55 protein-coding genes (1 of these 55 only partly in view) are annotated in these 56,420 nt (G+C 66.7%); 19 read left to right on the forward strand and 36 right to left on the reverse strand.

All coding sequences use genetic code 11. The features are described from left to right. Both ASE79_RS03455 and ASE79_RS03460 read left to right on the forward strand, forming a co-directional pair. Positions 1-264: the end of a S8 family peptidase gene (locus ASE79_RS03455; protein ID WP_082445031.1), read on the forward strand. The gene continues 2,052 nt to the left of window position 1, outside the view; 264 of the gene's 2,316 nt are visible here — the last part of the coding sequence; its start codon lies beyond the left edge, outside the window; the stop codon is at positions 262-264. Between the two features lie 159 nt (positions 265-423). Then, positions 424-1,422 carry an LLM class flavin-dependent oxidoreductase gene (locus tag ASE79_RS03460; RefSeq protein WP_056411760.1) on the forward strand — a complete coding sequence of 333 codons (999 nt, stop codon included), beginning with the start codon at positions 424-426 and terminating at the stop codon, positions 1,420-1,422. A 147-nt stretch (positions 1,423-1,569) separates the two neighbouring features. Here ASE79_RS03460 and nudC read toward each other — a convergent pair whose 3' ends face one another. Genes nudC through ASE79_RS03475 form a run of 3 tightly spaced genes read right to left on the reverse strand, consistent with a single transcriptional unit; the run spans position 1,570 to position 4,867 of the window. Then, positions 1,570-2,448: an NAD(+) diphosphatase gene (gene nudC / locus ASE79_RS03465; protein ID WP_056413318.1), complete on the reverse strand. Its 879-nt coding sequence runs from the start codon at positions 2,446-2,448 to the stop codon at positions 1,570-1,572. A 5-nt stretch (positions 2,449-2,453) separates the two neighbouring features. Continuing rightward, positions 2,454-3,806, reverse strand: a complete 1,353-nt coding sequence (locus ASE79_RS03470) for a serine hydrolase domain-containing protein (protein WP_056411762.1) — start codon at positions 3,804-3,806, stop codon at positions 2,454-2,456. Then, positions 3,803-4,867: an A/G-specific adenine glycosylase gene (locus ASE79_RS03475; RefSeq protein WP_056411763.1), complete on the reverse strand. Its 1,065-nt coding sequence runs from the start codon at positions 4,865-4,867 to the stop codon at positions 3,803-3,805. The genes ASE79_RS03470 and ASE79_RS03475 overlap by 4 nt, the downstream gene beginning before the upstream one ends. A 26-nt stretch (positions 4,868-4,893) precedes the next feature. Between ASE79_RS03475 and ASE79_RS03480 the strand changes: the two genes are divergently transcribed. The 7 genes from ASE79_RS03480 to ASE79_RS03510 all read left to right on the forward strand — a co-directional run bounded on the left by ASE79_RS03480 (position 4,894) and on the right by ASE79_RS03510 (position 13,774). Next, a complete protein-coding gene (locus ASE79_RS03480) occupies positions 4,894-5,484 on the forward strand; it encodes a DUF721 domain-containing protein (RefSeq protein ID WP_082445032.1) in 591 nt (196 codons plus the stop codon). After that, positions 5,484-6,149 carry a thioredoxin domain-containing protein gene (locus ASE79_RS03485; protein ID WP_056411768.1) on the forward strand — a complete coding sequence of 222 codons (666 nt, stop codon included), beginning with the start codon at positions 5,484-5,486 and terminating at the stop codon, positions 6,147-6,149. The genes ASE79_RS03480 and ASE79_RS03485 overlap by 1 nt, the downstream gene beginning before the upstream one ends. Before the next feature lie 26 nt (positions 6,150-6,175). Next, the gene (locus ASE79_RS03490; RefSeq protein WP_056411769.1) at positions 6,176-6,916 is read left to right on the forward strand and encodes a thioredoxin domain-containing protein; all 741 of its coding nucleotides are present in this window, start codon (positions 6,176-6,178) and stop codon (positions 6,914-6,916) included. A 336-nt stretch (positions 6,917-7,252) separates the two neighbouring features. Then, positions 7,253-10,639 carry a chromosome segregation SMC family protein gene (locus tag ASE79_RS03495; protein ID WP_056411770.1) on the forward strand — a complete coding sequence of 1,129 codons (3,387 nt, stop codon included), beginning with the start codon at positions 7,253-7,255 and terminating at the stop codon, positions 10,637-10,639. A 22-nt stretch (positions 10,640-10,661) separates the two neighbouring features. Then, a complete protein-coding gene (locus ASE79_RS21215; RefSeq protein ID WP_056411771.1) occupies positions 10,662-10,877 on the forward strand; it encodes a hypothetical protein in 216 nt (71 codons plus the stop codon). Between the two features lie 223 nt (positions 10,878-11,100). Next, positions 11,101-12,351, forward strand: coding sequence for a putative DNA modification/repair radical SAM protein (locus ASE79_RS03505; protein WP_056411772.1), 1,251 nt, complete (start codon positions 11,101-11,103; stop codon positions 12,349-12,351). Between the two features lie 31 nt (positions 12,352-12,382). Further along, positions 12,383-13,774, forward strand: a complete 1,392-nt coding sequence (locus tag ASE79_RS03510; protein WP_056411774.1) for a UdgX family uracil-DNA binding protein — start codon at positions 12,383-12,385, stop codon at positions 13,772-13,774. A 134-nt stretch (positions 13,775-13,908) separates the two neighbouring features. Here ASE79_RS03510 and ASE79_RS03515 read toward each other — a convergent pair whose 3' ends face one another. Next, complete coding sequence (locus tag ASE79_RS03515; RefSeq protein ID WP_056411777.1) at positions 13,909-14,706, reverse strand: aldo/keto reductase; 798 nt, start codon at positions 14,704-14,706, stop codon at positions 13,909-13,911. 93 nt (positions 14,707-14,799) lie between these two features. Between ASE79_RS03515 and ASE79_RS03520 the strand changes: the two genes are divergently transcribed. Next, positions 14,800-15,432, forward strand: coding sequence for a DedA family protein (locus ASE79_RS03520; RefSeq protein ID WP_056061199.1), 633 nt, complete (start codon positions 14,800-14,802; stop codon positions 15,430-15,432). Here the strand turns inward: ASE79_RS03520 and ASE79_RS03525 are convergent. The 12 genes from ASE79_RS03525 to ASE79_RS03580 form a co-directional block, all read right to left on the reverse strand. After that, on the reverse strand, positions 15,429-16,130 hold the full coding sequence (locus ASE79_RS03525) for a DJ-1/PfpI family protein (RefSeq protein WP_056411778.1): 702 nt from the start codon (positions 16,128-16,130) through the stop codon (positions 15,429-15,431). The genes ASE79_RS03520 and ASE79_RS03525 overlap by 4 nt on opposite strands. Before the next feature lie 560 nt (positions 16,131-16,690). Then, on the reverse strand, positions 16,691-17,197 hold the full coding sequence (locus tag ASE79_RS03530; RefSeq protein WP_056411779.1) for a hypothetical protein: 507 nt from the start codon (positions 17,195-17,197) through the stop codon (positions 16,691-16,693). 31 nt (positions 17,198-17,228) lie between these two features. Further along, entirely contained in the window at positions 17,229-17,765 is a 537-nt protein-coding gene (locus ASE79_RS03535; RefSeq protein ID WP_056411780.1) for a demethoxyubiquinone hydroxylase family protein, read from the reverse strand. Next, positions 17,762-18,244 (reverse strand): disulfide bond formation protein B, encoded by a 483-nt coding sequence (locus tag ASE79_RS03540; RefSeq protein WP_056413325.1) that lies wholly within the window; start codon positions 18,242-18,244, stop codon positions 17,762-17,764. Before ASE79_RS03540 ends, ASE79_RS03535 begins: the two co-directional genes overlap by 4 nt. 20 nt (positions 18,245-18,264) lie before the next feature. After that, a complete protein-coding gene (locus ASE79_RS03545; RefSeq protein WP_056411781.1) occupies positions 18,265-19,659 on the reverse strand; it encodes a S41 family peptidase in 1,395 nt (464 codons plus the stop codon). Between the two features lie 135 nt (positions 19,660-19,794). Continuing rightward, a complete protein-coding gene (locus tag ASE79_RS03550; RefSeq protein WP_056411782.1) occupies positions 19,795-20,967 on the reverse strand; it encodes a murein hydrolase activator EnvC family protein in 1,173 nt (390 codons plus the stop codon). 3 nt (positions 20,968-20,970) lie between these two features. Beyond that, a complete protein-coding gene (locus tag ASE79_RS03555) occupies positions 20,971-21,393 on the reverse strand; it encodes a 23S rRNA (pseudouridine(1915)-N(3))-methyltransferase RlmH (RefSeq protein WP_056411785.1) in 423 nt (140 codons plus the stop codon). Between the two features lie 18 nt (positions 21,394-21,411). Beyond that, positions 21,412-21,819: a ribosome silencing factor gene (gene rsfS, locus ASE79_RS03560; protein WP_055873704.1), complete on the reverse strand. Its 408-nt coding sequence runs from the start codon at positions 21,817-21,819 to the stop codon at positions 21,412-21,414. Position 21,820: 1 nt separating this feature from the next. Beyond that, positions 21,821-22,435 (reverse strand): nicotinate-nucleotide adenylyltransferase, encoded by a 615-nt coding sequence (locus tag ASE79_RS03565; protein ID WP_056411795.1) that lies wholly within the window; start codon positions 22,433-22,435, stop codon positions 21,821-21,823. Beyond that, a complete protein-coding gene (locus ASE79_RS20160; RefSeq protein ID WP_082445033.1) occupies positions 22,432-22,716 on the reverse strand; it encodes a type II toxin-antitoxin system RelE/ParE family toxin in 285 nt (94 codons plus the stop codon). The genes ASE79_RS03565 and ASE79_RS20160 overlap by 4 nt, the downstream gene beginning before the upstream one ends. Next, positions 22,713-22,967 carry a hypothetical protein gene (locus ASE79_RS03575; protein WP_056411802.1) on the reverse strand — a complete coding sequence of 85 codons (255 nt, stop codon included), beginning with the start codon at positions 22,965-22,967 and terminating at the stop codon, positions 22,713-22,715. The genes ASE79_RS20160 and ASE79_RS03575 overlap by 4 nt, the downstream gene beginning before the upstream one ends. A gap of 31 nt (positions 22,968-22,998) precedes the next feature. Further along, complete coding sequence (locus ASE79_RS03580; RefSeq protein ID WP_056411803.1) at positions 22,999-24,261, reverse strand: glutamate-5-semialdehyde dehydrogenase; 1,263 nt, start codon at positions 24,259-24,261, stop codon at positions 22,999-23,001. Between the two features lie 77 nt (positions 24,262-24,338). Between ASE79_RS03580 and ASE79_RS03585 the strand changes: the two genes are divergently transcribed. Then, complete coding sequence (locus ASE79_RS03585; protein ID WP_056411805.1) at positions 24,339-25,439, forward strand: DUF3667 domain-containing protein; 1,101 nt, start codon at positions 24,339-24,341, stop codon at positions 25,437-25,439. Between the two features lie 488 nt (positions 25,440-25,927). On the opposite strand, the gene ASE79_RS03590 is transcribed toward ASE79_RS03585, so the two are convergent. The 7 genes from ASE79_RS03590 to ruvB all read right to left on the reverse strand — a co-directional run bounded on the left by ASE79_RS03590 (position 25,928) and on the right by ruvB (position 35,227). Next, positions 25,928-26,311, reverse strand: coding sequence for a hypothetical protein (locus ASE79_RS03590; RefSeq protein ID WP_234422570.1), 384 nt, complete (start codon positions 26,309-26,311; stop codon positions 25,928-25,930). A 63-nt stretch (positions 26,312-26,374) separates the two neighbouring features. Further along, entirely contained in the window at positions 26,375-28,363 is a 1,989-nt protein-coding gene (gene ftsH / locus ASE79_RS03595; protein WP_056411807.1) for an ATP-dependent zinc metalloprotease FtsH, read from the reverse strand. A gap of 104 nt (positions 28,364-28,467) precedes the next feature. Beyond that, the gene (gene tilS / locus ASE79_RS03600) at positions 28,468-29,436 is read right to left on the reverse strand and encodes a tRNA lysidine(34) synthetase TilS (RefSeq protein ID WP_056411809.1); all 969 of its coding nucleotides are present in this window, start codon (positions 29,434-29,436) and stop codon (positions 28,468-28,470) included. A gap of 193 nt (positions 29,437-29,629) precedes the next feature. Further along, a complete protein-coding gene (locus ASE79_RS03605; protein WP_056411811.1) occupies positions 29,630-30,556 on the reverse strand; it encodes a tetratricopeptide repeat protein in 927 nt (308 codons plus the stop codon). Between the two features lie 110 nt (positions 30,557-30,666). Beyond that, on the reverse strand, positions 30,667-31,641 hold the full coding sequence (locus ASE79_RS03610; RefSeq protein ID WP_056411812.1) for a helix-turn-helix domain-containing protein: 975 nt from the start codon (positions 31,639-31,641) through the stop codon (positions 30,667-30,669). Between the two features lie 110 nt (positions 31,642-31,751). Continuing rightward, on the reverse strand, positions 31,752-34,025 hold the full coding sequence (gene ptsP, locus ASE79_RS03615) for a phosphoenolpyruvate--protein phosphotransferase (protein WP_056411816.1): 2,274 nt from the start codon (positions 34,023-34,025) through the stop codon (positions 31,752-31,754). A 176-nt stretch (positions 34,026-34,201) separates the two neighbouring features. Beyond that, positions 34,202-35,227, reverse strand: coding sequence for a Holliday junction branch migration DNA helicase RuvB (gene ruvB, locus ASE79_RS03620; protein ID WP_056411819.1), 1,026 nt, complete (start codon positions 35,225-35,227; stop codon positions 34,202-34,204). A gap of 54 nt (positions 35,228-35,281) precedes the next feature. Between ruvB and ASE79_RS03625 the strand changes: the two genes are divergently transcribed. Then, positions 35,282-36,190, forward strand: a complete 909-nt coding sequence (locus tag ASE79_RS03625; RefSeq protein WP_056411820.1) for a 2-hydroxyacid dehydrogenase — start codon at positions 35,282-35,284, stop codon at positions 36,188-36,190. Positions 36,191-36,228: 38 nt separating this feature from the next. Here ASE79_RS03625 and ruvA read toward each other — a convergent pair whose 3' ends face one another. The 5 genes from ruvA to ASE79_RS03650 form a co-directional block, all read right to left on the reverse strand. After that, positions 36,229-36,828 carry a Holliday junction branch migration protein RuvA gene (gene ruvA, locus ASE79_RS03630; RefSeq protein ID WP_056411822.1) on the reverse strand — a complete coding sequence of 200 codons (600 nt, stop codon included), beginning with the start codon at positions 36,826-36,828 and terminating at the stop codon, positions 36,229-36,231. A 340-nt stretch (positions 36,829-37,168) separates the two neighbouring features. Next, positions 37,169-38,251: a glycosyltransferase gene (locus ASE79_RS03635; protein ID WP_056411824.1), complete on the reverse strand. Its 1,083-nt coding sequence runs from the start codon at positions 38,249-38,251 to the stop codon at positions 37,169-37,171. After that, a complete protein-coding gene (locus ASE79_RS03640) occupies positions 38,248-40,425 on the reverse strand; it encodes a glycosyltransferase family 2 protein (RefSeq protein ID WP_082445035.1) in 2,178 nt (725 codons plus the stop codon). Before ASE79_RS03640 ends, ASE79_RS03635 begins: the two co-directional genes overlap by 4 nt. Positions 40,426-40,520: 95 nt before the next feature. After that, positions 40,521-41,450 carry a glycosyltransferase gene (locus tag ASE79_RS03645; RefSeq protein ID WP_056411828.1) on the reverse strand — a complete coding sequence of 310 codons (930 nt, stop codon included), beginning with the start codon at positions 41,448-41,450 and terminating at the stop codon, positions 40,521-40,523. A gap of 11 nt (positions 41,451-41,461) precedes the next feature. Continuing rightward, positions 41,462-42,292: a hypothetical protein gene (locus tag ASE79_RS03650; RefSeq protein ID WP_156359502.1), complete on the reverse strand. Its 831-nt coding sequence runs from the start codon at positions 42,290-42,292 to the stop codon at positions 41,462-41,464. 307 nt (positions 42,293-42,599) lie between these two features. Between ASE79_RS03650 and ASE79_RS03655 the strand changes: the two genes are divergently transcribed. Beyond that, entirely contained in the window at positions 42,600-43,511 is a 912-nt protein-coding gene (locus ASE79_RS03655) for a hypothetical protein (RefSeq protein ID WP_156359503.1), read from the forward strand. 222 nt (positions 43,512-43,733) lie between these two features. Here the strand turns inward: ASE79_RS03655 and ASE79_RS03660 are convergent, their stop codons facing one another. From ASE79_RS03660 to ASE79_RS03675, 4 genes are all read right to left on the reverse strand, one after another. Next, a complete protein-coding gene (locus ASE79_RS03660) occupies positions 43,734-44,897 on the reverse strand; it encodes a polysaccharide pyruvyl transferase family protein (protein WP_056411836.1) in 1,164 nt (387 codons plus the stop codon). 590 nt (positions 44,898-45,487) lie between these two features. Continuing rightward, entirely contained in the window at positions 45,488-45,994 is a 507-nt protein-coding gene (gene ruvC, locus ASE79_RS03665) for a crossover junction endodeoxyribonuclease RuvC (RefSeq protein WP_056411838.1), read from the reverse strand. Between the two features lie 195 nt (positions 45,995-46,189). Further along, positions 46,190-46,933 (reverse strand): YebC/PmpR family DNA-binding transcriptional regulator, encoded by a 744-nt coding sequence (locus ASE79_RS03670; protein ID WP_056411839.1) that lies wholly within the window; start codon positions 46,931-46,933, stop codon positions 46,190-46,192. A gap of 29 nt (positions 46,934-46,962) precedes the next feature. Further along, positions 46,963-47,505 carry a DUF1003 domain-containing protein gene (locus ASE79_RS03675; protein ID WP_056411841.1) on the reverse strand — a complete coding sequence of 181 codons (543 nt, stop codon included), beginning with the start codon at positions 47,503-47,505 and terminating at the stop codon, positions 46,963-46,965. Between the two features lie 111 nt (positions 47,506-47,616). Here ASE79_RS03675 and ASE79_RS03680 point away from each other — a divergent pair, with 111 nt between their 5' ends. Then, positions 47,617-49,080 carry an ATP-binding protein gene (locus tag ASE79_RS03680; protein ID WP_056411843.1) on the forward strand — a complete coding sequence of 488 codons (1,464 nt, stop codon included), beginning with the start codon at positions 47,617-47,619 and terminating at the stop codon, positions 49,078-49,080. Between the two features lie 139 nt (positions 49,081-49,219). Then, positions 49,220-49,531, forward strand: coding sequence for a GIY-YIG nuclease family protein (locus ASE79_RS03685; RefSeq protein WP_235516731.1), 312 nt, complete (start codon positions 49,220-49,222; stop codon positions 49,529-49,531). Between the two features lie 82 nt (positions 49,532-49,613). On the opposite strand, the gene ASE79_RS03690 is transcribed toward ASE79_RS03685, so the two are convergent. Continuing rightward, entirely contained in the window at positions 49,614-49,856 is a 243-nt protein-coding gene (locus tag ASE79_RS03690; RefSeq protein ID WP_197942503.1) for a DUF2312 domain-containing protein, read from the reverse strand. Positions 49,857-50,052: 196 nt separating this feature from the next. Continuing rightward, a complete protein-coding gene (locus ASE79_RS03695; RefSeq protein ID WP_056411847.1) occupies positions 50,053-50,373 on the reverse strand; it encodes a DUF1244 domain-containing protein in 321 nt (106 codons plus the stop codon). 81 nt (positions 50,374-50,454) lie between these two features. Here ASE79_RS03695 and pyk point away from each other — a divergent pair, with 81 nt between their 5' ends. The 4 genes from pyk (at position 50,455) to ASE79_RS03715 (ending at position 55,429) form a co-directional block, all read left to right on the forward strand. Further along, entirely contained in the window at positions 50,455-51,918 is a 1,464-nt protein-coding gene (gene pyk / locus ASE79_RS03700; protein WP_056411849.1) for a pyruvate kinase, read from the forward strand. A gap of 753 nt (positions 51,919-52,671) precedes the next feature. Then, the gene (locus tag ASE79_RS03705) at positions 52,672-54,726 is read left to right on the forward strand and encodes a carbon starvation CstA family protein (protein ID WP_056411850.1); all 2,055 of its coding nucleotides are present in this window, start codon (positions 52,672-52,674) and stop codon (positions 54,724-54,726) included. Continuing rightward, complete coding sequence (locus ASE79_RS03710) at positions 54,723-54,911, forward strand: YbdD/YjiX family protein (protein WP_056411853.1); 189 nt, start codon at positions 54,723-54,725, stop codon at positions 54,909-54,911. Before ASE79_RS03705 ends, ASE79_RS03710 begins: the two co-directional genes overlap by 4 nt. Beyond that, the gene (locus ASE79_RS03715; RefSeq protein WP_056413331.1) at positions 54,908-55,429 is read left to right on the forward strand and encodes a biliverdin-producing heme oxygenase; all 522 of its coding nucleotides are present in this window, start codon (positions 54,908-54,910) and stop codon (positions 55,427-55,429) included. The genes ASE79_RS03710 and ASE79_RS03715 overlap by 4 nt, the downstream gene beginning before the upstream one ends. Positions 55,430-55,450: 21 nt before the next feature. Here the strand turns inward: ASE79_RS03715 and ASE79_RS03720 are convergent, their stop codons facing one another. Next, positions 55,451-55,753 carry a polyhydroxyalkanoic acid system family protein gene (locus ASE79_RS03720; protein WP_056411856.1) on the reverse strand — a complete coding sequence of 101 codons (303 nt, stop codon included), beginning with the start codon at positions 55,751-55,753 and terminating at the stop codon, positions 55,451-55,453. 9 nt (positions 55,754-55,762) lie between these two features. Beyond that, a complete protein-coding gene (locus ASE79_RS03725; RefSeq protein WP_056411859.1) occupies positions 55,763-56,182 on the reverse strand; it encodes a VOC family protein in 420 nt (139 codons plus the stop codon). Positions 56,183-56,420 lie beyond the last annotated feature (238 nt).

Consider the following 56,420-nt stretch of genomic DNA (forward strand, 5'->3'; position numbering starts at 1 on the left):
CAGCCGCTGCGCGTCGCGCGCGGCGGCGTCGACCTCCGCCTGCCGACCTATTTCGATTATGCGAGCGGCACCGTCACCGACTGGACCACGCAACGCCTCAACCTCGCCCCGCAAGGCCGCGAACTCGACGTCGAGCTGCGCTACGGGCTGCCCGCGTTCGGCGGCGGTCTCGACACGAACCTGTTCTTCCGCCGCGACCCCGGCAATGTCGCTGCGCTGCCGAACGACTACGGCATGGCGATGCGGTACAGCCTGGGGTTTTGAAGACCACGCCCGCCCCAATTCGTCATCCTGACGAAAGTCAGGACCCAGGGTTACGGGCGATGCCGTTCCTGGCTCTGGGTTTTGACTTTCGTCAGGATGACGGGCCGCGTCAGCACGCCCCCACTGGATAAGCTACCGCTCGGTACCTATCTCTGACGCATGACACGCTATTCCCTGCTCGATCTCGTCCCCGTCGTCGAAGGCGGCACCGTCTCCCAGGCGCTCGCCAACGCCGCCGATCTCGCGCGCCACGCCGAACGCGTCGGCTTCCAGCGCTACTGGGTCGCCGAACATCATGGCATGACCGGGATCGCCTCCGCCGCGACCGCGGTCGTGATCGCGCACATCGCCGCGGCCACCAGCACGATCCGCGTCGGCTCGGGCGGTATCATGCTCCCCAACCACGCGCCGCTGACGATCGCCGAGCAGTTCGGCACGCTCGACGCGCTGTTCCCCGGCCGGATCGACCTCGGCCTCGGCCGCGCGCCCGGCTCCGACCAGCGCGTCGCGCGCGCGATGCGCCGCACGCTGGAAACCGATGCCAACGCCTTCCCGCAGGACGTGATGGAGCTGCAAAGCTATTTCGCGAATGACGGCCAATCCGGCATCGTCGCCACGCCTGGCGCCGGCGCGGACGTCGACATGTGGATCCTCGGCTCGAGCACGTTCGGCGCGCAATTGGCTGCCGCACTTGGCCTGCCCTACGCCTTCGCCTCGCATTTCGCGCCCGATGCGCTCGACGCCGCGCTGGCGATCTACCGCCGCGATTTCCGCCCGTCCGCGCGGCTCGCCAAGCCGCATGCGATGGCCGGGTTCAACGTGTTCGCCGCCGACACCGATGCCGAAGCCGAACTGCTCGCCAGTTCGCAGCAACAGTCGTTCGTCGCGCTGCGCACCGGCAACCCCCGCCAGCTGCCGCCGCCCGTCGCGGGCTACCGCGAGTCGCTCGGCGCGCAGGGCAACCAGATCCTCGGGCATGTGCTGCAATGCTCGGCGGTCGGCAGCCCGGCCACCGTCGCGCGCGGCATCGCGGCGTTCGTCGAGCGCACCGGCGTCGACGAGGTGATGGTGACCAGCGCGATCTACGACCACGAGGCGCGCAAGCGGAGCCTGTCGATCACCGCCGACGTGATGCAGGATCTGAAGATCGCGGCGTAATTTACCCGCGCACTACCAACTACCACCACCCCGGCGAAGGCCGGGGCCCAATTGGAAAGGTTGGGGTAACGGAGCGCGGTCTTCAGTTACGACCGTCCCCCAATTGGGCCCCGGCCTCCGCCGGGGTGGTGCGGGGTGAGGCTAAACCTACTCCCCCGCCCATGCCTTCAACAGCGTATACGCAATCGCATAGGGCGGCGGCGGCAGGAACGGCCCGTCCTCCCCCCGCAGCACTGCGCGCACCATCTCGCGCGGCACCCACATTGCGTCCTCCAACTCGTTGGTGTCGAGCGTGATCGCGTCGTCCTCGGCCTCCGCGACGCACGCCATCATCAGCGACGAAGGAAACGGCCAGGGTTGGCTGGCAACGTACCGCACCTTGCCGACGCGCACGCCCGCCTCCTCGACGATCTCGCGAGCGACCGCTTCCTCGATCGACTCGCCCGGCTCGAGGAACCCGGCAAGCGCGGAATAGCGCCCCGCCGGCCACCCCTTGCCGCGCCCGAGCAGCGCGCGCCCGTCATGCTCGGCGATCATGATCACCACCGGATCGACACGCGGGAAATGCTCGGTCGCGCACGCCGGGCATTTGCGCGCCCAGCCAGCCCGAAACACGTCGGTCGGCGACCCGCATTTGGCGCAAAAGCCATGCCGGACATGCCAGTCGATCAGGCTGCGCGCCGCCGCATAGGTCGCCGCCTCGCCCGGCGCCAGCGCGCCCAGCACCGCCATCAGCGCGGGCGAGCGCATCGCCGGCGCGGTATCGACCCGCATCCCCGCCAGCAACGCGGTGAAATGCGGCCGGCCCTCGTCGTCGAGCCCGAGCAGGATCGGATACGCATCGTCGGGCAGGTCCGCCATCGACGTCCACGCCAGCCTTCCGTCGTCGGTCACCCCCGGCAGCAGCCCGTCGAGCACCAGCAGCCGCGCGCGCCAGTCGCTCCGTACGGCCGCCAGCGCCTCGGCATCGTGCCGCATCGCATCGACCCGGTCGAGCGTCCCGCCCGTGAAACCGGGTGCCTCCATCACGCTCATCGGCGCAACCTCGCTGCATCCTGCATCAGTGCCGCGACCACCTGCTCGCGCAGCGGAATCCGGTCCGCCGGGAAGTAATTGACCATCACATTGCCGCGCGACCGCTTGAGCGGATCGACCCACGCGATCGTCCCCGCCGCACCGCCCCAGGCATAGGTGCCCTTGCCCGGGCCGTTCGGCGTCGTCGCGAGCACCACCGATCCGCCCGCGCCAAAGCCCATGTTGCTGCCCTTCGTCCCCCCGGTACCCCCGCTCACGCCGCCATAAGAGACGCCCGCGGGCAACAGGTTCGACGTCGCCAGCGCGATCGTCTCGGGCTTCATCACGCGCACGCCGTCCAGCGTGCCGCCGTTCTGGATCATGTGCAGGAACCGGTCGTAATCGCGCGCCGACATCACGAGGCCCGCGCCGCCATAGGGAAAGCTCGGCTTCTGCAGGAACACCGACGTCGACGCAGGATCGAGCGGCGTCCGCGTGTCGCCGACAAACGCATAGTTCGTCGCAAGCCTGCCAACCTCGCTCTGCGGCACCTGCCAGAAGCTCGACTTCATCTTGAGCGGATCGAACAGCCGCGTCTGCACGAACCGCTCGAAGCTCATGCCGCTCGCGACCTCGATCACGCGCCCCATCACGTCGAGCCCGATCGAATAGCTCCACTTGGTGCCCGGATCGGCGATCAGCGGCAGCGTCGCGACACGGTTGGCGAACTCCTCGAGCGACGTCGGCCGGACCAGCCGCATCTTCTCTTCCATCGCCGCATTGACCGATGCCGGCAGGATGCCGCGCCGCTCATATTCCTTGAGCAACGCCCCCTTGGTAATGATCGAATAACCGAGCCCGGCGGTGTGCGTCAGCAAATTGCGGATCGTGATCGGCCGCGTCGCCGGGCGCGCGTCGAGCGACGTGTCGGGGCTGATCGCCACCTTCATGTCCTTGAACGCCGGGATATATTTGCTGACCGGATCGTCGAGGTTGAGCTTGCCGTCCTCGATCAGCATCATCGCCGACATGCCGGTGATCGGCTTGCTCATCGAATAGACGCGCCACAGGCTGTCCGGCCCCGCCGCGGGAGCGCCCGCATCGTCGCGGATCCTGCCCGCCGCCGGGAACAAGGTCGGGCCGTCGCCGACGCCGAACGCGCCGACGATCCCCGGCATCTTGTCCTGCGCGACATAGCCGTCGAACAATGCGGACGTGGCGGGCAGCAGCGCCTTGACCGGGATCGTCATCCGAGGCGTCGGCCGGGCCTGCGGCGTGGGTGCAGGCCGGGGCTGCGCCTGTTGCGCATAGGCGGTCGCGGCAGCCAGCGCGGCGAGGCCGCCGGTCGAAATCCAGTGCACCAGTTTCATGCAGCTCTCCGTATGGCCCAGTTTCGTATGGCTTGGCCGGCTTTTGCGAAAACGGTCGGGAGCCCGGCGGTATCCAGGTCGTCGATCGGCCACCATTCGCTTGCCGTAGGAACGCGGGATTGATGCGCCTCGACCGTCGCCACCGCAAGCGTCAGTTGCAGATCGAAATGGGTAAAGCCGTGCGCGACGGTCGAGTCCAGCATCCGCCACTCCGCCTGCGCCGGCGCGTCCTCGAACCCCGGTGGGCCGTCGCCCCAGGGCCCGGTCGGAAACGCGCGCATCCCGCCGAGCAGCCCCGTATCCGGCCGCCGGACCAGCAACACCTGCCCGTCGCGTTCCAGCCAGAAGATCGTGCCGAAGCGCTGCGGCTTGGCCGCCTTCTTCGCCTTGACCGGCAACCGCTCGGGTGCACCCTGCCTGAACCCCTCGCAATGCTCGCGGATCGGACACAGCAGGCATTTCGGACTGCGCGTCGTGCAGGTCCCCGAGCCCAGATCCATCATCGCCTGCGCGAAATCGCCCGCCCGCGCGTCGGGCGTGATCGAGTCCGCCGCCACCCGAATCGCCGGCCGCGCACCCGGCAATGGCGTCTCGATCGCGAACAGCCGCGCGACGACGCGCTCGACATTCGCATCGACCACCACCGCGCGCTCCCCGAACGCGATCGCCGCCACCGCCGCTGCAGTATACGCGCCCAGCCCCGGCAGTTCGCGAAGCTCAGCCTCGGTCCGCGGGAACACGCCGCCATGCTCGGCGACCACGGCCTTCGCCGCCTTCACCAGATTGCGGGCGCGCGCATAATAGCCGAGCCCCGCCCACGCGGCCATCACATCGGCATCGTCCGCAGCCGCGAGACTCGCGAAATCGGGCCAGCGCGCGGTCCACGCCAGGAACCGCGGCGTCACCGCGGCGACCGTCGTCTGCTGCAACATCACCTCGGACAGCCAAACCCGGTACGGATCGACCGCCTCGCCGGGCTTGGCGCGCCACGGCAGGTCGCGGCGATGCGCGTCATACCAGTCGAGAAGGGCCGTCGAGACCGAAGAGCGCTTGGCGTTCACGCGTCGCCTATGGCATGGGTTTGCGGATGAGCAAGCCGCCCGTTTCCCTGCCTAAAGTTGCGACGCCCAAGCCGGCGACGACCAAGTCCGCCAAAGGGCGCGTGAGGGGCAAGACCGATCCCGACGCCCCGCGCGAGAACCGCTCGCGCGCGGTCGCCGAGCTGCTGCCCGCGATCGGCGGCGCGGCGTTCCGGCGATTCGGCTTCGTCCAGTCGTCGATCGTCAGCCGCTGGCCCGATATCGTCGGCGCGAAGCTCGCGGGCGCCAGCACGCCCGAATCGATCCGCTTCCCGCTCGGCAAGAAACAGGACGGCGTCCTCACGCTCACGGTCCGCGGCGCGCACGCGCCGATGATGCAGCACATCGCGCCCGAGATCATCGAGCGCGTGAACCGCTTCTTCGGCTACGCAGCCATCGTGAAGGTCGCGATCCGCCAGGGCGACGTCGCCGCCCCCGCGCCCCGCCGCGCCCCGCCCTCGATCCGCCCGGTCCCCGTCGATCTCGGTGCGAGCCTGACCACAAGTCTTCGGGGCATCGCCGATCCGGAACTGCGCGCCGTCCTCGAATCCCTCGCCGCCGGAGTCGCCTCGACGCACGGCCTTCCCAGGATCAACTGATGCGCGTCCTCCTTGCCGTCTTCGCCCTCTTCCTCCTGACCGGCGCCGCGCCGAAACGCGACTGGTCGCAGACCGCGCGCATCCTCCCCTCGGGCGCCTACCTGATCGGCAACCCCGCCGCGCGCGTGAAGCTGGTCGAATATGCCAGCTACACCTGCTCGCACTGCGCCGATTTCTCGGTGAAGTCCGAACCCGTGCTCAAGCGCCAGATGATCGCGTCGGGCTCGACCAGCCTCGAGGTCCGCAGCTTCATCCGCGACCGGCTCGATCTGGCGGCGGCGATCCTCGCGCGCTGCACCGGACCCAAGGGCTTCTCCGCCACGTCGTCCGCGATCTTCGCCGCGCAGCCGCAATGGCTCGAGCGCGGGATCGAGTATCAGCAGGGCAACGCTGCACGGCTCGCCATGTACCCCGCCGCCGCGCAGGTCCGCGCCAACGCCGACGGCTCAGGCCTGACCGCGATGGTCAAGGCGCGCGGGCTGTCCGACGCGGCGATCGACGCCTGCTTCGCCAACCAGCCCGAGATCGACCGGATCGTCAAACTGACCGCCGACGCGCCCAAGGAGATCGACTCCACGCCGACCTTCTACCTCAACGGCAAGATCGTCCCCCATGTCGGCTGGGACCAGCTCGAACCCGCGCTCCGCAAGGCCGGCGCCCGCTAATTCTCGTGATCCACTGGAGTACCCCCATGAAGTTCCTCACCACGCTCGCCGTCCTGCCGCTCGCGCTCGCCGCCTGCTCGAAGAATGATTCCACCGGCAACGTCGACACGCCCACCGCCGCGCCCGTCGCCGCCGCTGCCGCGCCCGCCGGCCAGAACTGGACCGAGACGGTCGTGAAGACCCCCGAGGGCTATCTGATGGGCAACCCGAATGCGGCCATCAAGCTCGTCGAATATGGCGCGCGCTCATGCCCGACCTGCGGCGCGTTCGGCCGCGAGGCGTACAAGCCGCTGACCGAGAAATATGTCTCGACCGGCAAGGTGAGCTTCGAATTCCGCGACTTCCTCGTCCACGGCGCGCCCGACGTCGCACTGACGTTGCTCGGCCAGTGCGGCGGCGTCGCGCCGTTCTTCCCGATCCTCGAGCAGATGTACGGCAACCAGATCGCGTTCCTCGACAAGCTCCAGGCGATGACGCCCGCGCAGCAGCAGGAACTCGCCAACCAGCCGCCGACGGTCGTCGCCACCAAGCTCGCCGAACAGATGGGCGCGATCGATTTCGTCAAGCAGCGCGGTATTCCGGAGGCCAAGGCGCGCGCCTGCCTCGCCGATCAGAAGCAGCTCGAAGTGATGGCCAAGCCCACCGAAAACGCGATGCAGGCCGGCACCGTGACGGGCACGCCTACCTTCCTGATCAACGACAAGAAGCTCGACCAGGTCGTGAGCTGGGATCAGATGGAGAAGGCGCTGAAGGCGGCCGGGGCGTAAGACACCGTCAAACTGCTCGGACGAACACCCCCTCCCCGTTCGTCCTGAGTAGCCGTCGAGTAGCTGCAACGCAGCGTATCGAGACGGCGTATCGAAGGACAGGTTGGTGCGCGAAACCCTGCTTCGATACGAGCCCTCGATACGCTCCTGACGGAGCTACTCGGTCTCTACTCAGCACGAACGGATTGGGTAGGGACCGAGCCAGCGTGGTGCGCCCCTTCCCTTGTTCTCCCGCGAAGGCGGGAGCCCAGTCTGGGTCCCCGCCTTCGCGGGGACACAAATTTTGCGGTTAGGTCAGGGCTAGTATCAACACTCAGCCATCGGGGGGCCGCAAAAATGCAGATCAAACGCCTCCGCATCACCGGCTTCAAGAGCTTCGTCGACCCCGCCGATCTCCGCATCGAGCCCGGCCTCACCGGCGTCGTCGGCCCCAACGGCTGCGGCAAATCCAACCTCCTCGAAGCGCTCCGCTGGACGATGGGCGAGGTCAGCGCGAAGTCGCTGCGCGGCGCCGGCATGGACGACGTCATCTTCGCCGGCACCGCGACCCGCCCGCCGCGCGACTTCGCCGAAGTCTCGATCCTCGCCGAAATCGCCGGAGACGAACGCGAGATCGTCCGCCGGATCGAGCGCGGCGCCGGCTCCGCCTACCGGATCGACGGCCGCGACGTCCGCGCGAAGGACGTCGGGCTGCTCTTCGCCGACGCCGCGACCGGCGCGCACAGCCCCGCCCTCGTCAGCCAGGGCCGGATCGGCGCGGTCATCGCCGCCAAGCCCGCCGACCGCCGCGCGATGCTCGAGGACGCCGCCGGAATCGCCGGTCTCCACGTCCGCCGCAAGGACGCCGAGGGCAAGCTGCGCGCCACCGAAGCCAATCTCGCCAAGCTCGACGAGATCATCTCCGACCAGGACGCACGCGCCGCCACGCTGAAGCGCCAGGCGCGCGCCGCCCAACGCTACCGCCTCCTCTCCGCACAGATCCGCGTCGCTGAGGCGCGCACGCTCTTCGCCCACTGGCGCGACGCCGCCACCGCGTCCGATGCCGCCAAGGCCGAAGCCACCACCGCCGATACACACGTCCGCGCCGCCACCGACGCCGAACGCAGCGCTGCGACCGACCAGCACCGCGCCATCGAAGCCGTCGCCACCGCGCGCGCCGCCGCGCTCGCCGCGCGCGACCAGGCCGGCGACCTCGCCCACCAACTGGCCACCCTCAAGACCGAGAAGACCAGCGTCGCGCGCAGGGTCGCCGACCTCGCCGCTGCCCGCGCCCGCATCGCCGACGATCGCGCACGCGAAGGCTCGCTCGCCAGCGACGCCGCGGCCGCACTCGCGGCGCTCGCCGACGAAGCCAGGACTCTCGACACCGCGATCGCCGACGCCACCGCCGCGCGCCCCGATCTCGACGTCGCGCTGGCCGAAGCCGAACGCGCCGCCCGCGACGCCGAAGTCTCGCTGGCCCAGGCGCTCGCCACGCAAGCCCGCGACGCCGCCGAAGTCCGCGTCGCCACCGCCGCACTCGCCGCCGCCCGGTCCCGCGCCGACCGCACCGATCGCGACGCCGCGCAGATCGCCGCCGCGCTCCGCACGCTCGGCGACCCTGCCCCGCTGGCCGCAGACCGCGAGGCCGCCGCGGAAGCCCGCCGCGACGCCACCGCCGCCGCGGACGCCGCACGCCATGCCATCACCCGTGCGGACACCGACGAAGCCGCCGCCGTCACGAGCCGCGACACCGCCGAAACCGCCTACGCGACCGCCCGCGCCGACCTCGCCGCGATCGACAGCGAAATGGCCGCGCTCACCAAGGCCACGCGGCACAGCGGACGTGATCGCCTGCTCGACCATGTCTCGGCAAGCGCCGGCTACGAACGCGCGCTGGCAGCAGCTCTCGGCGACGATCTCGATACCGGTCTCGACGCCTGGGCCGGCGCCGCGCCCCACGCCGACGATCCCGCAGCTCCCGACAACACCACCCCGCTCGCAGCATATATCGATGCGCCCCCCGCGCTCGCCCGCAGGCTGGCGCAGGTCTTCGCCATCGACACCGACGAGGGACAAGCCCTCGCGGTCGGGCAGCGGATCGTCACCCGCGACGGGACCTTGCGCCGCTGGGACGGGTTCACCGCCACCGGCACCGGCGCGGCAGCGGCGGAACGCCTCGTCCGCCGCAACCGCCTCGGCGCACTTGAGGCCGAACGCCCCACCGCGGCCGCAGCGCTCGACCGCGCAGAACAGGCACGCGCCGCAATCGACCACCAGATCGCCGAAACGCGCCGCCAGTCCCAGACCGCACGCGCCGCGCTGCACCGCGCCGAAACCGCCGCGCGCGATGCGGCTCGCAACGAAGACCGCGCCGCCGCCGCACTCGAACGCCTCGCCGCCCAGCGCGCCGATCTCGACGTCCGCGCGCACCGCATCGCCGACGACGTCGCCGACGCACACGCCGAGCGCGCCCGTGCCGAGGCGGCGATGGCCGCGGTCCCCGACGGCAGCGCCAACGCGCGCCTCGTCGCCACGCTCCAATACGACGCCGAACGCGGCCGTACCGCGGTCGCGCAGGTCCGCGCCGATCGTACCACGCTCGACCGCGGCATTGCCACCCACCGCGAACGCCTGTCCGCAGCGCAGGCCGACACGCGAAGCTGGCACGCGCGCGCCGGCGAGGCCGCCAGGCGCATCGCCGACATGGACACACGCGAGAGCGCGCTGAGCGTCGATCTCGCCGCGATCGCCGATCGCCCCGCGCACCTCGACCGCGACATCGCCACGCTGGACGACGCGCATCGCGACGCCCGCGCCGCCGCCGACGCGCTGCTCGCCACCGAACGCGCCGCCGAAGCCACCGCGCGCGCCGCCGATGATGCGCACCGTGCTGCCACCGAAGCGCTCGCCGTCGCCCGCGAGGCGCGCGCCGGCGCCATCGCCCGCGTCGAAAACCACGAGGCGCGCCGGCTCGATCTCGGCAAGCTCTCGGGCGAACGTTTCCAGTGCCCCGCCCCCGTCCTCCCCGAACGCCTCGGCTTCGCGGTCGCCGACGTCCGCGCGCCGACCGAAGAATCCGCGACGCACGATCGTCTCGCGACCGACCGCGAACGCATTGGCCCAGTCAACCTCGTCGCCGAAACCGAACTCGCAGCCCTCGAAGACGCGTCGCGCGGCAACGCGGTCGAGCGCGACGAACTCGGCCAGGCGGTTAGCCGTCTGCGCGGCTCGATCGGCACGCTCAACCGCGAAGGCCGCCAGCGCCTGCTCGCGGCGTTCGAGGCGGTCAACGGCCATCTTCAACGGCTGTTCGCGACGCTGTTCGGCGGCGGCAGCGCGCATCTCGAACTCGTCGATTCGGACGATCCGCTCGAGGCGGGGCTCGAGATCATGGTGCAACCGCCCGGCAAGCGGCTGCAATCGCTCACTTTGCTATCGGGCGGCGAACAAGCGCTCACCGCGGTCGCGCTGATCTTCGGTCTCTTCCTCACCAACCCCGCACCGATCTGCGTCCTCGACGAGGTCGACGCGCCGCTCGACGACGCCAATATCGAACGCTTCTGCGACCTGCTCGACCGGATGGCGCGCGACACAGACACGCGCTACCTCGTCGTCACGCACAACGCCGTCACGATGAGCCGGATGCACCGCCTGTTCGGCGTGACGATGATCGAACGCGGCATAAGCCGCCTCGTCTCGGTCGACCTCCAGGTCGCGACCGGGCTGATCGCGACCGGATGATGCACGATACCGGCCGGCGATTTTGCGCGATATTTCGCCGTCACCGCGCTATAATGAGATCATGTTCCTGGACGACTCCAGCATCTGGCCGCGCAAGGAGGAGCTTCCTCCGAAAAGGCCCGTCTATCGCCACGAAAAGGCGCTTACGCGGCTGATCTTCGTCTATCTCGTTTTGCTGCTGATCCTCCCCGTCAGCCTCGGCGGCATGGTCGATCTGATCCGCTATCTGTTCGACTGAACGGGCACTGTCCTACACGCCGTCGTCCTGACATCATGCGACCGCTCGCCCCCGAAATACCGGGGCGGCATCGCTCGTGCAGAAACGCTCCCAGCGTCTATACTTCCTATACTTCACTTTGGCGCCCCGACCGAGAACCACGCCGACTCAGCGACATAGCGGCATGCCGACAAGTTGATCTCCATCACTCGACACCTTCCACCGCGGAACGTAAGACGAACGAATGGCCCAACTCGACACCCGTGAAAAGCTCGAGATCCTCGCCGATGCGGCGAAATACGATGCGTCCTGCGCCTCGTCTGGCACCGCCAAGCGCAATTCGAAGGACGGCAAGGGGCTCGGCTCGACCGAGGGGATGGGCATCTGCCACGCCTACGCCCCCGACGGCCGCTGTATCTCGCTGCTCAAGATCCTGCTGACCAACAGCTGCATCTTTGACTGCCATTACTGCATCAACCGCAAGAGCTCGAACGTCCGCCGCGCGCGCTTTACCGCCAAGGAAGTCGTCGACCTGACGATCGCCTTCTACAAGCGCAATTATATCGAGGGGCTGTTTCTCTCGTCGGGCATCATCGCCTCGTCCAACTACACGATGGAGCAGATGGTCGAGGTCGCGCGGTCCTTGCGCGAGGACCATCATTTCCGCGGCTATATTCACCTCAAGACGATCCCCGACGCCGACCCCGAGCTCGTCCACCAGGCCGGGCTCTACGCCGATCGCCTGTCGATCAACGTCGAGCTGCCGACCGCGAACGGGCTCAAGCGCCTCGCCCCCGAAAAGGACGGCGTCCGCATCGAAACCGCGATGGCCGAGGTCAAGACGTCGATCATCGACGGCAAGGATGCAAAGGCCAAGTACAAGTCCGCGCCGCGCTATGCCCCCGCCGGCCAGTCGACGCAGATGATCGTCGGCGCGGACGCCGCGACCGATGGCGACATCGTGCGCAAGGCGTCGACCTTGTACGACCGGTTCGGCCTGCGCCGCGTCTATTATTCTGCGTTCAGCCCGATCCCCGATGCGAGCGCGGTCCTGCCGCTGCAACGCCCGCCGCTGATGCGCGAGCACCGGCTCTACCAGTCCGACTGGCTGATGCGCTTCTACGAATTCCAGCCGCACGAGGTAGTCGCGGCGGCCGACGACGCGACCGGGATGCTCCCGCTCGATATCGACCCGAAGCTCGCCTGGGCGCTCAAGTTCCGCGGCTCCTTCCCGGTCGACGTCAACCGCGCCCCCCGCGAGCTGCTGCTCCGCGTCCCCGGGCTCGGCGTTAAGGCGGTCAACGGTATCCTGACGAGCCGCCGCTGGCGTCGCCTGCATCTCGCCGACGTCGCCCGCTTGACGGTATCGATCGCAAAGCTCCGCCCCTTCATCATCGCCGAGGACTGGCGCCCGGTGGTGCTGTCCGACACCGCAGACCTCCGCCCGCTGATCGCCCCCAAGCCAAAACCCAAGCAGATGGAAATGTTCGCGTGACCGCCTGTTCCTCCCCGGCACGGGGAGGTTTATGCGCGTCGTAACCCTTTCGGAGCAGGACGACTTCGATGGCTGGCGCGATGCCGCGCGTGGTCTGATCGCCGACGATGTCCCCCCCGACGATGTCGTCTGGCAAGTCGGCGACGAACCCGTCGACCTGTTCGCGACCGTCGCCGAGCCCGCGCCCGCCCCAGCCCCCGGCGCCTTCTCCGTCCCCCGCGCCTTCCTCGATCTCGCCCGCAGCGCGATCCTCGGCAGCGACCCTGAGCGGTTCGCGCTACTCTACACGCTGCTCGCCCGCCTGCGCCGCGACCCCAAACTGGTCGAGGACCGCGCCGATCCGCTCGTCCGCCGACTTGACCGAATCGCCAAGGACGTCCGCCGCGACATTCACAAGATGCGCGCCTTCCTCCGCTTCCGCGAGGTCGAGGATGAGGGCGCACCGCGCTTCGTTGCGTGGTTCGAGCCCGATCACCACATCGTTCGCGCCAACGCCGCGTTCTTCGTCAACCGCTTCGCCAGCATGCGCTGGTCGATCCTGACGCCCGAGGTCTCGATTCACTGGGACGGCAAGGCGCTGTCGGAAGGCCCCGGCGCGAGCAAGGCCGACGCCCCCGACGGCGATCCGACCGAGGAGGTGTGGAAGACCTATTACGCCAGCACCTTCAATCCGGCCCGCGTCAAGATCGGCGCGATGCTGAAGGAGATGCCCAAGAAATACTGGAAGAACATGCCCGAAACCGCGCTGGTGCCGGGGTTGCTGGCAGCGGCGCAGGCACGGGAGAGCGGGATGATTGCAAGAGCACGCGACACGGTCGGCGGTAACAGCCTGATCGCGTGGGAGGCGCTGCGCGACGAGGCATCCGGCTGCACGCGTTGTCCACTCTACAAGCCCGCGACGCAGACCGTGTTCGGCGAAGGGCCCGTCGACGCCCCGCTGATGTTCGTTGGCGAACAGCCGGGCGACCAGGAGGATATTGCCGGCCGCCCGTTCGTCGGCCCCGCCGGCCAGATGTTCGACAAGGCGATGGCGGAGGCCGGCGTCGACCGGTCGCGCGCCTATGTCACCAACGCGGTGAAACACTTCAAATTCGAACAGCGCGGCAAGCGGCGGATCCATGCCAAGCCGGGGGCCGGCGAAATCGACGCGTGCCGCTGGTGGATCGAGCAGGAGCAGATGCTGATCAAGCCGAAGGTGACGGTGGCGCTGGGCGCGACCGCGGCGCGGTCGTTGTTCGGCAAGGTGATGACGATCGGGCGAGAGCGCGGGCGGGCGTTGCAACTGCCGGATGGTGGCGAGGCCTGGATTACCGTGCATCCAAGCTATCTGCTGCGCTTGCCCGATCCGGCGCAGGCGGCGGAGGAATATGCTCGGTTCGTTGAGGATTTGCGGGTGGTGGGAGGCAGGCTAGGAGAACTGTAATCCCTCTCCCACGTCATCCTGACGAAAGTCAGGATCCAAGATCACGAGCGCAGCCTTATTTGGCTCTGGATCCTGACTTTCGTCAGGATGACGAGGGGGCGGTATCTTAGTGAAAAGCACCTACCGCCCCCCCGTCACATCGCGTTCGGCTCCGGTCCCAAGCGGCCGGCCGGGTCGTCGAGCGCCTCGATTGCGGCCATGTCCCACTCGTCCAGCGTCAGGTCCAGCGCGGCAAAATTATCTGCGAGATGCTCCGCATCCGACGCCTTCGGGATCACCGAGAAGCCGTTCGCCAGATGCCACGCCAGGATCACCTGTGCCGCGCTCCGGCCATGCTTGTCGGCGACCCGGACGATCGCTGGATCCTGCAACAGGGTCTTGCCCTGCCCGAGCGGGCTCCAGCTCTGCGTCACGATGCCGTGCGCGTCGTGATACGCGCGCTGCTCGCGCTGCTGGAAGTTCGGGTGGAGTTCGATCTGGTTGACCGCGGGAGTCACGCCGGTCGCTGCGACGATCGCGTCGATATGCTCGGGCAGGAAGTTCGATACGCCGATCGACTTCGCCTTCCCCGCATCGCGCAGGGCGATCATCGCCTTCCATGCGTCGACGAACCTGTCCTGCTTCGGCACCGGCCAATGCATCAGGTACAGATCGACCGACTCGACGCCCAGCAATGCAAGGCTCTCGTCCATCGCCGCTTCGGGGTCGCCCTGCCGGTCGTTCCACAGCTTGGTCGTCAGGAACGCGTCCGACCCCTTGTAACCGTCGCCGACGCCGCTCTCATTCTCGTAGATCGCGGCCGTGTCGACCAGCCGGAAGCCGATATCGAGGCCGGAGCGGACGATCGCCGCGGCCTGGCTGTCGGGGATCTGCCACGTACCCATGCCGAGCTGTGGCATCGAGCGGCCGTCGTTGAGTGTAAGGTCTGTCATGCCGCACCAGCGAACGAGTCGTGCCGCGGTTCCGATGGACGGGGTCGGTTTAGGGGTTCCCTTCGCCGCCCGGTTCGCGCAATCGACCGGGCCATGTTCGAAAAGATCCTGGCCGTGCTGGCCACCTTCACGATCGGCGTCATCTCGTCGGGTGGCTATGTCGGCATCGCGCTGCTCATGGCGATCGAGAGCGCCTGCATCCCGCTGCCGTCCGAGATCATCATGCCGTTCGCCGGCTATCTCGTCTCGACCGGGCGGTTCGACCTGTATCTTGCCGCCACCGCGGGCGCGATCGGGTGCAATCTCGGCTCGATCGTCGCGTACGAGATCGGCAAGCGCGGCGGCCGCCCCATGGCCGAGCGCTGGGGCCGGTACCTGCTGATAGGTCCGGGCGAGCTCGATGCGGCGGACCGGTTCTTTGCGCGCTGGGGTTCGATGGCGGTGCTGATCGGGCGCCTCCTTCCCGTCATCCGCTCGTTCATCGCCTTTCCTGCCGGCGTCGCGCGGATGAAGCTGGTGCCGTTCCACGTCTATACCTTCATCGGATCGTGGCCGTGGTGCTTCGGGCTTGCCTGGGTCGGCATGAAGCTCGGCGACAAATGGGACAGCGATCCGCGCGTGAAGGCCGCGTTCCACAGCGCCGACCTGCTGATCGGCGTGGTCCTGATCGCGCTTGTCGGCTTCTACATCTGGCACCGGGTCCGCGGGCTGAAGCGTCACCCTTAAGTGTCCCGGGCGTAACCCCGACGCTTCGCCAACGCGCGCAGATCGTCGTCGCGCGTCGGCGCGAGAGACTGCACGCGGCGCTGATACGTCGCGACGAGGTCCGGGCCAGCACGGGTCGGTGAACCGCTGTCGAACGGCGGTGCTGGATCATATTCGAGCGCGAGTTGCACCGCGCGAGCATGCGCCTCGCCGCGGATCATCCCGGTCAGCGTGAGCGCGAAGTCGATCCCCGCGGTGACGCCGCCGCCGGTCACCCGGTTGCGATCGACCACCGTCCGCGCATCGACGGGAATCGCGTTGAACAGCGTCAGCATGTCGCGCTGCGCCCAGTGGCACCCGGCGCGATAGCCATCGAGCAGACCCGCAGCACCCAGGATCAGCGATCCGGTGCAGACGCTCGTCACCCATGTCGCCTCGGCACCGACGCCTGCGACCCATGCCATCGCTTCGTCGTCGCCGATCACGGCGTTGGTGCCGAACCCGCCCGGCACGCAGAGTATGTCCGCGCACGGCACGTCGGCAAAGGTCGCGGTCGGCAGGATCGAGAAGCCGGCATCGGTGGGCACCGGGTCGAGCGTCTTCCACACGAGGTCGAGCCGCGCGTTGCCCAAGCGTGAGAGGACCTGCGCGGGGCCGGTCAGGTCGAGCTGGGTCACGTTGGGGAAGAGCAGGAAGGCGATGCGCAGGGGTTTGGTCATGCTCAGGGTCCCGTCCGGAAGTGTCTGGAATCAATGGCCGCGCGCGAGTGAAGTATAGGAAGTATAGACGCACGCGCAGCATCGTTTTCGGATCGTGATGCACGCTGGGCGGCGGGGTAGAGGATCGGGTTTGGGGAGAGTGCGGCCGTCATCCGGGGAGCATGTCATGTCCTGCGGTTGTAGGACAGCAGGGGCGAGGCGCGTGGCGGGCGTCGGGCGGATGGCAAGTGGCGCGCTCGCTGGTCCGGGGGAAGACCGGGTGGAGCCACTGCGCGACCGTTTGGGGACGGGCCGTCGTGTGCGGCTGACGTCGGCCGTGTCGTGGGAGACCCCAGCTTTCGCTGGGGTGACGGTTGGAAAGATGGACCGGCGCCGGGGTGCCAAGTGCCGGAGATGCCGAGTGCCGGGGTGCCAAGCGCCGGGGGTGCCGGTGGGATGGAGACGGTGGAAACGTCAAAAGCGGGTCGCTGTCGCGCTATTCCGGAGCGCCCCTACCCCAACGCCGTCATCCCAGCGAACGCTGGGATCTCTCCGTTCAGGCCCCGACCCGGCCCAAAGGCTCAGGGAAGAACCGGTACTTCCGCGGCGCGCGTCTTGTTCTCCAGGCGCGATTCCTTGACGCGCTGGTTGAAGCAGCCCGTCGCGCCGCCTGGGCCAACCGCCGAACAGCTGCCGATCGTGTTGACGCCCGAGCCGGCGTCGAGCGTGCCCTGCGCCTTCGTCGCCCAGCTGGCGTTTTCGGGGGTCACGACGAACTCGCGGAGTTCCTTCGGGACTCGGTACTGCTCCTGCGCGCTGCGACGGACGCAGACGACGATCTCTTCGCCATTCTGGTTGGTCGGGCAGCGTTCGTTGCCGAATAGCGTGAGGACGCCGTTGATGGGCGCGCTGCGCGACACTTCGCCGGGGGCGGAGACGGGCTTGGCCTTGCCCGTGGCGCCGGGCAAGGCGGGCGCCAGCGTCGGCGCCTTGGCGGGCAATTGCGCCAGCGTCGGCGGTGCAGGGCGCGCGGTCTGCGCGACCGCCGGGCCGGCGACGAGCAGCGCCGCCGCAAAAAGCATCTTCATACGCATCACTCCCACGCGTTTGGTACGCTTGTTATATCCGCTTCGCCGTGGCGATCGCGACCTTGCAGCCCAGCCGGATCATCGCGCTAAGCACCGGATAACCCGGCGTCTCCTCCGCGCCCGCGGCAATCGCGGTATTCTTGTGCTCCAGCTCCTCGGCCTGGAAGTCGAGGATGGCGGCTGATAGCTCGGGATCGCTGGCGCCAAGCTGAACGAGCTGTTCCTCATAATGCTTGTCGATCTCGGTCTCGACCGCGGCGGTACACGCCATCGCCGCGCGCGGGCTGATCGCCGCGGTCACCGCGCCGAGCGCGAAGCCAGCGACCTTCCAGATCGGCTGGAGTACCGTCGGCCGCACGCGGCGCTCGACGATCATCCGGTCGAAGAAGGCGCGGTGGCGTTCCTCCTGCTGCGCCATGTGGTGGATCGATCGCGATGCCGGATGGCGATCGCCGAGCACCGCCAACTGGCCTGCATAGATCCGGATCGCACCATATTCGCCCGCCTGGTCGACGCGGATCATCGAATCGGTCGCGCGCTTGGCGTCGCCTGGCTTCCAGCTGCTCATCTCGTCTTCCTCATGAGGGCGAATATGGTGAACGCACCGGCAAGGGAAAAGATGGCGTTGAAGCCCGCGAGCGAGATTCCGAACAGCGTCCACTGCGGCGAATCGCAGCGCACCATCGGCGCGTTCATGATCGCGGCAAGGCGCTCGGCAGCGGTGGTGCCCGCCATCGAGACGGTCGTCGTGCAGGCGGTAAAGCCGTTCCACCAATGATATTCGACGCCCGCATGCGCGACGGCGATCAGCCCACTGAGCCCGATCAGCAGCGCAGCGATGAACACCAGCGATGCGCGCAGCGAGCGACCGGGAACGAAGAACGTCGCGCCCGCGAACACCACAGCGGCATAATGCGGCCAGCGCTGCCAATGACACATCTCGCACGGGTACAGACCACCGAGATATTGCGAGCCGAGCGCGCCGAGCAGCAGGAACGCCGGCAACAGCAGCGCGATGGCGCGCGCGATCTCTTCGTTCTTGGTCATGCCAAGCCCACGACGCACGCTCACTTGCCGGGGACCTTGGCTGAGTCGGGTGCGGTCGGATCGGGCTTGATCGGGCGCGGCTTGGTCGCGGCGGCGACCTGCGCGGCGCCGCCGAGCCGCGCGACGGTCTTCAGCGCGTAATAAAGCTGGAAGTCGTCGATGCCCTGCTTCTTCAGCTGCTCGGGCGTCTGCGCGAAGCGGGGATCGGTCTTGGTATCCTCCTCGAGCACCGCGTTGTCGGCCTTCACCTCGTTGATCAGGTGCTTGCGCAGGTCCGCCTCACGGAACACGGGGCGCGACTTATAGTCGGGATCGGTGAGCTGCGGCACCTTGATGTCGGGCTCGATCCCGCCCTCCTGCACCGAACGGCCGGACGGCGTGAAGTAGCGTGCGGTCGTCAGGCGGAGCGCGGTCTCGGGACCGAGCGGGAGCACGGTCTGGACCGAGCCCTTGCCGAAGCTGCGCTCGCCCATGATCAGCGCGCGGTGATGATCCTGGAGGGCCCCGGCGACGATCTCGGACGCGGAGGCGGTGCCGGGATCGGTGAGGACGACGACCGGCAGGCCGTGCGCGTCGTCGCCGGGTTTTGCGTAATAGCGCTCGATATCGGTCTTCTCGCGGCCGCGCTGCGAGACGATCTCGCCGTGATCGAGGAACGCGTCGCTGACCTCGATCGCCTGGGTGAGCAAGCCGCCGCCATTCTCGCGGAGGTCGACGACATAGCCGAGCGGGCGGTGGCCGAGCGACTTGTCGATCGCCATGATCGCCGCGCGCGTGTCCGCGCCGGTATTCTCGCTGAACGTGTTGATGTTGATATAGCCGACGTTTCCGCGGACTTCCCACTTCACCGGCTTCTGGACGATGATCTCGCGCGTCATCGTCACGTCGAGCGGCTTGTCGCGGCCGGGACGGACGAGGCCGAGCGTGATCTTGCTGCCGGGCTTGCCGCGCATCTTGCCGACCGCCTCGTCGAGCGAGTCGCCGTAGATCAGCTTGCCGTCGATATGCGTGATATAGTCGCCGGACTTGACGCCGGCGCGCGCGGCGGGGGAGTCCTCCTGCGGGGCGACGACCTTGATCGCGCCGTCCTCCATCTGCACCGTCAGGCCCAGGCCGCCGTAATTGCCCTCGGTCATGATGCGCAGGTTTTCATAGTCGAGCGCGTCGACATACGAGCTGTGCGGATCGAGGCTGGCGAGCATCCCCTGGATCGCGCCCTTGATCAGCGTCTTGTCATCGACCTTGTCGACATATTCGGCCTTCACGCGGTTGAACACGTCGAGGAACTGATCGAATTCGCGATAGGTGTCGGTGTCGACCGCCGCCATCGCCGAGGTAGCGAGCGGTATCAGCGTCAGCGCGCCGACGATGGCGGTCGCGGAGAGGATCGGGGTACGCAGTATAGGACGAGGCATCGATGGTCCTGCAACCTGAGAAGTGACGGTATCTTAGCGTCGTAACGGCGTAGCGTAGCCGAGCGTCGGCGGCAACGCGCGCGGAGCAAAGGCGAGTCGGTGTTCATGAGCGCTGACGCGGACCACTGTGGTCGATCAGCGCGCGCCCATCAGCGACGCGAGATCGACGGGGCGGCCCCGGCGACGGAGCTCGACGGTGATGCGCGGGTCCTCGCGGGGGGCGGTACCGAGCGGCGCGCCCATCGCGACGCGGTCGCCGGGCTTGGCGTCGGTCGCGGCGAGGCCGGTGACGAGGCTGGTCCACCCGTCGGCGTGATCGATGATGACGATGACCCCATAGTCGCGGAACCGGCGGGCATAGCGGATCGTCCCCGCGGCGGGCGCGACGACGCGCGCGCGCGGGGCGGTGGCGAAGGTCAGGCCGCGCGACCGGACGCCGGCATCCGAAATTTCGTCGAAGCCGGTGAGGAGCCGGCCCGCCACCGGCGCACGATACACGCCGCGCGGCGCCGGCGGGGGAGTCGTGCCGGGAGCGATCGGGCGCGGCAGTGGGCCGGCGAGCGCGACCAGGCTGGCGGCGGTCGCCTTGGCGTTGGTCGTGGCCGTCATCCCGTCGACCAGATCGCGCGCACGCTCGCCGAGCGCGAGCGCGCGGTCGGATTCGCTGATCGCCCCGCGCCCCAGCGACTGGCTGCGCTGGCGATGCCGGGCCTCGAGCGTTGCCAGCGCAAGACGGTCGCTCTCCAGACGCGCGCGACCGTCGGCGAGCGCCTTGGCGGCGAGCGCGGCACTGGCCTGCAGGCGGCGCGTTTCGGCGAGCTCGGCGCGGACCGCTTCAGTGCGCTGGCGGACGATGGGCAACGCGCTGCCGAGGACCGCGCGAACATGGACCAGATCGGCGACCGATCCGGGCTGCGCGACGGCAGCGATCGTCGGGCGGCGGGCGAGCGACTCCAGCGCGGCCAGCAGGCGGGCGACGGGGGTTTGTGCGCGGCCGAGCCTGGCGCGCTGATCGGACAGCAGCCGCTCGACCAGCGTCACGCGCGCACTGGCGGTCGCGAGATTGGCCTCGGCGGCGGTCACGCGCGCGGCCAGCGCCTGCTCCTCGCGGCGGGCCTTGTCGGCGGCGTTGCGCTCCTTGGCGGCAGCGGCGGCGAGCTTGGCGGCGCGGGCGGCGGCGATCGCGGCATCGCGCTTGGTCGCTATTAGCCGTTGCTGCTCGGTCGCGAGTTCCGGCGCGTCAGTCTGCGCGGTGACGCCCGCCGCCGCGAACAGCGCCGCCATCGCGAGAACGCCCCCTAGCCTCATGCATCACCCTTCGCGGTGATAGGGGTGATTGGCAAGGATGCTGGTCGCGCGGAAAAGCTGCTCGGCGAGCATCGCGCGCGCCAGCAGATGCGGCCATGTCGCACGGCCGAACGAGAAGAGCAGGTCGGCCTCGTCGCGCGCGGCATCGTCGAAGCCGTCGGCGGCACCGATCATGAACCGCGCCTCGCGGACGCCGTCGTCGCGCCACCGCTCGAGCTTATGCGCGAACTGCGTCGAGGACAGCGTCTCACCCTTCTCGTCGAGCAGGATGCGTTTGGTCTGCTCGCCGACGAGCGGGATCTTGCCGCCGGTGTCGGGGAGCTCGCTGACCTTGGTCGGCCAGACGATCCGCTTGAGATAGCGGTCGACGAGATCCGCCTCGGGCGACCGCCCGATCCGTCCGCGGGCGACGATGTGGAGCAGCATCGCCGCCTCGGGGTCGGTTTAGTCTTCGTCGGTAAAGGTCGGCATCGCCGGCGGCGTCGGCGCGTCGCCGAACGCCCACATCCGCTCCAGATTGTAAAAGCTGCGAACTTCGGGGCGGAACAGGTGGACGATGATGTCGGTCGCGTCGATCAGCACCCAGTCGGCGGTCGGCAGGCCTTCGATCTTCACCGGGCGCTTGAACTCGGCCTTGATCCGCTCGGCCAGCTTCTGCGCCATCGAGGCGACCTGGCGGGTCGAACGACCGCTGGCGATCACCATGTAATCGGCGATGCTGGTCTTGCCCGCGAGCGGGATCGAGATCGTCTCGACCGCCTGGTCGTCGTCGAGCGACGCGAGGATCAGGCGATGCAGCGCCTCAACCTCTTCGGGGTCGGTCGCGCGAGGGGCAGTAGGGGAAGTGGCCAAGTCAGCTCCTGGGTAAAACTACCGGACCAGCAACGTGCTGGACCCAGTCGGGATTTTTGGCACGAAGGCCGGTTGCGGAGGTCGGGTCGGGTCGGAAGCGCAACAGCACAAGGGCCGGCAATCTCCACGTCGTCCAGCTCTTCGCATGGTCTGTGCGCCGTTGGAAGCGCCGCAGCCAACCCATCGCGGGGGCCGCGAGGGCGCGCCCGTCATATCCCGGCCGCGCGATTACCGCAATCGGAACCTCGCGGGCGATCTGGCGCCAGTTCTTCCACCGGTGAAAGTCGGCAAGATTGTCCGCGCCCATCAGCCAGATGAAGCGGACCTTGGGGTAGCGCCGCTTGAGCTTGCGGATCGTATCGAGCGTGTACCGCGTGTGCAGCCGCGACTCGATATCGGTCGCGCGGATCGGCGCGCGGCGCGCCATCCGCCGCGCCGAAGCAAGCCGCGCGGCCAGCGGCGCCATGTCGCACGCGGCGTCCTTGAGCGGATTGCCAGGGGACACCAGCCACCACGCCTCGTCGAGCGCGAGCGCGTCGATCGCCGCAAGCGTGATCCCGCGATGGCCGCGATGCGCGGGGTTGAACGACCCGCCGAGAATGCCGACGTGGGTCAAGGATATTTCCGCCAATTCTCCCGCGCATGAAACGCTCGGAGGATTTCGACGCCATGGGGAACGATGCGATAGATCAGGACATAGTCAGTTTCGGGCACACGCCATTTTCGTTCGTCGCGATCAACGACCGGACCTGCAGCGGGAAAATCGGCCAGGAAATTGCCCGCGGCGATCGCAGCGCGACCGACCAAATCGGCGTAGTCGTGATCGTGTCGTGCATTGAAATCATCGATCCGCGCTAGATCGATCCGCGCAAGGGCCGCCCAACTCGTGCGGCTCATCCTTGCCGTCGAGCAGCGACACGCTCTTCGAACCAGGTTTCCATCTCTTCCTGGCTGATCAGTTCGCCGCGATCGGCGGAGTCTATTCCGGCCTGGATGAAAGCGCGCATATCGGCGTGATGCTCGGCCGCCTCCCGGATTGCCTCGGCTGCGAACTCTTCGCCGGTGATACCGCGATACTTCGCGAGCTCCTCGACCATCGCGAAGGTGGCTGGATCGAGCGGAGTCGTGATCGAGACGGACGCGTTCATGGCCTCACGCTACGCCGATCGACACAGCGCATCAACCGCGCACCTGACCCGTGCCGCGGCCGATCCACTTGTAGGTCGTCAGCCCCTCGAGCGCGACGGGGCCGCGCGCGTGGAGGCGGCCGGTGGCGATGCCGATCTCCGCGCCCAACCCGAACTCGCCGCCGTCGGCGAACTGGGTGGAGGCGTTCCACAGGACGATCGCGCTGTCGACGGCGCTCAGGAAGTGCTCGGCGACCGCGGCGTCCTCGGCGATGATCGCGTCGGTGTGATGCGAGCCGTGGCGGGCGATGTGCGCGACCGCCGCGTCGAGGCCGTCGACGATCGCGACCGAGGCGATCGCGTCGAGATATTCGGTGTCCCAGTCCGCGGCTTCGGCTGAGGCGATGCCCGGCACGAGCGCCTGCGCCGCGGGATCGCCGCGCACCGCGCAACCGGCATCGGCCAGACGTCGGATCAGCGCCGCGGCGTCGGGATACGCCCGGTGGATCAGCAGCGTCTCCATCGAACCGCACACGCCCGTGCGCCGCATCTTGGCATCGACGACGACCGCCGCCGCCATCGCCGGGTCCGCCGACGCATCGACATAGACATGGTTGATGCCGTCGAGATGCGCGAGCACCGGCACGCGTGCTTCGGCCTGGACGCGCGCGACGAGACTCTTGCCGCCGCGGGGGATGATCAGGTCGATCACCCCGTCCGCCGCCAGCATCGCGCCGACCGCGGCACGATCGGTGGTCGGCACGAGCTGGACCGCGTCGGCGGGCACCCCGCCCGCCGCCAGTCCCGCCACCAGCGCCGCATGGATCGCCCGGTTGCTCGCCACCGCCTCGGACCCGCCGCGCAGGATCACGGCATTGCCGGCCATCACACACAAGGCGGCTGCGTCCGCGGTAACGTTGGGGCGGCTTTCGTAAATGATGCCGATCACGCCGATCGGCACGCGAACGCGCGAAAGCGTGAGGCCGTTGGGCCGTTCGCGCGAGTCGATGACCTGCCCAACCGGGTCGGCGAGCGCCGCGACGGCCGCCACGCCATCCGCCATCGCCGCGATCCGCCCCGCGTCCAACCGCAACCGATCGAGCAACGCGCCGGACAGGCCGGACTCGGTCGCACGCGCCATGTCCGCCGCGTTCGCTGCCAGGATGTCCGTAGACGCCGCCCGGACAGACTCCGCCGCCAACGCCAGCGCGGCGGCCTTCCGCGCGGTCGGCAGCGACGCCAGCACCAGCGCGGCGGCACGCGCGCGGCGGCCCATGTCGGCGATCAGATCGGTCGGATTTGCTGCAGCGTCCATGGCCGCGCGCTAGCATGCGAAGCCCCTCGCGCCAACGCCGCGAACTCGGTACGCTTTCGATCTTGCAGGGGGGAAGCATGACCGGAGATATCGGGGCGGCGGCGGATATCGCCACGGGGGCGCTGGTCGGGCGCGCGGTAGAACCAGGCGCGGGCGAACCGCATCGGCCGCCTATGGGCAGCACGGACGATGCGCTCTGTCTCAATTGCGGGACGCGATTGCTCGGCGCGTATTGCCAAGCCTGCGGCCAGTCGGCGCACGTCCACCGCTCGCTCGGCGGGATCGGGCATGAGATCGCGCATGGCGTCTTCCATTTCGAGGGCAAGATCTGGCGCACCTTGCCGCTGCTGATCCTCCATCCCGGCACGCTCACGCGACGCTACGTCAACGGCGAGCGCGCGCGGTTCGTGTCGCCGCTCGCGCTGTTCCTGTTCACCGTCTTCCTGATGTTCGCGACGATCGGCTTGGTCGGCGGTGAGCTTGCGGACACGATCGTCAACGATGAACGCCCTACCCAGCTCTCCGACTATGCCCGCGAAACCGCCAAGATGCGGACCTCGCTGGGCGTGGTCGAGGCGCAACGCGCGGCCGCGACACGCGACCCGGCCTATTCGGGCCCATCTGTCGCCGAACTCGACCAACGCGCGGCGACGCTGCGGACCACGCTGCGCGCGCTCGATATCGCCACGACCATCAAGCGCGGCGGCAGCCAGGAGCCGGTCGTCGATCTCGGGTTCAAGACGGGGTGGGCGCGGCTCGACCACGGCATCGCCAAGGCCAACGCCAATCCCGGCCTGATGATCTACAAGCTCCAGAGCAGCGCGTATAAATATAGCTGGGGGCTGATCCCGCTATCGGTGCCATTCGTGGCGCTGCTGTTCCTGTGGCGACGCCGATATCTCCTGTACGACCACGCGATCTTCGTGACCTATTCGATCGCGTTCATGATGCTGCTGACGATCGTGCTGATCGTCGGGCATGTCGTCGGCGTGCCCGATCCGACGCTGCGGCTGGCCGCGCTGGTGGTCCCGCCGGTCCACATGTTCGCACAGTTGCGCGGCGCGTATGAACTGCGCAAGCGCGCGGCGGCGTGGCGGACGGTGGCACTGCTGACGTTCGCATTCACGGTGCTGGTCGCGTTTATCGTCCTGCTGCTGCTGCACGGGTTGACCGATTAAGCCGGGGGGAGCGCGATTATCCTCCGCGGCGTGCCGGCGGCCTTTAGCGTGTCGTTGTCCTGTTAGACGTCTGTCCCCGCCCCCCGCCGGCTGCCCGCTGCCCGCTGCCCGCTGCCCGCTGCTTATCCTGGGCACCGGAACAGCCCGCCCCCTCGTCATCCCAGCGAAAGCTGGGATCTTCCCGTTGCAGCCACGTCGCGAGCCAAACGGGAGACCCCAGCTTTCGCTGGGGTGACGTACGGGGGGCGGTTACCGATGGAGGCCGGGGACGGACGAAGATCGGTAACGAACGGGGCCGGTGACGAACGGCGGCAGATGACGATCGAGGACGGTGACGATCGGAAGCCGCGACGGTGGGGGATCCGTGACGGTCGGGATTCGGTGACCGTTGGGATCCGGTGACCGTTGGGAACCGATGACAGTCGGGCGCCGGGACGGTCTAGGCTCGATGACTGTTTAGAAGGCGGCAGATCAAAGCCGGGAACGGCTCACCCACGCCCGCACGGGTAGAGGTTCGCCAACACTCGCGCATACCCATCCTTCAGCGGACGCTTCTGATAGCTCGCGGGGAGTTCGTTCAGGCCGTCGAGCATGTCCATGATGCCGACCGACTCGCCTTCCGGCACGCAAGCGATCGGTGGTTTGCCCGCGGCGGCGCGTGCGGCGCGTTCGGCCTTCAGCTGGTTGGTCGCGGCCTTCGCCTCCGCCTTCAGCGCCGGAAGCTCGGGCGACATGAACGCCATTGGCCCCTGCTCGCGGAGCGCGTTGGCGCGCGACAGGAAAGTGCCGACGGTCATCGCAGCATGCGCGGGCAACGCGACGCCGGCGATCAGCAGTGCAGCGACTACAGCCTTAGACTGCGAATACGACATGGGCGGCCTTTCCGAGAAAAGACCGCCCATGGAACAGCTTAGCTGACTAATCCGTGAACCGGATCAGGCCCCCAGCGGCGTCGGCGTACCGAACGGCCCGTTGGGACGCCGGGTCTTCGGGATCGACGTGCCCGCACGCGGGACGTTCGATGCCTTTGCACCCGGATCCGGACGGTCGAGATCCTCGCCCGCGATCAGCTTCTTGATCTCGTCGCCGGTCAGCGTCTCGAATTCGAGCAGCGCGCCCGCCACCGTGTGGAGCTGATCGACGTGATCGCTCAGCACCTGCTTGGCGCGGTCGAGACCACCTTCGACGATCCGCTTGATCTCGTCGTCGATCAGCTGCGCGGTCTGGTTCGACATGCGCGACGGACGGCTCGACGAATAGCCGAGGAACGATTCACCCTCCGGCTCGCCATATTCGAGCGGTCCGACCTTGTCCGACATGCCCCAGCGCGTGACCATGTCGCGGGCCAGACCGGTGGCGTACTGGATGTCTCCGCTCGCGCCCGAAGAAACCTTGTCGTACCCGAAGATGACTTCCTCGGCGACGCGGCCGCCCATCGACACCGCGAGATTCGCGTACATCTTGTCGCGGTGATAGCTGTAGCTGTCCCGCTCGGGCAGACGCATGACCATGCCCAGCGCACGACCACGCGGGATGATCGTCGCCTTATGGATCGGATCCGATGCGGCCTCGTGCATCGCGACGACGGCATGGCCGGCCTCGTGATACGCGGTCATCCGCTTCTCGTCGTCGGTCATGACCATGGAGCGACGCTCGGCGCCCATCATGACCTTGTCCTTCGCCTCCTCGAACTCGGCCATCGCCACCAGACGCTTGCCCTTGCGTGCCGCATGCAGCGCCGCTTCGTTGACGAGGTTGGCGAGATCGGCACCCGAGAAGCCCGGCGTACCGCGTGCGATGACGCGGGCGTCGACGTCGGGAGCGAGAGGCACCTTCTTCATGTGCACTTCGAGGATCTTGATCCGGCCCTCGATATCCGGGCGAGGCACGACGACCTGGCGATCGAAGCGGCCCGGACGCAGCAGCGCGGGGTCGAGCACGTCGGGACGGTTGGTCGCGGCGATGATGATGATGCCTTCGTTCGCCTCGAAGCCATCCATCTCGACCAGCAGCTGGTTCAGCGTCTGCTCGCGCTCGTCATTGCCGTTGCCGAGACCCGCGCCACGATGGCGGCCGACCGCATCGATTTCGTCGATGAAGACGATGCACGGGGCGGACTTCTTGGCCTGCTCGAACATGTCGCGGACTCGGCTCGCGCCGACGCCGACGAACATCTCGACGAAATCGGAACCCGAGATCGTGAAGAACGGCACGCCCGCCTCGCCTGCGATCGCGCGGGCGAGCAGCGTCTTGCCGGTACCGGGCGAGCCGACCAGCAACGCGCCCTTGGGGATCTTACCGCCGAGACGCGCGAACTTGGTCGGGTCCTTCAGGAACTCGACGATCTCCTCCAGCTCCTCGCGGGCTTCATCGATGCCCGCGACGTCCTGGAAGGTGACCTTGCCTTCCTTCTGCGTCAGCATCTTCGCGCGGCTCTTGCCGAAGCCCATCGCGCCCGAGCCCGAATTCTTCTGCATCTGCTTCAGCACGAAGAACGCGATGCCGAGGAACAGCAGGAACGGCAGCGACTGATACAGCAGCAGCGCCAGCATCGACGGCCCCTCTTCGGGCTTCGCGCTGATCGAGACGCCCTTCTCGCGCAGCTTCGGCACGAGCGTCGAATCCTGGATCGGATAGGATTTGAACTTCTCGCCGCTCGACAGCGTGCCCGAGATGATGTCGCGGGAGATGTTGACGTCCTTGACGGTGCCCTCGTCGACCTTGTCGAGGAACGCCGAATAGGCGATCGTGTTGCCACCCGACGCCGCGGTGCGGCCGTCGAACATGGTCACGAACAGCGCCAGCGCGAGCAGGATGCCGACCCAGATCAACAGGCTCTTCATCCAAGGATTGCCGCCGCCATTTTCGGGGCCGCCGTTTCCGGGGCCCTGTGGCTTCTGACCGCGGTTGTCGTTGTCGCTCATGGGTGCACGATACCTTTCAGCGCACAAGATAAGCGCGCGCAGGTTAATGGCAATGGAACAAGACGCGACTTGTGGTGATCAGTGTGAACGAACCGCTACGTGGTTCAGGCAGGCGCCCGACGCGGCGGCGCCTCGCGGAACCGCCAGACATTGCCGCGCACGCTGGCGATGATCCCCGCCTGCGTGGTGCGCTTGCCTGCCATCAGCGAGTCGAGCAGCTTTTCGATATTGGCGGCCTCGGTCCATTCGGGCGTGGCGATACCCGCCTCGGCGCGCACCGTGCCGATCGCGCGACGCGCGAGACGGCGCAGGATTTCGCGCGGCAGCCTGTCGACCGCGAGCTTGACCTCACCGCCGCCGACCTTGGCGCGGTCGGCCCAGATCCAGTCGACCATCGCGCGGACATCGGTATCGGTCTCGGCCAGCGCCGCCGCGGCGCGCGCGAGGTTGGGCGTGCCGAGCCACTCGTTGTCGCCCAGCAACCGGCGGAAGCGCGTGCGGTCGTGGCGATCGTCATGGTTCGAGGGGTCGTCGAAGAACGGCACCTCGCCGCGGCGGACGATCGCGCGGAGTTCGGCGCGGCGCCAGTCGAGCAGCGGGCGGATGACCGTGACGCCGTGAACTTCGGTGCGCGCGCGGACGCCCGCCAACCCGGCGAGCCCCGACCCACGCGCGGCGCGCATCAGGAATGTCTCGGCCTGGTCGTCGGCGTGGTGGCCGGTCACGAGCCCCCCCGCCCCGATCGCGCGTGCGTGATCGGTGAGCAAGGCATAGCGCGTGGTGCGCGCCTGCGCCTGGATACTGGCGCCGGTGATCGGCTCGCTCGGCGCCAGCGTCGCGTGGGGGATGCCGAGCGTGGCACAGTGCGCGGCGACCATCGCCGATTCCTCGACCGCTTCGGGGCGAAGGCGGTGGTCGATGCTGGCGACCGTAAAGCCAGGAGCAAGCGCCTCGTGCGCGAGCGTGAGCATCGCCATGCTGTCCGGGCCACCCGATACCGCGAGCAGAGGGTTGACGATATCGCCTGCCAGCCGCGCATAATCGGCGGCGAAACGGCGTCCTTCCTCGGTCATGCGCGGTTGGCCATCATAATAGAAAGTCCACCCCCCCGGCGGAGGCCGGGTCCCAATTGGGGGACGGTGATGACGGAGCGCAGCTCGCCGTTATGCCGGCTTTCCCAATTGGGCCCCGGCCTCCGCCGGGGTGGTGCTGGTGCACGACCCGACGTCACGAACAGGGAATCACGCATGACCATCGGGCGCTGGCTTACTTGCACTTCGCCGCGGCGCGTCCGGCGGCAACCTGCCCCTTCATCGCCGCCGCCATCTTCGCACCATAGACGTCGTTCAGCTCGTCATACACCTTGCAAGCATCGGCAGGCTTGTTGAGCTTGGTCAGCGCCTGCCCCAGGTACAGCAGGCTGTCGGGCGCGCGCTCGCCATCGGGCATCTTCTTGTAATTGTCGTAGAACGCCATCGATGCGAGGCTCGGCTTGCCCTCGTCCAGATAGGCGCGACCCAGCAGGTTCTGCGCATAGCTGGCGCGCTTGCTCTTGGGATATTCGGCGACGACCTTCTTCAGCTGCGCCTCCGCCTGCGGGTATTGCTTGGCCGACCATAGCCGGTAGCCATACATATACTCGTCCTCCGCCGGATCGCCGGTCGAGGGCTTCTCGACCGAGACCTTGGTCGGGGCGGGAGCGGCAGCGGGCCGGCTCGCGGTTTCCGGACGCGTCGACGGGCGCGCTGGGCTGCTCGACGTGTCGTCGGACTCGACCGGGCCGCCCGCCGCGATCGGTGCGGGGCCCGCCTCGAGCATCTTCACGCGCGCATCGTTCGAGCGCCGATAATTGTCGAACGCATCCTGCAACTGGCGCGTGCGGTTCTGGTTCTGCTCGATCTGCTCGGTGAGCGAGGTCATCTGCTGCTCGAGCGAGGTGACGCGCTGGTTCACATCGGCCAGCGCGCTCGTCGCGGGCGAGCCAGGCCCTGGGCCCTGCTCGCTTTGCGGCGCGCGGACTTCGGGCTGGAGCATCTGCCCCGCGCCACCCGGAAAGACCTTCCGCTGGACCGCGCGCATTTCGCTTTCGAGCTTGCCCACGCGGCCCTCGACATTTTGCGCCTGCGCGCCCGTGGAGATCGCAGAGGGCGCGAGTGCCGCGAGGCAGACGCCGACCAGAATTGACTTACGCATGGGCCACACCCCCCGGTGGATTGGTTAATCGTCCGGGTATAGCTGCACTACCCATCCTGTCGCCAGCCTTAAGACCCCGGCGATGGCCCGTGTCCATCCCCGACCCGGACTTACTGATCGGACTTACTGATCGGGCGTTGCCGTAGCGGCAGGCGGGGCGTGGCGGCCGCATCCAGATTGGCGCGCTGCGTCTCGGTCAGCGGACGACGCTGCGGCCGCGAACGGCTGGAGCGTGACCGCTCGGGCGTGGCGGACGCGGTGGTCGCAGCCGCCGGTGCTGCCTGCGGCTCGGGCGTGCCTGCGATCCGCGCGGCGATCGCCGGCGCACCGACGCGGACGTCCTTGATCGCACGCTCGCCGGTGCCGAGCGCGGGAGCGGCCGCACCGTTGAGCGTCACCGCCAGCTTGTCTGCGCGACCGATGTTGATCATCGGGTCCTTCGCATCCCTGGGCACGTCGAACTTGTCGCCCGGCTTCATCGTGCCGAGGTACAACGTCTTGTTGTCGGCATCGTAGACCCGCATCCACACCTCGTCCGAGGCGGTCAGCGTGACCTGCCCGCTCGCAGGGGTCGCCGGCGCGGGGACGGGTTGCGCGGTCTGCGCGGCGGGGTTCGGCGCGGTCTCGGCGACGGGCGCCACGGTCGACGACGTGGTCGATCCGCGGAACATGTCGGTGCCGTACCACAGGCCGACCAGTACCAGCACCGCGATCGCCAACCCCAAGGCGACGATCGCCACCCCGCGCGAGGGTACGCGCGACGGGTCGGTCATCTCATAGGGTTCGTATTCGGGCGTGCGCCGGCCGAGCTTGGCAACGTCGTCGCGGACCATCTGCGCGATCCGGACCTCATCGACGCCGACCGCGCGCGCATAAGCGCGCGTGAAGCCGACCGCATAGGTGGACGATGGCAATGCGCTATAGTCCGACGCCTCGATCGCCTCGAGATGCCGTAGCGGAACGCGAGTCCGCGCAGCGATATCCGCGACGCTCAACCCCTGCGATTCGCGGCTGTTCCGAAGAATGTCGCCAGCACGCTCTGGTACAGCGGGCGCAGCGTTCTGGCCGGTTTCGACCTCGTCCATTCTTGTCTCCGAAGCCGGGCGGCGTGACGTTGCCGGTTATGTCCCCCGTCTTTCAGAGGGCCCTAGCCGTGTCAACGCGCACACGGCACAGAACCCCAGCTTTCGGGCGCTCAGACGATTTCGACGCCGTTTTCGGTCGCCCAGGCGGTCAAGGCGCCGCGCATGTCGCGCGGCGGATCCGCCAGCAGTGCTGTCATGTATGCGGTGAGCGCGCCGCGATCGAGCGAGCGCGTCATCGCCTTGATCGGGCCGACCGCGGCGGGGGTGATCGACAGCCGCTCGATCCCCAGACCGATCAACGCCATCGCCTCGAGCGGTCGCCCGCCCATCTCGCCGCACACCGCCAGATCGACCCCCGCCGCGCGCGTCGGCGGCACCAGCCGCGCGATGAAGCGCAAGATCGACGGGCTGAGCCAGTCATAGCGCTCGGCGAGCTTGGGATTGGCGCGATCGGCGGCGAACAGGAACTGCGTCAGGTCGTTGGTGCCGATCGACAGGAACTCGATTCGCGGCAGCAGCACGTCGAGCATCTCGGCGAGCGCGGGCACTTCGAGCATCGCGCCGTATCGGATCGCGAGCGGCAGCTTGCGTCCGCGCCCCTCCAGCCAGTGACGCTGCGCCTCGAACAGCGCACGCGCCTCGTCGAACTCCCATGGCTCGCTGACCATCGGAAACATCACGTTGAGCGTCCGGCCGGCGGCAGCTTCGAGCAACGCGCGTGCCTGTACCTTCATCAACCCGTCGCGTTCGAGGCCGAGGCGCAGCGCGCGCCAGCCCATCGCCGGGTTCTCCTCGTCGACGTCTTCCTTGTTGAGATAGGGCAGCGCCTTGTCGCCGCCGATATCGACGGTGCGGAAGATCACCGGGCGCTCGCCCGCCGCGTCGAGCACTTCGCGGTACAGCCGGTGCTGGCGTTCGCGCTGCGGCAGCGTCGACGAGACGAGAAACTGGAACTCGGTGCGGAACAGCCCGATCCCGTCCGCGCCGGTCACGTCGAGTGCGGCGACATCGTCGCGCAGCCCGGCATTGACCATTACGGTCAGGCGGTGGCCGTCCTTGGTGACCGGCGGCACGTCGCGCAACGCCGCGAACGCCGCCTTGCGCTTCTGCCGCATCGCCAGCCGCGCGTCGAACGCCTCCTCCATCGCCGCCGAGGGCCGTGCGAACACGTTGCTCTCGGCGCTGTCGAGCAGCAGCATGTCGCCTTCGGCCACCAGCCGGCGGATGTCGCGGACGCGGCCGAGCACGGGTACGCCCATCGCACGCGCGACGATCGTGACATGCGCGGTGAGCGATCCCTCTTCGAGGATCACGCCCTTCAGCCGCCTTTTGTCATATTCGAGCAGCTCGGCGGGTCCGAGGTTGCGCGCGATCAGGATCGTGTCCTGGCGCAGCCCCATCTGCGCCGCGGTGCCCATCTGGCCCGAGACGATCCGGAGCAGCCGGTTCGACAGGTCCTCCAGATCATGCATCCGGTCGGCGAGCAGCGGATCGTCGATCTGGCGCATGCGCTGGCGGGTGCGCTGCTGGACGCGCTCGATCGCAGCCTCCGCGGTCAGGCCCGAATCGATCGCCTCGTTGATCCGCCGTGCCCAGCCCTCGTCATAGGCGAACATCTTGTAGGTCTGGAGCACTTCGACATGCTCGCCGCCGACGCCGAACTCCGCCTCGCGAGTCATCCGGTCGATGCCCTCGCGCATCTTGTCGAACGCCGCATAGACGCGATGCCGCTCGGCATCGGTATCCTCGGCGACGGTGTGTTCGATGTGGATGCGCGGCTGGTGATACACCGCGAACCCCGCGCCCATCCCGTCGACCAGCTTCTGGCCCGGGATGCGCATCGCCGCGGTCGACTGCGGCCGATCCGCGCCGCCGCCGGTGGTGTCGATGAGCCCCGCATTGGCGATCAGTTCGGAGAGCACCATCGCGACCGTCTGCAACGCCTCGATCTCGACATCGGCATATTTGCGGCGATCGGTGTGCTGGACGGCGAGCACGCCGACCGACCGCTCGCGGCGGATGATCGGCACGCCCGCGAAGCTGTGGAACCGGTCCTCGCCGGTCTCGGGCTTGTAGGCGAAATCGGGATGGCTCGCGGCTTCGTCGAGATTGAGCACCTCGACATCCTCGGCGATCGTGCCGACGAGCCCCTCGCCAAGCGCAAGCTTGGTGACATGAACCGCCGCCTGATCGAGGCCGCGCGTGGCGAACAGTTCGAGCACGCCTTCGCGCAACAGGTAGATCGAACAGACTTCGCTGTGGATCGCGGTGGCGATGATGCCGACGACCGAATTGAGCTTGGCTTGCGCAGACGTGCGCGCGGCCATCACGTCGTGAAGGCTGGTGAGGATTTCGCGGGCGGAGGCGGCGGCCGAAAGGGGCATTCGCGTTGGCTACCAGATGAACGGCTTGGGTGCCACGCAACAAAAGCGATGCCGGGGCGAAGTTGGAGCAATTTTATCCGTCATCCCAGCGGACGCTGGGATCCAGAGCCAAGACCCTCGGCGCTGTTGGCTCTGGATCCTGGGTCGAGCCCAGGATGACGGCAGCTTGGGTAACGTTACGCGTCGAACAGGCCGTCCTGGCTTCCAGCCGGCGGGTTCAGGCCGAGATGCTTCCACCCGCCCGCATTCAGGAACCGGCCCCGCGCGGTGCGCGCGATCAGGCCGAGCTGGATCAGATAGGGCTCGATCACCTCCTCGATCGTGTCGCGCGGTTCGCTCAGGCCCGCCGCCAGCGTCTCGACGCCGACCGGGCCGCCACGATAAATGTCCGCGATCATCATCAGATAGCGGCGATCCATCGCATCGAGACCGAGCGAATCGACCTCCAGCCGGTTGAGCGCCGCGTCGGCCGCGCGCGCATCGACCGTCTCGTGCCCCGCGACATTGGCGAAATCGCGCACGCGCCGCAGCAACCGCCCGGCGATCCGCGGCGTCCCGCGCGAACGGCGCGCGACCTCCATCGCGCCGTCCTTGGCGATGCCGAGCCCCAACAGCCCGGCCGCGCGCGAGACGACCCGCTCCAGTTCCTCGACGGTATAGAATTGCAACCGCACCGGGATGCCGAAGCGATCGCGCAGCGGCGTCGTCAGCAGCCCCTGCCGCGTCGTCGCGCCGATCAGCGTGAACCGCGGCAGGTCGATCCGTACCGAGCGCGCGCTGGGGCCCTCGCCGATCATCAGGTCGAGCGCGCGGTCCTCCATCGCCGGGTAGAGGACTTCCTCGACGGCGGGCTGCAACCGGTGGATCTCGTCGATGAACAGCACGTCGCCATCCTCGAGATTGGTCAGCAGCGCGGCGAGATCGCCCGACTTGGCGATCACCGGCCCCGAGGTGGCGCGGAATCCGACCCCCATCTCGCGCGCGACGATCTGCGCGAGCGTCGTCTTGCCGAGCCCCGGCGGCCCGAAGAACAGCACGTGATCCAGCGCATCACCGCGCGATTTGGCCGCCTGGATGAAGATGCGCAGATTTTCCCGCGCCGCCTTCTGCCCGACGAATTCATCAAGGTTCTTCGGGCGCAGCGCCGCGTCGACGTCTTCGGGACGCTTTTCGGCGTTAAGGATGCGGTCTGTATCGGTCACCCACTCGCGATAGCGCGCTCGCGGTGAAGGGGGCAAGGCAGCTATGGCGGTACGATGACCGACAATCGCACGCGCCCAGACCTGTATCTGCTGTCGGGAGTCTCGTCCGCGCTGGAGGCGGCGCTGGCCGCGCGCTTCACGCTGCACCGGGCGGATCCCCCCGCAACGACGCGGGCGATCGTCGGCGGCGGGACGAGCGTGGTGGATACAGCGCTGCTCGATCGCCTGCCCGTGCTGGAGATCGTCGCGATCCACGGCGTCGGCCATGACGCGATCGACCTTGCCGCAACCCGCGCGCGCGGCGTCGTGGTGACGACCACGCCCGACGTGCTGACCGATGACGTCGCAGACCTCGCGATCGGGCTGATGCTGGCGGTACAGCGGCGGATCGTCGCGAACGACCGGGCGGTCCGCGAAGCTGGCTGGCAGGTGCCGTTGGCCCGGCGCGCGAGCGGTCGCCGGATCGGAATCTATGGACTCGGCCAGATCGGCAAGGCGATCGCGGCCCGCGCCCGGCCGTTCGCGCGCGAACTCCATTACACCGCGCGCACCGCGAAGACCGATGTCGAGGGCGTGTTCCATGCCGACATCGCATCGCTCGCCGCCGCGTGCGACGTGCTGATCCTCGCGGCCCCCGGCGGCGCGGCGACGCGGCATATCGTCGATGCCGCCGTTCTCGCCGCGCTCGGGCCCGACAGCATCCTGGTGAACATCGCGCGCGGCAGCCTGGTCGACGAACCCGCGCTGGTTGCGGCGCTGCGGTCGGGGGTGATCGCGGGTGCAGGGCTCGACGTGTTCGCCGACGAACCGGTCGTGCCCGATGCGCTGGTAGCGATGGAGCAGGTCGTGCTGTCGCCGCACCAGGGCAGCGGCACGGTCGTCGCCCGCGCCGATATGGCGGCGCTGGTCGTCGCCAATCTCGACGCGCATTTCGCCGGATCGCCCCCGCTCACCCCGTTATAGCGGCCGCGCTGGAAGCAAGCGCATGGCCGGTGGTGCGCCTACGACTTCGATGCCTTGCGCAGCGCCAGCCGAACGAGCGCGTCGAGCGAGGCCGCCGGCCCCAGTTCCTCGTCTGCCGCCGCCACCGCCACGCTCGCCTCGTTCGGCCGAAACCCGAGGTTGAGCAACGCCGACACGGCATCCGCAGACGCGCCGGGCGCCGCGTTGACCACCGCCGGCCCGAGGCCCAGCGCGATGCCGCCGACCTTGTCCTTCAGCTCCATGACGATACGCTGGGCGAGCTTGGGCCCGACGCCGTTCGCGCGCGCGACCATCGCCTTGTCGCCGCTGGCGATCGCACGGCTCAGGTCGACGGGCTCGAGCGCCGACAGGATCGCCAGAGCGACGCGCGCGCCCACCCCCTGCACGGCCGTCAGCAACCGGAACCAGTCGCGCTCGTCCGCGCTCGAAAAGCCCACCAGTCGCTGGAAATCCTCGCCGACGAGCAGTTCGGTGAACACCGTGCACGCCTCGCCGATCGGCCCGAGCGCCGACAATGTGCGCGCCGACGCGCCAACAAGATACCCGACGCCGCCGACGTCGATCACGGCATGGTCGATGCCGGTCGAGTCCAGCCGTCCTTTGAGATGCACGATCATTACCGCGATCGGTAGAACATAGGACGCGCCGCGTCATCCTATCAAAGCGTCTTTCGCGAGGCGCGCCGCAGGGCTCGCGCGATGCCGAGCCGATCAAACAGAAACGCGTGACCGGCCGAGCAGCGTTACCCGACTGGATCCCGGCGAACGCCCGATATGGGGTCGGACGCGAGTGCGATCGCCGCCTCAGCCTTAAGCCCCGCCCTGCCTCTCAGACTATCTAGTCGGCGGTCGTCGATGGGCCGGATCCAGGCGGCGCGCCACCCTCTCCCAAGAGTCTCAATTTGCGCTTCAGGCCGCAATTTGGCTTTGGTACCGATCGATCGAAGACCGCTTGACCCTATCGTTGCGCAAGGCTCCGAAACAGCTGAAGCTCGCTGATGGCTGCCCCCAGCACCGAATAGCGCTGCGCCGTCGACAACGCCTCCATCTTCATCGTCGTCCGATCAGCGTCGCTCATCTCTAAAAACGTCCGTGCGGCGTCCAGTATGTCCGTCTCGTCGCGCGTATCCACGACGAACGCGTTCTTGCCGTGGATGGCGAATTCGTCCGTACCACCGAGCTTGGGTACGATCGGGACGCACCCGCTCGCCATCGCCTCAAGCGCCGTACGTCCGAAGGCCTGATAATCCGAGAGATCGAGGAAGAGCGTCGATTTGCGAAGCACGTCCGCAACCCCGCTTCTCTTCAGCAGGCCCAGATTGGTGAAGGAGGCTGGAGCGGCCAGCCCTGCCTTGGCAAGCATCTCATCGGTCGCCCCGAATATATATCCATCGATCTGGGTCGAGAATAGAGTGGATAATTCCTGTAGGACCCGAATGGTCCGCTGGGCCGCACGTCGCGGCGTCTGGGGTCGAACCATGGCCGCCAGCGTCGGCTTTAGAGCCTGGTCCTCATGCTTGTAGTTATACACGTCATGATCGATGCTCGCCTGGACGCGCGCCGGTCGGATGCCATGATTTTCATAGACGGCTTGGCATATCCAGTCCGTCTTCGCGAACATCTGGCAGCCGGGGATCAATTCGTACGAGTCGAAGCAGCGTTTCCACTGTTCCGAGCCATAGGCGTAGAACAGGGGCTCATAGTCCTGAACATAATAAGCGTATTTGATCGAGTCGCCGAGAACGTCCTTGACGCCCTTGGCATCATAGACCGAGTCGTTGGTCGTAGCGCAGATCACGTCGTATCCCGACGCTATGTCGGCCAGGCCGATCCGATCCGGATAACCGACGATGGTCAGCCGCGGATAGCGCTCGGCTTCGGGATAGTTTTGACGAAACAGGTCGACGTTTTTTCCGTTGATCGCGATTGATACCGAGCAGCCGAGGTCGTGAAGCCCGCACGCTTCCTGGAAGACGCTGTTAGGCCCACCGCCGCCGCCCTTGCTCGGAAGGACGAAGAGGATTTTTGGGAACACGGTCACGACTCCCGCTTGCTGATGTGCTCGGACAAGGCGGCTCTCAATTCTATGAGGGGAATGCTCTCGCCAAGCACCCGCTGCAGGCTTTTCCAGTCCACTTCGGGATGCTTCTCGGCGCATTTCGCCGTACCGGCCCTGACGAGCTCGGCGCGCTTCGCACTGCCAAAACTGGCCGATTTCACATGATAGACATACGCACTGTCGCAGACATGCAGATCGTAGCCCGCCTTGGTGAGGCGTACACAGAGGTCGTTCTCCTCGCCATAGCCGACCGGGAATCCTTCCTCGTCGAGGAACCCGACGGCCACCAATGCGGAACGCCGGAATAGCGTACAGAAACCGTTCAACAGCGGTACGGCGGGATAGGCTCTGTTGCTCAGGTCGCTGACCAGCCTTGCATAATCATCGACCGTCCATCCGGCAGGCAAGGCATTGACGCGCCACTTTCCCTTTGCATCGTTCAGCGAAGGCACCGACTGCCAAGACGCCGCGTTCGATAGCGCCCCGACGCCAGCGGCCTTCGGGTGATTGACGATGCACGACAGCATTTCGGAAAGCCAATCCTCCCCGACGATCGTGTCGCTGTTCAGGAGGACAATATACTCCGCGGTGGAAGCAGCCAGACCGACATTGGCGGCACGGGTATAGCCGATGTTGCTGCCGTTATCGATGACCCTGATCCAGGGATGCTTGCTGGCGATATTATCGAGACGCCGCGATGTTTCTCGACTCGAGCCATCATTTACCAGGGTCAAAGTATAGGGGACGTGTGTCGCGCGGACTATGGACTGGATGCAGTTCTCGACCTCTTCGATCGCATTGTAGACCGGCACGACGATATCGACCGATCCGACACGATCGATCCATTGCCATTTCCTCCCCTGCGCGCCGGAATGCGGTCGTGGCGCGGGCGGCCCCAGCTTCTGCCAGCCCCCCAGCCCCTTCAGCAGCGACGTCTGGGCTTCGATATTCGGGTCTTCGAACGCACCGTTCCGGCTCGGCTCCGTGAGCAGCCGATCGGGGTTCGACCCCAGAAAGACATCCGAAAGGCTGAAGTCGAACTCCTGTGCCGCAATCTCGAAGACGACCCAGATATGCTTGACGGTCCCCGCGTTCATCGCATCGAGCACCTTGGGGCGTAGATCGAATTTGTAATTGCGCCCGACCGCGTCGACATGGACGTTCTTGGCTATCTCGCCGAAATCGACATCCTCGGTCTTTCCCTGGTTCTCGACCCGCGCCAGAACGAAGATGCGATTGACCTTCAGATAGGTCCCTACCGTCTTTGAATCGCCGCGGGCGTAGAATTGAAGGCACGCATCCAGTGGCTTGATGCGACCCGGGTCGATCTCCGCCTCGATGCGGACGAACCTCGGAAGGTCCGTGGTCGCGCAGGAGATCGCATAGCGCAGGTCGCCCAGCTCGCCCTTGCCGGGGTCTCTCGTGACGATGCTCGTCAGCGATATGATCGCGGCCGATCCTGCCGGCTTCACCAGCGCTGCCCAGCCGTTCGTTATCGGCGAGCGGCCTTTCTCGATCCGCTTCGTAAACGATCCGGTCCAGGAGGTCAGACGCCCATTGATGAGCCAGGTGGCATTCTCCGGCTCATCCTTGGCCGGATCCGCGCTGGCAGTAGCGGGCTGCACCTCCACCACCGCTGCCGGCACGACGGAGGCCGCCGGAATTGCGGCTGCCTTGGTCGTGGCGCCCTTTTCCGTCACGGGCGCGGCGTCGACCGCCGCGGGAGGATCGGCCGCGACGACGTTCGACGACAATGTTTCGATTGCCTTGAAGAACGCGTCGGCGCGTGAACTCGCGCCATATTCCTGACGAACGATCGAGATGAGCGCGAGATCGGCAAGGACAACGGAGAACAATCCCCGCCAGTCCCTCGCAGCATCGATCCCCTTTTTCGTCTGCTCCGAAAACGAAAACGCGCTCGCGAACCATATCGCAGCAGGTCGATCGAACCCGATCCCGCGCGCTTCATGGCCAAGCGGGAGACCATCCCGCATAGGCTCCAACACGCATCTGCTGAACTCGATCGATGTCAGTATGACTGCCGCGTTCTGGGCGGAATCTCGTGATGCAAACTGCTCGATGGTCGCTTGGGACGGGCGACGGGCGAGCAGAACTCGCATCAAATAGACGGCCTCCACCACCGATGTGTGTTGCATCGCTAGACCCTAATTTTTACAAGAAAAAGAAACGCGAGATATCTCGCCACCTCGACGTGGTTATCCGAAGCAACGTTCAGGTCTATTCTAGTTTCTTACAATCGCCAATTCGGGCTCATATAGCACTTAATCCGACAGCGCCCCCCCCTGATCGTAACTTCATCGACCCATTCTAGCGAGTCCTGCTCCCACTTAAGCCATAGCTTATCGAGATAGTCCGGAGTCCTGTCCCCAAGAACCCAAGGCTTTCCAGGAGTATAGTGCAGAAGCTTGATACGATCGGCATGTTGGTCGAAGAACGCCTCTCCGAGACTTTCAAATACTCGCCGCCTCGCGTTATACCATATTGGAAGCTCGAGGAATTTGCAGTCCGGGATCCGCCGGATCACTTCGCTTGTTGCCGGCTGTTCGGCGCCAAACGCCTCGCTCGACGCGACCGAGATCGCCAGATCGAAGACGTCATCGGAAATCGCGCCATTTTCAAGGACGACGAAGCCAGAGTTTATCCCCGTCCCCGGCGCATTCTCCTGAGGCTCGAATGCCCTGGTCACCGATGCGAGGGACTTGGCCTCATTGAACTTGCTCCGATCCTCCGCCCTGATCGGGAAGTGAGAGGATGCCACCTCCTTCATGGCCTTGACGTGATAATCCGCCGCGAGAAGTTCCTCATCGAGAGGGTTCAGGCACAGCATGTCCGCATCGATGAAGATATGCCTCTTGAATCCCCGCTCCTTGAAGATCGAAAATTTGAGAAACGTGTACTTTGGGGCAAAGGCGACCTTCAGTTTTTCGGCAACCTTCTCGCCGCGGATCGAAGAAAACGGCGCAAGCTCATCCTCCCCCATCAATTCTATAGAATGGGATACCGCGCGGATGAACGGGTCGTTCGCCACCCTTTTATCATCCGTTATCATGATAATCGGGATATTTTGAAGAGAGTTCTGCTTATAAAGAGAATATAGCAAGACCTTAAGTGGCCTAATATACTTCCAGTTCATAACGAACAATATGGCCGTGTCGTTCATTAACGAGTGTCCTATCTGTCGAGAAGGCCTTTTATCTGAGCGGCCAGTTGCTCGCCCATAGCCAACTCAAAGTCTTCTTGATAATGGGCCGAGTCCGCCATCGCCGCGCCATAACCGACATCGCGAACCAATGCCGTGGGATCGTAGAAGCGGATATTTTCTGATTCGCCTGCGATACGCTCCAGCGCATCCCTGATGATCTGCCGCTGCGGAATTGGATTCCCGGTGGAAGTCAGGTTCACATGGGGAACCAAGAGTACAGGCATGGGCAACCGGTCCAAGATCGATCGCGCCGCTGCGTAAAAATCGTCGGGAGACTGCTCAAAGTCGTCAAACTCCCTGAGCGCCACCGATACCGGATCACTGCCCTCCGAAACGGATCGGGCCAAAGCCAGAACGGCGGCAAAGCGCGGTGACGTCGTCACCACGGCTTCATTTCTAACGCCCGCCCGTTCTTTGACGATCTCCTTAAGCCGATTAATTTGAAGACTGTAGGATCCATATTTCAAGATACGGATGGACGATATTTCAATAACGACGACGTCATGTTTGATGACGCGTCTTTTCCTGCTTTCGTCATCCGGTTGGAATTTCTCATTCCTGATCGACAGGAGTGAATACAACTCCTTCGGCGGACGCATGATATCGTCGTTGACATCCAGCATCTGGTGAATGTCGGCAGTACTGTGCACGAACCCGAATACCGGGTCGCCGATATAAGACATATCCGGGACAGCGGCCAGCGCACGCTTGAGCGGCGTGTGCACGCGACAACTGCCGATCGCAAACACTCTAGTCGGTTCATTGCCGGCAGACATTTCAGATTTCGATTCTGCCGACATTCTGCTCCCCAGCCCCATTTGGCATGCGGTCAGTAGCGGTCTCTCAATTTCATGGCAAATGCTGGATACGGCTAACGCATTTCGCGAGGAGTTATTTTCTTACTAATTATTGCGGTTTTTTGATTTGCATAATGGTACATCGGTGTACTTATTTTACAATAATTACGAACAGCTATTAGCAATATACTGAATTTCCCTAATATTTTCAAAGCGAACAAATTTACAGGAATTTTGATTGATAAAATCCCGCTCAATCTGCAGTGAGTTCATTAGCGGTGTGGATCATACCCCGTCATAGGGAGATAATATGGATATTTCTTGGCCAGAACGCCAGCCCGTACAGCGTTTTTGCTGCATAACTATGGTCAAGGATGAGGAGTTGTTTATCGAACAGTGGGCAACTCATTACGCCCGAGAACTTCCTGGATGCGGACTGATCATCGTGGACCATGGCTCGACACCCCCCGTTGTTGAGACCATCGCACGACTTGGGCTGACTACCCGGGTCAGCGTGATCGCAATGCCGAGCTTCCCGTTTGACGATCGAACGAAGTCGGCCATCCTGTCGTCCTTGGCCGGCGCCGCGCTGTGCGGATACGAAACCGTGATCACGAGCGATGTCGATGAAATTTTAATACCCATGCCCTCGACCGCCGCCACTCCGCTGTCCGATCTGCTGGACGGTGAAACCGCTACGTTCGTCGCCCCTACCGGCGTAGAGTTTATACACAATGCCGACGTGGAAAAAGACTTCGACTTTAGCCAGCCACTGCTCCAGCAACGTCGCTTCGTCAGATTTCATTCCGCCTATAGCAAGCCGGCAATTTGGCGCTCGAACAGCGCCACCTTTGGCTCTGGCCAACATCACTTATCCGAACCGTATGTGTTCACTTCTAAAATTGCCTTGGCGCATTTAAAGTATGTTGATGTGAAAGTGGCTAGAAACCGGCAGGCACACCGCAGCGACTTTCAATATTCAAATCGACAACTGGCCCAAGGTGGTGTCCCATCATGGGAAACGACCGATCCAGCGAAATGGAGCAGGACGCTTTTCGGCAACGCCACCCGCGTAACCGACCAATTCAATTCGGGAAAGGTTTTCTCCGAGTTTTACGCGGAGATGAACAACAGGCAGAATAAGGACGGCGTCGTTTTGACGGCGCATACAAAGCATGCCCTTAAGTCAAAGACGGAGATAGTTATATTTGCCGGATTTTAGGCTCGCGGTAATATAGGTTTATAACATGTCCGAGCAGAATCGCACTGCACGATCATTGCCGCGATCGGTGAGCAGGGTGTGTTCCGCCCACTTCTCGCATTCGGCGATCTCCGTGGTGGCGCCGCGGCCTATAGGACAGGACCGCGGCGGCCGCCTCGCGGTCCTGTCATCCGCGCAAGACGGATGTCACCCGCCGCCCCGGTCCGGCTGGCGAGCACGACGTCATCTGCTCAACGCCGCCAGCCGCGCGCTGACGGTGATGCCGTGTGCCTCGAGCGCCGTGCGAAAGACCCGGGCAAGCGTTGCGCGGCGGGTGTCGAATGCCGCGCCGGTCCCGGGCGTCCAGGCGTTTGCGACGACATCGCGCAGATCCGATCGCGGCGCGTCGTCGAACGACCGCGTCGGGATCGCCATCGTCTCCGCCATTTCGCGCGTTCGGCTGTCGACATGGAGGACGACGCCCGGTCGCTGGGCCTGAATGGCAAGCGCCACGCCGTGGAATCGCGGCCCGATCGCATAGTCGTAACGGCGCAGGAAGCTCATCCAGTTCTGGCTGTCGGTAAAGACGAAGGCCCTGCGCCGGCCCCACGCCACGACCTGCGCGGGGGTGAGACCGGGCAGCAACCGCTGCGCCAGCATCGCGAACTCCGCGCTTTGCATATCCGCGGGGTCCGATCGGGCGAGCGCGATCATCGTTGCCGGATGCTGGACGACATAGCATCCGTCATCGCGTTCCGCCGCGGCGATCAGGCGATGCTCCGGTGCCATGTCGGCATGATGCTGGTGGCCGGCCGCGATCGCGGGTCGCGGTCCTAGCCCGGCCGCGACGCGCGCCGCGATCCGCGCGCCAAGGTCGCGGGTCGGCGACAGGAACAGCGACGGACAGCCGATGACGGTCGAGGCATAGCCGTTCCGCGCGAGGATCTCCGCGGTATAGGCGCCGCGCACGAGCATCGCGGGCGCCGTGCCCGCCGCCGCGGCGACGACGTCGAGCGCGGCGCGAGTGCCGGGCTTCAGATCGAGACTCGCACCGAGCCCAGGGGCCTGCGCCCCCAGACCGACCAGCAGCACGGGCAAACCGAACGCCGCGAGCCGCACCGCCCAGCCCGCCAGATCGACATGATCGCCGAGCTGGTTCGCGCAGGCGACGACGATGATGTCGGCGGTCGCGCGGACGATCTCGGGCGGCGTGCTCCAGGTGATCATGTGCGAGTCGGCGAGCGACGCGACCAACCCGTCGACATAGGCGACATTGCCCGCATTGCCGCCGAGCGCCTCGGTCAGCGTCGCCGCATCCGCGGTCGGGACACGGCCCGCGTCGCCGAGCTGCCGGATCGACAGGTTGGGCAGGATCGCGACACGGCGACGGGCTTTCGACACCGCCATGCTAGGCTGTCGCAGATGGCGTGCGTGCGGGATAACCCGCCGCCGCGTTGTGCAGAGCGTCCGTGGCGGTCGTCGTCCGGCCGCAGCCCCCGCCGCCGCCGCATCGAATGGCATGGCTGCAAACCTTTCCCCGGTGCGGAGCGCGAGGATGCCAATTTCGCACGCGCGGCGCGAGACTTTGAACCGTGCCCCCCCTGCGGGCCCGAAATGGCTTTGACGCCCCCTGCTTCGCCGGATGCCGCCGCGTCGCATATGCCGAACCAGTCCAGACGAGACCGCCATACGCTTCGCCGCGCGGACGCTGTCGGATCAAGATCCGAGAATATCGAGACTGCAAAAGATCATACGTCATAGAGAGCGGCGCTCTTTCGCAATTGGCATCACTCGCCGTAGCGGCCGAAGCGTTGCGAGCGAGACGCCGCGCACGCTCCATCAGCTTTCCGCCACTTGGTCATGACTATGCTGACGGATCAAGACGCTAAAAGTGGAAACAGCGCCTGATGTAATTGGGTATTACTTACAACGAATAGTGTCGGGCACATCGATTGCCGGACTGCGTTGCTGATCGGGATCGCCCCGTCCGCCTGCTCTCAGGCGCCAACGCCCGTTCGTCGCGCCATCGCAGCCGCGCTCGCGACGTGGTGCGCGTGGGTGATCGCTACTGCCAGCGCGTCGGCGGCGTCGGGGCCGGCGAGTTTCGCGCCGGGCAGCAGGACCGCCATCATCGCCTGGATCTGCTTCTTGTCCGCGCCGCCGGTGCCGACGACGCCCTTCTTGACGGTCGAGGGGTGGTATTCGCCGATATGCAGCCCAGCACCCGCCGCAGCGAGCAGGACGACGCCGCGTGCCTGGCCGAGCTTGAGCGTCGATTGCGCGTTGGTGTTGCCGAGCACCTCCTCGACCGCAGCGCCATCGGGGCGTTCGGTGCGGATGACGTCGATCAGCGCGTTGTACAGCGCGGTGAGGCGGCGGGGGAGCGCCATCGACGGGTCGGTCTTGATCTGGCCGTTGGCGATATGGCTCAGCCGGTTGCCGTCGGCACGAATGACGCCCCAGCCTGTGGTGCCCAGGCCGGGGTCTAGTCCGAGGATGATCATGAGAAGAAGGAAGGTTGGTTCGCGCGGAGACGCGGAGGCGCGGAGGTGGTGCGCTTTTGGCGATCGTCGCGAGTCAGCGGGACTTCCGCTCCATCGGGCTGGCCGACAGGTGGAAGGCCGCTGGCGCGGAGGACGATTGCACGAAGCGCCACTCCCCGCGTCTCCGCGTCTCCGCGCGAACCAACCGTCTTCATCTCAGCCCAGGGTCTCCATGATCTCGTCGGAGATCTCGTAATTGCCCCACACGGTCTGGACGTCGTCGTCGTCGTCGAGCGCGTCGATCAGCTTGAACAGCGTGGCGGCATCGTCGGCGTCGACCGCGACCATCGTCTGCGGGCGCCAGGCAAGCTTGGCGCCTTCGGCTTCGCCGAGCTTCGCCTCGAGCGCCTTGGCGACTTCGTGCAGGTCGCCCTGCGCGGTCCAGACCTCATGCCCGTCCTCGCTCGACGACACGTCCTCGGCGCCCGCTTCGAGCGCGGCTTCGAACACCGCGTCGGCATCGCCCGCGCTCGCCGGATACGAGATCAGGCCGACCCGGTCGAACGCATGGCTGACCGAACCGCCCGCGCCTAGGTTGCCGCCATTCTTGCCGACCGCGACGCGCACGTTGGTCGCGGTGCGGTTGCGGTTGTCGGTCAGCGCCTCGATGATCAGCGACACGCCGCCGGGGCCGAAACCCTCATAGCGGATCTCTTCGTAATTCTCGGCATCGCCGCGGCTCGCCTTGTCGATCGAGCGCTGGATGTTCTCCTTGGGCAGCGACGCCGCCTTGGCCGCGTTGACCGCCGCGCGCAGGCGCGGGTTCATGTCGACGTCGGGCAGGCCCATCTTGGCCGCGACGGTGATTTCGCGGCTGAGCTTGCTGAACGCCGACGAGCGCTTCTTGTCCTGCGCACCCTTGCGATGCATGATATTCTTATATTTGGAATGGCCTGCCATCTGTGCCTCTATGATTTGATGCCCCGCTCTTAGGCTCCGGAGGCGCTTTTCGCCAGACCGTCGATTTTCGCCTCGATCGCGTCGAGCCGCGCGAGGACGAGGTGATCGATCTTGTGGTGCACGCGCAGGATGTCGAGCTCGGCGCGCAGGTTGGTCTCATAGTCGAGGCTGGCGGCGAGACGGTCCTTCGCCGATTGCCGGTTCTGGCTCATCATGATGATCGGCGCCTGGATCGCCGCGACCGTCGACAGCAGCAGGTTGAGGAAGATGTAGGGATAGGGATCGAACGCCCGCCCGAAATGCGTGAGAATGTCCGAATTGAGGATCATCCAGCCAACGAGCACCGCGGTGAACGCGATGATGAACCCCCACGACCCGCCGACCGCGGCCACGCGGTCCGACAGCCGCTCGCCGACCGTCGCGCGTTCGTCGGCGAGGTTCGCGGCATCGCGGCTGACCGTCGTCCCCGCCTCGATTCCCGCGAGCACGCGGCGCTGCGCGTCGTCGAGCTCGCCGGGGGGCTTGCCGAGCAGGCGTTGCGAGAGATCGTCGAGCGGAGAGGATGTGGCCATGCCGAGGCGTACCCCGGATCGTCGTCCAAGCCAGCGCGCAAAACCGCACTTGCGACGAGACCCGCGAAAGACTCCTTGCCCCCAAGCGCCCGCACCTGCCAAACGCGCGGCATGACGGTTAGCGTGAATATGGGCACCGACGGCAATGGTACTGCCGTCGGCGTCGACCTGGAGGAACTACTCGCCACGCGCCTGTTGGTGCAGGGCAATTCGGGATCGGGAAAATCGCATCTGCTGCGCCGGCTGCTCGAGCGATCGGCCGGGCATGTCCAGCAGATCGTGATCGATCCCGAGGGCGATTTCGTGACGCTCGCGGGGCCGCACGGCCATGTCGTGATCGAGGCGGGCGACTATAGCGAACGCGAGATTGCGCGGATCGCCACGCGGCTGCGCGAACATCGAACGTCCGCGGTGCTCAGCCTCGAGGGGCTCGAGGTCGAGGGGCAGATGCGCTGCGCCGCGTCGTTCCTCTCCGCGCTGTTCGATGCGCCGCGCGAGCATTGGTATCCGGTGCTGGTGGTGGTCGATGAGGCGCAGATGTTCGCGCCGGTGACGGGCGGCGAAGTGTCCGAGGAAGTGCGTCGCGCGTCGCTCGCGGCGATGACCAACCTGATGTGCCGCGGCCGTAAACGCGGCCTTGCCGGCGTGATCGCGACCCAGCGTCTCGCGAAACTGGCGAAGAACGTCGCGGCGGAAGCGTCGAACTTCCTGATGGGCCGAACCTTCCTCGACATCGACATGGCGCGCGCCGCCGATCTGCTCGGCATGGAGCGCCGCCAAGCCGAAGCGATTCGCGATCTTCAGCGCGGCACCTTCATGGCGCTCGGGCCCGCGGTGTCGCGGCGGCCGATCACGGTAAAGATCGGCGACGTCGCGACCTCCGCGCGCAGCGGCAGTCCAAAGCTCACTCCCCTCCCCAGCGCCGCGCCGATGGACCTGCAGGATTTGCTGTCCGAGCCGGTCGTCGACGCGCCCGAACTGGGCCTGCTGTTCGATTCGCGCCCGCGTCGTGTGCCGGCCGAGGAGCTGCTCGACGGCATCGCCCGCCCGCCCGAGCCGCGCACCGCCGCACCGCCGCCGCCCGAGAAGACCGACGACGAGGTCGAGGCAGTCTATGCCGACGTGTTCCGCGCGATCGTCGAGGATCCGGAATCGACGCTGCGGCCGCCGTCAGTGCTGTTCCAGGACTTCCAGGTGCGCTGCCGGATGGGCGGCCTGACGAAACCGCCGCTCGACCTGCCAGGCTTCGTTCGCCGCTTGAGTTGCGCCCGCGCGGGCATCTTCGACATGACCGACGAGGCGTGGACCGCCGCACTCGACGTCGCGAGCGGACTGCCCGACGACATGCTCGGCGCGTTCCTGCTGGTCGCGCGCGCCGCGCGTGAAGGCGAGCCCTGCCCTTCCGACGCACGAATCGCGGCAACGTACGGCACGAGTTCGATCGGCCGCGTGAAGCGCCTGATCGGCTATATCGAAAGCCGCGAACTGATCGTCTGCCGCACCGATCTGGCGGGCAAGCGCTCGATCACGATCCCGGGTCTGGGCTGGACGACCCTGCCGGCGGAGGCGGCTTAAACGCCGTCGGATTGACTCCCCCGTCATCCCAGCGAAAGCTGGGATATTCCGCGGCTAGGAGCCTTTCCCCACCCACCGTTTGCGGGTGTGGGACACGACACGTTCCTCCTCGCCGCAGGAGATCCCAGCGTTCGCTGGGATGACGGATGGGGGCGGTGACATGGCGCAGGGCGGCTGGGTCTACATGATGACGAACAAGCCCTACGGCATGCTCTACATCGGCGTGACCGCGCATCTGGCATCGCGCGTGCAGCAGCACCGGATCGACACGGGATCTGCCTATTGCCGGCGGTATGGATTGAAGAGGCTTGTCTTCGCCGAGCAGCACGAGACGATCCAGGATGCGATCGCGCGCGAGAAGATGCTGAAGGCGTGGCGGCGGTCGTGGAAGGACGATCTGATCGCAACGATCAATCCGACATGGGCAGATCTCTACGACCAGCTTCATTGAGCCGGCTCGTTACGTTAGATCACCCCCAAGATCGTCATCCCAGCGAACGCTGGGATGACGGATAGTACGGGACGAAGCCCCCTCAGATCATGCCCAGGGCCTGGAGGTACACCTCGAGGATCGCCTCTTCCTCCTGATATTCTTCCTTCTTCTTCTTGCGGATCGACAGGATCTTGCGGATCGCCTTGGGGTCGTAACCACGGCCCTTGGCTTCGGCCATCACGTCCTTGATGTCGTCCGAGATACCCTTTTTCTCTTCTTCGAGGCGCTCGGCGCGCTCGATCAGCAGGCGCAGTTCGTCCGCTGCGACCGCGCCGCCGCCCATGCCGTGTTGCCGTTCGTCAGACATCGAAAATTCCCCACTCGCGGGCGCCACAGGCGCCGGCCTCAAACCAATCGAAATACCCCACGCCGTTGATCGCCGTCGCAGGACGTCGTGAATCAGGCCGCTGTGGGTGCGTCGCCGCGTCTAGGCGTTTACCGTGTTCGGCTCAAGCGACGCCGCGGCATGTCGCCACAAATCAGGCGCCAGCCGATTGCGGTGCGTTCTTGGCGACGCTTTGCTTCATCCGTTCGAGCTGCTCAGGGGTCGCGTCGCCCTGGTGATGCGCCTTCCACTGCGCATAGGGCATCCCGTACACGGTCTCGCGCGCCGCATCCTTGTTAAGGTTACCCGCCTCTTCGACCCAGTCGGACAGGCAATTGCGACAAAAACCGGCGAGCCCCATCAGGTCGACATTCTGCGCGTCTTCGCGGTGGCGGAGGTGGCGGATCAGGCGGCGAAACGCCTGCGCCGCTACGGCATCGTCCAAAGTATCGAGCGGGTCGGTTTCGGGATTCATTCGTATGCTCCGTGGTTGATCCGGCGGAGATAGGGTTTAAGGCCCGTCGCGGCAAAGAGCTTCCCCGAGGAAACCGCACGCATGACCATCGCTATCGCCCCCCGCTTGCGGAAGGTCCGCATCCTCGCGACGCTAGGCCCTGCCAGCAGCACGCCCGAGATGATCGCCACGCTGTTCCGCACCGGCGCCGACGCGTTCCGCATCAACATGAGCCATGGCGACCAGCAGTCGAAGATCGCGGTGATCCAGGCGATTCGCGCGCTGGAAAAAGAATATGGTCGCCCGTCGACGATCCTCGCCGATCTCCAGGGCCCCAAGCTGCGTGTCGGCAAGTTCGACGGCGGCCGCACGGTGCTCGAAACCGGTTCGACCTTCGTGCTCGACCGCGACGCGACACCGGGCGACGCGACCCGCGTCGAACTGCCGCATGACGAGATCTTCGCGGCGATCGAGCCGGGCGCACGCCTGCTGCTCGACGATGGCAAGCTCGTCCTGCGCGTCGTCTCGCACAGCCCGCGCGAGATCACGACGCGCGTCGAGGTCGGCGGTGCGCTGTCGAACAACAAGGGGCTGAACGTTCCCGACGTCGTGCTGCCGATGGCCGCGCTGACCGAGAAGGATCGCAGCGATCTCGACTTCGCGGTCGATCAGGGGGTCGACTGGATCGCGCTGTCGTTCGTCCAGCGCCCCGAGGATCTGTGGGAAGCGCGGAAACTGATCGGCGGCAAGGCTGCGCTGCTCGCCAAGATCGAGAAGCCCGCCGCGATCGAGCGGCTCGAGGAGATCGTCGAGGCGTGCGACGGCGTGATGGTCGCGCGCGGCGATCTCGGCGTCGAGATGCCGCCGCAGGCGGTGCCGCCACTGCAGAAGCGCATCGTCGAGGTGTCGCGCCGGATGGGCCGCCCGGTGGTGGTCGCAACGCAGATGCTCGAATCGATGATTACCTCGCCGTCGCCGACGCGCGCGGAAGTGTCCGACGTCGCGACCGCGGTCTATGACGGCGCCGACGCGATCATGCTGTCGGCCGAGAGCGCGGCGGGCGCGTGGCCGGTCGAATCGGTGGCGATGATGGATGCGATCGGCGTCTCGGTCGAAGGCGACCCGGAACATGGCGACCGCATGCACTTTACCGTGATGAAGCCCGATCCGACGACCGCGGACGCGCTGGCGGAGGCCGCGAAAAACATCGCCGCGACGGTGTCGGCGGTCGCGATCATCTGCTTCACCACCTCGGGCTCGACCGCGCGCCGGATCGCGCGCGAGCGGCCTTCGGTGCCGCTGCTGGTGCTGACGCCGAGCCAGGAGACCGCGCGGCGGCTCGGGCTGCTGTGGGGCACGCATGCGGTGCATACGCGCGACGTCGAATCGTTCGAGGACATGGTCGCCAAGTCGAAGCGGATGGCGTTGCGCCACGGCATCGCCAAGGCCGGCGACCGGGTGATCGTGCTGGCGGGCGTACCGTTCCGGACGCCTGGGTCGACCAATGTGCTGCATGTGGTTCGGATCGTTGGGGACGAGCTGAAGGGGCATCACTCGCAGGTTTGAGTTTTTTGGGTCTGGGGGCAGCACAACTTACGCCCTTCCCGTTCCCCCGCGAAGGCGGGGGTCCAGGGTACCGAGCGCTACGGTATCTAGCTGGGCCCCCGCGTCCGCGGGGGAACGGTCCTTGGTGTGGAGAGCGGCGCTGCGTCCGCTCCAAGTCCCGATCAAATCGGATCACAAACAGCGGCCCCTGCCCCGTCCCGTCGGGCTCGTTCCGGTATCCACCGTTCTGCATCTTCGCTGTCGTTTGCGTACGCGGAACGATGGGTCCCGGCGTCCGCCGGGATGACGGGAGGGGGTTTATCCTCAAGTTAGCGCACGGAGAGGGTTAGCGCGGAGAGGATTAGGGCGGTGGGGGTTAGCGCGGAGGGGGCTAGCGCGGAGAGGGCTAGCGCGGAGAGGGCTAGCGCGGAGAGGGCTAGCGCGGAGAGGGCTAGCGCGGAGAGGGCTAGCGCGCGGGAGTTACGTCCCGCACGCTGCGACTTTAGTCGAGGCGGCTTGCCTAGATCATGCCCCCACCCCGGCGAAGGCCGGGGCCCAGTTGGGGGACGGATATGACGACGCGCCCCGCTCCGTTACTGCGACCTTTCCAACTGGGCGCCGGCCTGCGCCGGGGTGGTCGCTTAAGGTTCGCCTAAGCGGTGGCGTAACGTTTGCCGGGGCGGTGGCTTAGGCGGAGCGGTGCCTAATCAGGGCTAGCCCTCCGCGCCCGAATACGCGATGCCGAGCAGACGGAAGGCACGGGAGAGCGCACGCATGACTTTACGCGAGAAGATCGGTTGGGGCGCACTGGCCCTGCTCGGAGCCTGCGCACTCGCGGTGGTCGCCTTCCAGCGTGGCGAGCACGTCAACGCATTGTGGATCGTCACCGCCGCCGTCTCGGTCCAGCTGATCGCCTATCGCTTCTACGCACGCTACATCGCGCGCCACGTCATGCAGCTCGATCCGTCGCGCAAGACCCCGGCGCTTCGCCGTGCCGACGGGCTCGATTACGTCGCGACCGATCGCAACGTGCTGTTCGGCCACCATTTCGCCGCCATCGCCGGCGCCGGGCCCCTCGTCGGACCGGTGCTCGCCGCGCAGATGGGCTATCTCCCCGGTACGCTCTGGATCCTCGCCGGCGTCGTGCTGGCGGGCGCGGTGCAGGATTTCATGATCCTGTTCATCTCGATGCGCCGCGACGGCCGATCGCTCGGCGAGCTGATCCGCATGGAGATGGGCGCGATCCCCGGCGTGATCGCGCTGGTCGGCGCGTTCGCGATCATGGTCATCATCCTCGCGGTGCTCGCGCTGATCGTGGTGCGCGCACTCGCGGGCAGCCCGTGGGGGCTGTTCACCGTCGCCGCGACGATCCCGCTGGCGTTCCTGATGGGCATCTACACGCGCTGGATCCGGCCGGGTAAGGTCGGCGAAGTCTCCGTGCTCGGCGTCATCGGGCTGCTCGCCGCGATCGTCTATGGCGGCACCGTCGCCGCCTCGCCAACGCTCGCGCCGCTGTTCACGCTGACGCCGGTGCAGCTGTGCGTGCTGATGGTCGGCTATGGCGCGGTCGCCTCCGTCCTGCCGGTGTGGCTGCTGCTGGCGCCGCGCGACTATCTGTCGACCTTCCTCAAGATCGGCGCGATCGTCGCGCTGGCGATCGGCATCGCGGTCGTCGCGCCGCCGTTGCGAATGCCCGCGCTCACCCCCTTCATCGACGGCAGCGGCCCGGTCTGGTCGGGCGGGCTGTTCCCGTTCCTGTTCATCACGATCGCGTGCGGCGCCGTCTCCGGCTTCCACGCGCTGATCGCGAGCGGCACCACGCCGAAACTGATCGCCAGCGAAGGCGATGCGCAGTTCATCGGCTATGGCGCGATGCTGATGGAGAGCTTCGTCGCGATCATGGCGCTGGTCGGCGCGTCGATCCTCGATCCCGGCGTCTATTTCGCGATGAACAGCCCGGCGGCCGTGGTCGGCACCGACTTCGTCTCGGCGGCGAGCGCGGTCACCGCGATGGGCTTCCCGATTACCCCCGAGCTGCTCGCGCAAACCGCCAGGGACGTCGGTGAAACGACGATCGTCAGCCGCACCGGCGGCGCGCCGACGCTGGCGGTGGCGATGTCGGAAATCTTCAGCCACCTGGTCGGCGGGCCGGCGATGAAGGCGTTCTGGTATCACTTCGCGATCCTGTTCGAGGCGCTTTTCATCCTGACCGCGGTCGATGCCGGCACGCGCGCGGGGCGGTTCATGCTGCAGGACCTGATCGGCCTTGCGGTGCCGTCGTTCCGCAATGCGTCGGCGATCGTGCCGGGGCTGATCGCGACCGCACTCTGCGTGACCGCATGGGGCTTCTTCCTGTACCAGGGCGTCACCGATCCGCTGGGCGGGGTGAACACGCTGTGGCCGCTGTTCGGGATCTCGAACCAGATGCTCGCCGCGGTCGCGCTGGTGCTGGCGACGGTCGTGCTGTTCCGGATGAAGCGCCAGCGTTATGCGTGGGTGACGATCCTGCCCGCCGCGTGGCTGTGCCTGTGCACGATCACCGCCGGGCTGATGAAGCTGTTCGCGAGCGATCCGAAGGTCGGCTTCCTGGCGCATGCGGCCAAGTTCTCCGACGCGGCGGCGCGCGGCGAGCTGCTCGCACCCGCCAAGACGATGGCGGAGATGCAGCGGATCATCTTCAACGACCGGATCGATGCGGCGCTCTGCGCGCTGTTCCTCGCGGTGGTGCTGTCGATCGTGTTCTTCGGGATTCGCACGTGCCTCTCAGCGCTGAAGATCGACCGGCCGACGGTGACCGAAGTCCCGCCGCAGCTGGTGGCCGCGAAATGATCCGCGCCTTTTACGCAAAGGCACGCGAGACCGCGCTGCTGATGGTCGGCGTGCCGTCCTATACCGCCTATTGCCAGCACATGGCCGAGCGCCATCCCGATCATCCGCCGATGGACGAACGCACGTTCTTCCGCGATCGGCAGGAAGCGCGGTACGGCAGCAAGGGCGGAGGGCGGTGCTGTTGAGCGAGGCGCTTTCGACCGTCGCCCGGCTCCGCGCCGCGACTGCGAGCGACCACGACGCGGTCGACGCCGGGTTCGGCCGCTATGACCTGAGCGATGCGAAGGATTACCGCGCGTTCTTGGTCGCGCACGCCAAGGCGCTGCCGGCTGTGGAGGCATGGTTGGAGGGTATTGCGGGGCTTGTCCCGGTCCGGTCGCGACGCGACGCGCTGGCCGCGGATCTCGCCGCGCTGGGCGAGGCGATGCCGGCACCGATGACGTTCGACATGGCGCCGAGTGCGGCCGCCGGATGGGGCGCGATGTACGTGGTCGAGGGTTCGCGGCTCGGTGGGATCATGCTGTCGCGATCGGTGCCAGACGGCCTGCCGTCGGCCTATCTCGGCGCGAAGCATCTGTCGGGCGAATGGCGCACGTTGCTGGCGGCGATCGACTCGCAGCCCGCGGACGAGGCCTGGATCGCGGAAGCCGTTGCCGGCGCAAAGGCCGCCTTCGAGCTCTATCGGCGCGCGCCGGGGGCGTAACCCGCCCCCGGCGCTTTGGCGTCAGCGCAGGAGCTTGGGCGCTTCCTTGCGGATCATGTCCTGGATCTTGCTGGCGAACAGCCCGAGGATGCCGGGCAGGTCGACCACCGCATGGACGTTGGTTTCGAACACGGTGACCGCGCTGGCGATCGTCTGGCCCATCGCCTGGATGGTGAAGTGCAGCGTGTCGCCGTCCCAGCGGTGATCGGTCACCGAGCCGCCGGGAATGCTCGCGCTGATCTTGTCGATGCCGCCGTCGAGGCGGGCGCGGACCGCGGCCTTGCCGAGCTGGTGGGGAACGTCGACGGTGATGGGATTGGCCATGGATAGTCCTTAAGTCGCGAAAATCATGTCGTCGTGGGCGAACGCCTTGAACTCGAGCGCGTTGCCGCTGGGATCGAGAAAGAACATCGTCGCCTGCTCGCCGGGCTGGCCCTTGAAGCGGATGTGCGGCGCGATCCCGAACGTGATGCCGGCGGCGGTGACGCGTTCGGACAGCGCGGTCCAGTCGTCCATCGTCAGCACGACGCCGAAATGCGGCACGGGGACGGCATGGCCGTCGACCGCATTCTCGACCGCGACGGGTTTGGCCGACGGATCGAGATGCGCGACGATCTGATGGCCGAACAGGTCGAAGTCGATCCAGTGGTCGCTCGAGCGCCCTTCCCGACAGCCGAGGGTGCTGCCGTAGAAGCTGCGGGCCGCGTCGAGGTCGTGGACCGGGAAGGCGAGGTGGAAGGGGCGCAGGGTCATGCGGGCGACGATAGGTCGTGCGATCGGGTTCGTCACCCTTTTGCGGGCGCGCCGGTGTTCTCCCGCGAAGGCGGGAGAACAGTCTGGGCCCCCGCCTTCGCGGGAAAACAGATTTGGGTCGCGCTACCCTTCCCCACCCCGGCGAAGGCCGCGGCCCAGTTGGAGAGGTCGCGGTAACGAAGCATTGCCCGTCGTCACGAACGTCTTCCAACTGGGCCCCGGCCTTCGCCGGGGTGGT

The organism is Sphingomonas sp. Leaf28 (genome assembly GCF_001421685.1).
Taxonomy (GTDB): Bacteria; Pseudomonadota; Alphaproteobacteria; order Sphingomonadales; family Sphingomonadaceae; genus Sphingomonas; species Sphingomonas aurantiaca.

Excerpts from the sequence above, each read along its gene's own strand:
- ASE79_RS03480 (WP_082445032.1), top strand. The coding sequence starts at position 4,894 with ATGAGCAAGCCGCCCGTTTCCCTGCCTAAAGTTGCGACGCCCAAGCCG.
- ASE79_RS03555 (WP_056411785.1), bottom strand. The coding sequence starts at position 21,393 with ATGCTGCTCCACATCGTCGCCCGCGGACGGATCGGGCGGTCGCCCGAG.
- ASE79_RS03495 (WP_056411770.1), top strand. The coding sequence starts at position 7,253 with ATGCAGATCAAACGCCTCCGCATCACCGGCTTCAAGAGCTTCGTCGAC.
- ASE79_RS03680 (WP_056411843.1), top strand. The coding sequence starts at position 47,617 with ATGACGGTTAGCGTGAATATGGGCACCGACGGCAATGGTACTGCCGTC.
- ASE79_RS03590 (WP_234422570.1), bottom strand. The coding sequence starts at position 26,311 with ATGTCGTATTCGCAGTCTAAGGCTGTAGTCGCTGCACTGCTGATCGCC.
- ASE79_RS03710 (WP_056411853.1), top strand. The coding sequence starts at position 54,723 with ATGATCCGCGCCTTTTACGCAAAGGCACGCGAGACCGCGCTGCTGATG.
- ASE79_RS03520 (WP_056061199.1), top strand. The coding sequence starts at position 14,800 with ATGTTCGAAAAGATCCTGGCCGTGCTGGCCACCTTCACGATCGGCGTC.
- ptsP (WP_056411816.1), bottom strand. The coding sequence starts at position 34,025 with ATGCCCCTTTCGGCCGCCGCCTCCGCCCGCGAAATCCTCACCAGCCTT.
- ASE79_RS03605 (WP_056411811.1), bottom strand. The coding sequence starts at position 30,556 with ATGCGTAAGTCAATTCTGGTCGGCGTCTGCCTCGCGGCACTCGCGCCC.
- tilS (WP_056411809.1), bottom strand. The coding sequence starts at position 29,436 with ATGACCGAGGAAGGACGCCGTTTCGCCGCCGATTATGCGCGGCTGGCA.
- ASE79_RS20160 (WP_082445033.1), bottom strand. The coding sequence starts at position 22,716 with ATGAGCCGCACGAGTTGGGCGGCCCTTGCGCGGATCGATCTAGCGCGG.
- ftsH (WP_056411807.1), bottom strand. The coding sequence starts at position 28,363 with ATGAGCGACAACGACAACCGCGGTCAGAAGCCACAGGGCCCCGGAAAC.
- ASE79_RS03510 (WP_056411774.1), top strand. The coding sequence starts at position 12,383 with ATGCGCGTCGTAACCCTTTCGGAGCAGGACGACTTCGATGGCTGGCGC.
- ASE79_RS03695 (WP_056411847.1), bottom strand. The coding sequence starts at position 50,373 with ATGAATCCCGAAACCGACCCGCTCGATACTTTGGACGATGCCGTAGCG.
- ASE79_RS03540 (WP_056413325.1), bottom strand. The coding sequence starts at position 18,244 with ATGACCAAGAACGAAGAGATCGCGCGCGCCATCGCGCTGCTGTTGCCG.
- ASE79_RS03655 (WP_156359503.1), top strand. The coding sequence starts at position 42,600 with ATGGATATTTCTTGGCCAGAACGCCAGCCCGTACAGCGTTTTTGCTGC.
- ASE79_RS03585 (WP_056411805.1), top strand. The coding sequence starts at position 24,339 with ATGACCGGAGATATCGGGGCGGCGGCGGATATCGCCACGGGGGCGCTG.
- ASE79_RS03550 (WP_056411782.1), bottom strand. The coding sequence starts at position 20,967 with ATGAGGCTAGGGGGCGTTCTCGCGATGGCGGCGCTGTTCGCGGCGGCG.
- ASE79_RS03610 (WP_056411812.1), bottom strand. The coding sequence starts at position 31,641 with ATGGACGAGGTCGAAACCGGCCAGAACGCTGCGCCCGCTGTACCAGAG.
- ASE79_RS03490 (WP_056411769.1), top strand. The coding sequence starts at position 6,176 with ATGAAGTTCCTCACCACGCTCGCCGTCCTGCCGCTCGCGCTCGCCGCC.
- ASE79_RS03675 (WP_056411841.1), bottom strand. The coding sequence starts at position 47,505 with ATGGCCACATCCTCTCCGCTCGACGATCTCTCGCAACGCCTGCTCGGC.
- ASE79_RS03575 (WP_056411802.1), bottom strand. The coding sequence starts at position 22,967 with ATGAACGCGTCCGTCTCGATCACGACTCCGCTCGATCCAGCCACCTTC.
- ASE79_RS03670 (WP_056411839.1), bottom strand. The coding sequence starts at position 46,933 with ATGGCAGGCCATTCCAAATATAAGAATATCATGCATCGCAAGGGTGCG.
- ASE79_RS03625 (WP_056411820.1), top strand. The coding sequence starts at position 35,282 with ATGACCGACAATCGCACGCGCCCAGACCTGTATCTGCTGTCGGGAGTC.
- ASE79_RS03645 (WP_056411828.1), bottom strand. The coding sequence starts at position 41,450 with ATGAACGACACGGCCATATTGTTCGTTATGAACTGGAAGTATATTAGG.
- ASE79_RS03515 (WP_056411777.1), bottom strand. The coding sequence starts at position 14,706 with ATGACAGACCTTACACTCAACGACGGCCGCTCGATGCCACAGCTCGGC.
- pyk (WP_056411849.1), top strand. The coding sequence starts at position 50,455 with ATGACCATCGCTATCGCCCCCCGCTTGCGGAAGGTCCGCATCCTCGCG.
- ASE79_RS03545 (WP_056411781.1), bottom strand. The coding sequence starts at position 19,659 with ATGCCTCGTCCTATACTGCGTACCCCGATCCTCTCCGCGACCGCCATC.
- ASE79_RS03725 (WP_056411859.1), bottom strand. The coding sequence starts at position 56,182 with ATGACCCTGCGCCCCTTCCACCTCGCCTTCCCGGTCCACGACCTCGAC.
- ASE79_RS03460 (WP_056411760.1), top strand. The coding sequence starts at position 424 with ATGACACGCTATTCCCTGCTCGATCTCGTCCCCGTCGTCGAAGGCGGC.
- ASE79_RS03705 (WP_056411850.1), top strand. The coding sequence starts at position 52,672 with ATGACTTTACGCGAGAAGATCGGTTGGGGCGCACTGGCCCTGCTCGGA.
- ASE79_RS03525 (WP_056411778.1), bottom strand. The coding sequence starts at position 16,130 with ATGACCAAACCCCTGCGCATCGCCTTCCTGCTCTTCCCCAACGTGACC.
- ASE79_RS03685 (WP_235516731.1), top strand. The coding sequence starts at position 49,220 with ATGACGGATGGGGGCGGTGACATGGCGCAGGGCGGCTGGGTCTACATG.
- ruvC (WP_056411838.1), bottom strand. The coding sequence starts at position 45,994 with ATGATCATCCTCGGACTAGACCCCGGCCTGGGCACCACAGGCTGGGGC.
- ASE79_RS03720 (WP_056411856.1), bottom strand. The coding sequence starts at position 55,753 with ATGGCCAATCCCATCACCGTCGACGTTCCCCACCAGCTCGGCAAGGCC.
- ASE79_RS03470 (WP_056411762.1), bottom strand. The coding sequence starts at position 3,806 with ATGAAACTGGTGCACTGGATTTCGACCGGCGGCCTCGCCGCGCTGGCT.
- ASE79_RS03650 (WP_156359502.1), bottom strand. The coding sequence starts at position 42,292 with ATGTCGGCAGAATCGAAATCTGAAATGTCTGCCGGCAATGAACCGACT.
- ASE79_RS03530 (WP_056411779.1), bottom strand. The coding sequence starts at position 17,197 with ATGAAGATGCTTTTTGCGGCGGCGCTGCTCGTCGCCGGCCCGGCGGTC.
- ASE79_RS03690 (WP_197942503.1), bottom strand. The coding sequence starts at position 49,856 with ATGGGCGGCGGCGCGGTCGCAGCGGACGAACTGCGCCTGCTGATCGAG.
- ASE79_RS03660 (WP_056411836.1), bottom strand. The coding sequence starts at position 44,897 with ATGGCGGTGTCGAAAGCCCGTCGCCGTGTCGCGATCCTGCCCAACCTG.
- ASE79_RS03505 (WP_056411772.1), top strand. The coding sequence starts at position 11,101 with ATGGCCCAACTCGACACCCGTGAAAAGCTCGAGATCCTCGCCGATGCG.
- ASE79_RS03485 (WP_056411768.1), top strand. The coding sequence starts at position 5,484 with ATGCGCGTCCTCCTTGCCGTCTTCGCCCTCTTCCTCCTGACCGGCGCC.
- ASE79_RS03535 (WP_056411780.1), bottom strand. The coding sequence starts at position 17,765 with ATGAGCAGCTGGAAGCCAGGCGACGCCAAGCGCGCGACCGATTCGATG.
- nudC (WP_056413318.1), bottom strand. The coding sequence starts at position 2,448 with ATGGAGGCACCCGGTTTCACGGGCGGGACGCTCGACCGGGTCGATGCG.
- ASE79_RS03580 (WP_056411803.1), bottom strand. The coding sequence starts at position 24,261 with ATGGACGCTGCAGCAAATCCGACCGATCTGATCGCCGACATGGGCCGC.
- ASE79_RS03640 (WP_082445035.1), bottom strand. The coding sequence starts at position 40,425 with ATGCAACACACATCGGTGGTGGAGGCCGTCTATTTGATGCGAGTTCTG.
- ruvA (WP_056411822.1), bottom strand. The coding sequence starts at position 36,828 with ATGATCGTGCATCTCAAAGGACGGCTGGACTCGACCGGCATCGACCAT.